Source organism: Acinetobacter sp. 802_lipA, assembly GCF_058242885.1.
Genome location: NZ_JBZAYP010000001.1, coordinates 2650252 through 2707922 on the forward strand (window position 1 = coordinate 2650252; position 57671 = coordinate 2707922).

The 57671-nt window shown below is 42.7% G+C and carries 51 protein-coding genes and 8 pseudogenes (2 of these 59 only partly in view); 34 read left to right on the top strand and 25 right to left on the bottom strand.

What is annotated here, in order from left to right:
- From nuoG to AC4CU3_RS13145, 11 genes are all read left to right on the top strand, one after another.
- Positions 1-721: the end of an NADH-quinone oxidoreductase subunit NuoG gene (gene nuoG, locus AC4CU3_RS13095; RefSeq protein ID WP_279043416.1), read on the top strand. It extends 1961 nt beyond the left edge of the window; the window shows 721 of its 2682 coding nt (coding positions 1962-2682); the start codon falls outside the window, past its left edge; its stop codon occupies positions 719-721.
- Between the two features lie 3 nt (positions 722-724).
- Positions 725-1732: an NADH-quinone oxidoreductase subunit NuoH gene (gene nuoH / locus AC4CU3_RS13100; RefSeq protein ID WP_004695391.1), complete on the top strand. Its 1008-nt coding sequence runs from the start codon at positions 725-727 to the stop codon at positions 1730-1732.
- 16 nt (positions 1733-1748) lie between these two features.
- Positions 1749-2291 carry an NADH-quinone oxidoreductase subunit NuoI gene (gene nuoI, locus AC4CU3_RS13105; protein WP_004651038.1) on the top strand — a complete coding sequence of 181 codons (543 nt, stop codon included), beginning with the start codon at positions 1749-1751 and terminating at the stop codon, positions 2289-2291.
- The gene (gene nuoJ, locus AC4CU3_RS13110; RefSeq protein WP_171056751.1) at positions 2291-2809 is read left to right on the top strand and encodes an NADH-quinone oxidoreductase subunit J; all 519 of its coding nucleotides are present in this window, start codon (positions 2291-2293) and stop codon (positions 2807-2809) included. The genes nuoI and nuoJ overlap by 1 nt, the downstream gene beginning before the upstream one ends.
- A complete protein-coding gene (gene nuoK, locus AC4CU3_RS13115; RefSeq protein WP_004695395.1) occupies positions 2809-3117 on the top strand; it encodes an NADH-quinone oxidoreductase subunit NuoK in 309 nt (102 codons plus the stop codon). Before nuoJ ends, nuoK begins: the two co-directional genes overlap by 1 nt.
- Entirely contained in the window at positions 3114-5003 is a 1890-nt protein-coding gene (nuoL, locus tag AC4CU3_RS13120; RefSeq protein WP_094148762.1) for an NADH-quinone oxidoreductase subunit L, read from the top strand. Before nuoK ends, nuoL begins: the two co-directional genes overlap by 4 nt.
- Positions 5004-5010: 7 nt before the next feature.
- Positions 5011-6618, top strand: coding sequence for an NADH-quinone oxidoreductase subunit M (nuoM, locus tag AC4CU3_RS13125; protein ID WP_279043465.1), 1608 nt, complete (start codon positions 5011-5013; stop codon positions 6616-6618).
- Positions 6619-6621: 3 nt separating this feature from the next.
- Complete coding sequence (nuoN, locus tag AC4CU3_RS13130) at positions 6622-8118, top strand: NADH-quinone oxidoreductase subunit NuoN (RefSeq protein ID WP_005400347.1); 1497 nt, start codon at positions 6622-6624, stop codon at positions 8116-8118.
- A gap of 122 nt (positions 8119-8240) precedes the next feature.
- Positions 8241-8876 carry a uracil phosphoribosyltransferase gene (gene upp / locus AC4CU3_RS13135; protein WP_058870138.1) on the top strand — a complete coding sequence of 212 codons (636 nt, stop codon included), beginning with the start codon at positions 8241-8243 and terminating at the stop codon, positions 8874-8876.
- A gap of 81 nt (positions 8877-8957) precedes the next feature.
- A complete protein-coding gene (locus AC4CU3_RS13140) occupies positions 8958-9251 on the top strand; it encodes a cold shock domain-containing protein (protein ID WP_005400349.1) in 294 nt (97 codons plus the stop codon).
- 121 nt (positions 9252-9372) lie between these two features.
- On the top strand, positions 9373-10104 hold the full coding sequence (locus AC4CU3_RS13145) for a cold shock domain-containing protein (RefSeq protein ID WP_279043421.1): 732 nt from the start codon (positions 9373-9375) through the stop codon (positions 10102-10104).
- A 30-nt stretch (positions 10105-10134) separates the two neighbouring features.
- On the opposite strand, the gene gigC is transcribed toward AC4CU3_RS13145, so the two are convergent.
- A complete protein-coding gene (gene gigC, locus AC4CU3_RS13150; protein WP_125280038.1) occupies positions 10135-11013 on the bottom strand; it encodes a LysR family transcriptional regulator GigC in 879 nt (292 codons plus the stop codon).
- A gap of 85 nt (positions 11014-11098) precedes the next feature.
- Here gigC and AC4CU3_RS13155 point away from each other — a divergent pair, with 85 nt between their 5' ends.
- The 7 genes and pseudogenes from AC4CU3_RS13155 to AC4CU3_RS13185 all read left to right on the top strand — a co-directional run bounded on the left by AC4CU3_RS13155 (position 11099) and on the right by AC4CU3_RS13185 (position 17018).
- A complete protein-coding gene (locus AC4CU3_RS13155) occupies positions 11099-11860 on the top strand; it encodes a ferredoxin--NADP reductase (protein WP_078426492.1) in 762 nt (253 codons plus the stop codon).
- Between the two features lie 155 nt (positions 11861-12015).
- A complete protein-coding gene (locus AC4CU3_RS13160) occupies positions 12016-13038 on the top strand; it encodes a coiled-coil domain-containing protein (RefSeq protein ID WP_279043424.1) in 1023 nt (340 codons plus the stop codon).
- A gap of 88 nt (positions 13039-13126) precedes the next feature.
- Positions 13127-14317, top strand: a complete 1191-nt coding sequence (locus AC4CU3_RS13165) for a hypothetical protein (RefSeq protein ID WP_004695414.1) — start codon at positions 13127-13129, stop codon at positions 14315-14317.
- Positions 14318-14724: 407 nt separating this feature from the next.
- Positions 14725-14985: pseudogene (locus AC4CU3_RS13170) on the top strand (endonuclease domain-containing protein); the annotation flags it as partial.
- A 166-nt stretch (positions 14986-15151) separates the two neighbouring features.
- Complete coding sequence (locus AC4CU3_RS13175) at positions 15152-15574, top strand: hypothetical protein (protein ID WP_490738285.1); 423 nt, start codon at positions 15152-15154, stop codon at positions 15572-15574.
- A 12-nt stretch (positions 15575-15586) separates the two neighbouring features.
- Positions 15587-16612, top strand: a complete 1026-nt coding sequence (locus AC4CU3_RS13180) for an IS30-like element ISAba125 family transposase (protein WP_005100823.1) — start codon at positions 15587-15589, stop codon at positions 16610-16612.
- Positions 16605-17018 carry a hypothetical protein gene (locus tag AC4CU3_RS13185; protein ID WP_490738287.1) on the top strand — a complete coding sequence of 138 codons (414 nt, stop codon included), beginning with the start codon at positions 16605-16607 and terminating at the stop codon, positions 17016-17018. Before AC4CU3_RS13180 ends, AC4CU3_RS13185 begins: the two co-directional genes overlap by 8 nt.
- A 64-nt stretch (positions 17019-17082) precedes the next feature.
- Here AC4CU3_RS13185 and AC4CU3_RS13190 read toward each other — a convergent pair whose 3' ends face one another.
- Complete coding sequence (locus tag AC4CU3_RS13190; protein WP_279043427.1) at positions 17083-19977, bottom strand: valine--tRNA ligase; 2895 nt, start codon at positions 19975-19977, stop codon at positions 17083-17085.
- 183 nt (positions 19978-20160) lie between these two features.
- Between AC4CU3_RS13190 and AC4CU3_RS13195 the strand changes: the two genes are divergently transcribed.
- Positions 20161-20835 carry a hypothetical protein gene (locus AC4CU3_RS13195; protein WP_279043429.1) on the top strand — a complete coding sequence of 225 codons (675 nt, stop codon included), beginning with the start codon at positions 20161-20163 and terminating at the stop codon, positions 20833-20835.
- 12 nt (positions 20836-20847) lie between these two features.
- On the top strand, positions 20848-21654 hold the full coding sequence (locus AC4CU3_RS13200) for an SDR family NAD(P)-dependent oxidoreductase (protein ID WP_279043431.1): 807 nt from the start codon (positions 20848-20850) through the stop codon (positions 21652-21654).
- 94 nt (positions 21655-21748) lie between these two features.
- On the opposite strand, the pseudogene AC4CU3_RS13205 reads toward AC4CU3_RS13200, so the two are convergent.
- The 14 genes and pseudogenes from AC4CU3_RS13205 to sdsA all read right to left on the bottom strand — a co-directional run bounded on the left by AC4CU3_RS13205 (position 21749) and on the right by sdsA (position 38450).
- Positions 21749-22782 (bottom strand): annotated as a pseudogene (locus AC4CU3_RS13205) (agmatine deiminase family protein).
- A gap of 146 nt (positions 22783-22928) precedes the next feature.
- Complete coding sequence (locus tag AC4CU3_RS13210; protein ID WP_125280033.1) at positions 22929-23399, bottom strand: YbjQ family protein; 471 nt, start codon at positions 23397-23399, stop codon at positions 22929-22931.
- A 3-nt stretch (positions 23400-23402) separates the two neighbouring features.
- Positions 23403-23756, bottom strand: a pseudogene (locus tag AC4CU3_RS13215) (YbjQ family protein); the annotation flags it as partial.
- Between the two features lie 31 nt (positions 23757-23787).
- Positions 23788-24015 (bottom strand): annotated as a pseudogene (locus tag AC4CU3_RS13220) (transposase domain-containing protein); the annotation flags it as partial.
- 104 nt (positions 24016-24119) lie between these two features.
- Positions 24120-25781 carry a group II intron reverse transcriptase/maturase gene (gene ltrA / locus AC4CU3_RS13225; protein WP_005167203.1) on the bottom strand — a complete coding sequence of 554 codons (1662 nt, stop codon included), beginning with the start codon at positions 25779-25781 and terminating at the stop codon, positions 24120-24122.
- A gap of 576 nt (positions 25782-26357) precedes the next feature.
- Positions 26358-27716 (bottom strand): annotated as a pseudogene (gene tnpC, locus AC4CU3_RS13230) (IS66 family transposase); the annotation flags it as partial.
- 74 nt (positions 27717-27790) lie between these two features.
- Positions 27791-28126 carry an IS66 family insertion sequence element accessory protein TnpB gene (gene tnpB / locus AC4CU3_RS13235; RefSeq protein WP_004642106.1) on the bottom strand — a complete coding sequence of 112 codons (336 nt, stop codon included), beginning with the start codon at positions 28124-28126 and terminating at the stop codon, positions 27791-27793.
- Positions 28123-28506, bottom strand: coding sequence for an IS66-like element accessory protein TnpA (tnpA, locus tag AC4CU3_RS13240; protein ID WP_043974824.1), 384 nt, complete (start codon positions 28504-28506; stop codon positions 28123-28125). The genes tnpB and tnpA overlap by 4 nt, the downstream gene beginning before the upstream one ends.
- Positions 28507-28706: 200 nt before the next feature.
- Positions 28707-30164 carry a multidrug efflux RND transporter AdeIJK outer membrane channel subunit AdeK gene (gene adeK, locus AC4CU3_RS13245; RefSeq protein ID WP_178928237.1) on the bottom strand — a complete coding sequence of 486 codons (1458 nt, stop codon included), beginning with the start codon at positions 30162-30164 and terminating at the stop codon, positions 28707-28709.
- Positions 30164-33343 carry an efflux RND transporter permease subunit gene (locus AC4CU3_RS13250; protein WP_279043436.1) on the bottom strand — a complete coding sequence of 1060 codons (3180 nt, stop codon included), beginning with the start codon at positions 33341-33343 and terminating at the stop codon, positions 30164-30166. The genes adeK and AC4CU3_RS13250 overlap by 1 nt, the downstream gene beginning before the upstream one ends.
- A gap of 13 nt (positions 33344-33356) precedes the next feature.
- Positions 33357-34601, bottom strand: a complete 1245-nt coding sequence (locus tag AC4CU3_RS13255; RefSeq protein ID WP_005400363.1) for an efflux RND transporter periplasmic adaptor subunit — start codon at positions 34599-34601, stop codon at positions 33357-33359.
- 25 nt (positions 34602-34626) lie between these two features.
- Positions 34627-35238, bottom strand: coding sequence for a phosphatase PAP2 family protein (locus tag AC4CU3_RS13260; RefSeq protein ID WP_279043438.1), 612 nt, complete (start codon positions 35236-35238; stop codon positions 34627-34629).
- 146 nt (positions 35239-35384) lie between these two features.
- Entirely contained in the window at positions 35385-37439 is a 2055-nt protein-coding gene (locus AC4CU3_RS13265) for a site-specific recombinase (protein WP_279043439.1), read from the bottom strand.
- Between the two features lie 33 nt (positions 37440-37472).
- The gene (gene sdsA, locus AC4CU3_RS13270) at positions 37473-38450 is read right to left on the bottom strand and encodes an All-trans-nonaprenyl-diphosphate synthase (protein ID WP_078389125.1); all 978 of its coding nucleotides are present in this window, start codon (positions 38448-38450) and stop codon (positions 37473-37475) included.
- A gap of 468 nt (positions 38451-38918) precedes the next feature.
- Between sdsA and rplU the strand changes: the two genes are divergently transcribed.
- From rplU to AC4CU3_RS13315, 9 genes and pseudogenes are all read left to right on the top strand, one after another.
- Positions 38919-39230 (top strand): 50S ribosomal protein L21, encoded by a 312-nt coding sequence (rplU, locus tag AC4CU3_RS13275; protein ID WP_004695441.1) that lies wholly within the window; start codon positions 38919-38921, stop codon positions 39228-39230.
- A 19-nt stretch (positions 39231-39249) separates the two neighbouring features.
- Positions 39250-39504 carry a 50S ribosomal protein L27 gene (gene rpmA, locus AC4CU3_RS13280; RefSeq protein ID WP_004695443.1) on the top strand — a complete coding sequence of 85 codons (255 nt, stop codon included), beginning with the start codon at positions 39250-39252 and terminating at the stop codon, positions 39502-39504.
- Positions 39505-39886: 382 nt separating this feature from the next.
- Positions 39887-40249: pseudogene (locus tag AC4CU3_RS13285) on the top strand (hypothetical protein); the annotation flags it as partial.
- Positions 40250-40258: 9 nt separating this feature from the next.
- A complete protein-coding gene (locus tag AC4CU3_RS13290) occupies positions 40259-40708 on the top strand; it encodes a YadA-like family protein (protein ID WP_279043443.1) in 450 nt (149 codons plus the stop codon).
- 220 nt (positions 40709-40928) lie between these two features.
- Complete coding sequence (lolA, locus tag AC4CU3_RS13295; RefSeq protein WP_151835884.1) at positions 40929-41627, top strand: outer membrane lipoprotein periplasmic chaperone LolA; 699 nt, start codon at positions 40929-40931, stop codon at positions 41625-41627.
- Positions 41628-41800: 173 nt separating this feature from the next.
- A complete protein-coding gene (locus tag AC4CU3_RS13300) occupies positions 41801-42571 on the top strand; it encodes an RsiV family protein (RefSeq protein WP_490738292.1) in 771 nt (256 codons plus the stop codon).
- A gap of 100 nt (positions 42572-42671) precedes the next feature.
- Positions 42672-43943, top strand: coding sequence for a serine--tRNA ligase (gene serS / locus AC4CU3_RS13305; RefSeq protein WP_279043447.1), 1272 nt, complete (start codon positions 42672-42674; stop codon positions 43941-43943).
- A gap of 76 nt (positions 43944-44019) precedes the next feature.
- Positions 44020-45396, top strand: coding sequence for a siroheme synthase CysG (gene cysG / locus AC4CU3_RS13310; protein WP_279043449.1), 1377 nt, complete (start codon positions 44020-44022; stop codon positions 45394-45396).
- A gap of 32 nt (positions 45397-45428) precedes the next feature.
- Positions 45429-45908: a tRNA (cytidine(34)-2'-O)-methyltransferase gene (locus AC4CU3_RS13315; RefSeq protein WP_279043451.1), complete on the top strand. Its 480-nt coding sequence runs from the start codon at positions 45429-45431 to the stop codon at positions 45906-45908.
- Positions 45909-45932: 24 nt separating this feature from the next.
- On the opposite strand, the gene AC4CU3_RS13320 is transcribed toward AC4CU3_RS13315, so the two are convergent.
- Entirely contained in the window at positions 45933-46319 is a 387-nt protein-coding gene (locus AC4CU3_RS13320; protein ID WP_151835879.1) for a winged helix-turn-helix transcriptional regulator, read from the bottom strand.
- A 115-nt stretch (positions 46320-46434) separates the two neighbouring features.
- On the opposite strand from AC4CU3_RS13320, the gene AC4CU3_RS13325 reads away from it, so the two are divergent.
- A complete protein-coding gene (locus tag AC4CU3_RS13325) occupies positions 46435-47217 on the top strand; it encodes an SDR family NAD(P)-dependent oxidoreductase (RefSeq protein WP_279043453.1) in 783 nt (260 codons plus the stop codon).
- Between the two features lie 95 nt (positions 47218-47312).
- Complete coding sequence (locus tag AC4CU3_RS13330) at positions 47313-47867, top strand: flavodoxin family protein (RefSeq protein ID WP_279043455.1); 555 nt, start codon at positions 47313-47315, stop codon at positions 47865-47867.
- A 65-nt stretch (positions 47868-47932) separates the two neighbouring features.
- On the opposite strand, the gene AC4CU3_RS13335 is transcribed toward AC4CU3_RS13330, so the two are convergent.
- The 6 genes from AC4CU3_RS13335 to rpoD all read right to left on the bottom strand — a co-directional run bounded on the left by AC4CU3_RS13335 (position 47933) and on the right by rpoD (position 54508).
- Entirely contained in the window at positions 47933-49327 is a 1395-nt protein-coding gene (locus AC4CU3_RS13335; protein ID WP_004695470.1) for an APC family permease, read from the bottom strand.
- A 265-nt stretch (positions 49328-49592) separates the two neighbouring features.
- Complete coding sequence (locus AC4CU3_RS13340; RefSeq protein ID WP_148825626.1) at positions 49593-50777, bottom strand: iron-containing alcohol dehydrogenase; 1185 nt, start codon at positions 50775-50777, stop codon at positions 49593-49595.
- A gap of 1 nt (position 50778) precedes the next feature.
- On the bottom strand, positions 50779-51258 hold the full coding sequence (locus tag AC4CU3_RS13345; protein ID WP_216076700.1) for a hypothetical protein: 480 nt from the start codon (positions 51256-51258) through the stop codon (positions 50779-50781).
- 132 nt (positions 51259-51390) lie between these two features.
- Positions 51391-52050 carry a lipoyl(octanoyl) transferase LipB gene (lipB, locus tag AC4CU3_RS13350; protein ID WP_010327322.1) on the bottom strand — a complete coding sequence of 220 codons (660 nt, stop codon included), beginning with the start codon at positions 52048-52050 and terminating at the stop codon, positions 51391-51393.
- Positions 52051-52211: 161 nt separating this feature from the next.
- On the bottom strand, positions 52212-52499 hold the full coding sequence (locus tag AC4CU3_RS13355; RefSeq protein WP_039890011.1) for a YbeD family protein: 288 nt from the start codon (positions 52497-52499) through the stop codon (positions 52212-52214).
- Positions 52500-52621: 122 nt separating this feature from the next.
- Positions 52622-54508 (bottom strand): RNA polymerase sigma factor RpoD, encoded by a 1887-nt coding sequence (gene rpoD / locus AC4CU3_RS13360; RefSeq protein ID WP_201952170.1) that lies wholly within the window; start codon positions 54506-54508, stop codon positions 52622-52624.
- Positions 54509-54941: 433 nt separating this feature from the next.
- Here rpoD and AC4CU3_RS13365 point away from each other — a divergent pair, with 433 nt between their 5' ends.
- Together AC4CU3_RS13365 and AC4CU3_RS13370 are read left to right on the top strand one after the other, a co-directional pair.
- Positions 54942-55151 (top strand): PA3496 family putative envelope integrity protein, encoded by a 210-nt coding sequence (locus AC4CU3_RS13365; protein ID WP_004982817.1) that lies wholly within the window; start codon positions 54942-54944, stop codon positions 55149-55151.
- 70 nt (positions 55152-55221) lie between these two features.
- The gene (locus AC4CU3_RS13370; RefSeq protein WP_201952167.1) at positions 55222-55746 is read left to right on the top strand and encodes a YecA/YgfB family protein; all 525 of its coding nucleotides are present in this window, start codon (positions 55222-55224) and stop codon (positions 55744-55746) included.
- A gap of 117 nt (positions 55747-55863) precedes the next feature.
- Here AC4CU3_RS13370 and AC4CU3_RS13375 read toward each other — a convergent pair.
- Positions 55864-56467, bottom strand: a pseudogene (locus AC4CU3_RS13375) (LysE family translocator).
- A gap of 104 nt (positions 56468-56571) precedes the next feature.
- On the opposite strand from AC4CU3_RS13375, the pseudogene AC4CU3_RS13380 reads away from it, so the two are divergent.
- Positions 56572-57464: pseudogene (locus tag AC4CU3_RS13380) on the top strand (LysR family transcriptional regulator).
- A 63-nt stretch (positions 57465-57527) separates the two neighbouring features.
- Here AC4CU3_RS13380 and AC4CU3_RS13385 read toward each other — a convergent pair.
- On the bottom strand, positions 57528-57671 hold the 3' portion of the coding sequence (locus AC4CU3_RS13385; protein WP_201952164.1) for an ABZJ_00895 family protein. It continues 270 nt past the right edge of the window; 144 of the gene's 414 nt are visible here — the last part of the coding sequence; its start codon lies off the right edge, out of view — the gene reads right to left on this strand; it ends in the stop codon at positions 57528-57530.

Below are 57671 nucleotides of genomic sequence, written 5' to 3' on the forward strand. Positions count from 1 at the left end.
TTGGACCTTACTTGATGACGTGATTGAGTCAGTTGCGAAAAATGTACCTGCACTTGCTGCGATTCAAGATGTAGCTCCAGATGCGGGCTTCCGTGTCCATGGTTTGAAAGTTGCGCGTGAACCGCGTCGTTACTCTGGTCGTACCTCTATGCGTGCACCATTGAACGTGCATGAACCGAAACAACCGACAGATATCGACTCTGCATTAACATTCTCTATGGAAGGTTATGTTGGGAACCAGACGCCGTCTCCACTTGTACCATTTGCATGGTCAGCAGGTTGGAACTCACCACAAGCTTGGAACAAATTCCAAGATAACGTGGGTGGTCACTTAAAAGGTGGTGATTCGGGTGTGCGTTTATTCGATCGTTTAGCGAAGCGTCCAGCACGTACTTTCGTTGCTCCAGCGGTTGTGGTTGCAAACCCTGAAAGCTTCCGTTTAGTGCCAATGCATCACATTTTTGCTTCTGGTGAATTTACTGTGAAAACACCTGCAATGGAATCGCGTATTCCTGAAGCGGTATTTGCAGTGGGTGAGCAAGATGCAACTCGTTTGAATGTTCAAGATGGTCAAAAAATCACTGTGAAAGCAGGCGAGACTTCGATCGTACTTCCAGTTCAAGTGATTGATTATTTACCTACAGGTTATATTGGTTATCCAGTTGGTCTTGCACCTACGGTTTCACTTGCTGAGCCTGTATCAGTCGCGGTAGGAGCGTAATTCATGCAACAAGAATTAATCCGTCAAACGCCGCTTTGGGCTGAGAACTGGCCAATTGCCTACTCAGTCATTCAAGCGATTGTGATTTTACTCGTTGTAGTACTCATCGCTGCGTTGATGTCTTTTATTGAGCGTCGTTTACTGGGCTTATGGCAAGACCGTTATGGTCCGAACCGTGTAGGTCCTGGGGGGATGTTCCAGATCGTTGCCGACATGCTGAAAATCATGTTCAAAGAAGACTGGACACCAAAGTTTGCTGACAAATTGACTTTCCGTTTAGCTCCTGCTGTTGCCATGGCAACAGCGGTGATGTCGTTCATGGTTATTCCTGTATCACCATACTTAGGTGTTGCAGACATGAGCATCGGTCTATTGTTCTTTATGGCAATGGCAGGTATTGCAGTCTATGCTGTATTGTTTGGTGGTTGGTCCTCAAACAACAAATATGCATTGCTTGGCGGTCTACGTTCTGCAGCTCAAACCATTTCGTATGAAGTGTTCTTGGGTATTTCATTGATGGGTGTGGTTGCAATTGCAGGCTCATTCAACATGCGTGAAATTGTAGAAGCACAAAAAGATGTATGGTTTGTCATTCCACAGTTCTTAGGTTTCTTAATCTTCGTGGTTGCAGGTGTTGCGGTAACTCACCGTCACCCATTTGACCAACCAGAAGCAGAACAAGAATTGGCGGAAGGTTACCACGTCGAGTACGGCGGTATGAAATGGGGGATGTTCTTCGTTGCGGAATACGTCAACGTAGTTCTGATCTCTGCATTGATCGTAACGCTATTCTTCGGTGGTTGGTTAGCGCCATTTAACATCGATATTCCGTTCATTCCACCCGTATTCTGGTTCATTATCAAAACAGCATTCTTTGTGATGATGTTTGTCTTGGCTCGTGGTTCACTTATGCGTCCGCGTTATGACCAAGTGATGAACTTTGGTTGGAAGATTTGCTTACCATTAGCGTTAGTTAACTTATTAGTTACTGGCGCAGTGATTCTGTGGTAAGGGCAGGGAGAATAAAATGTATAAAATTCTAGCTGGGTTCGGGTCAATCGTACGTTCACTGTGGATGGTTTTCTCACACGTGACACGTAAACGTGACACCATTCTTTACCCAGAAGTGCCAGCCGAACAAATTGTTCCACCACGTTTCCGTGGTCGTATCGTGTTAACACGTGACCCAGATGGTGAAGAACGTTGTGTTGCGTGTAACTTATGTGCAGTTGCATGTCCTGTTGGCTGTATTTCACTACAAAAAGCAGAAAAAGAAGATGGTCGTTGGTATCCGGAGTTTTTCCGTATCAACTTCTCACGCTGTATTTTCTGCGGTATGTGTGAAGAAGCATGTCCGACGACTGCAATTCAAATGACTCCAGATTTCGAGTTGGGTGAATACGTTCGTCAAGACTTGGTGTATGAGAAAGAAAACTTACTCATTTCAGGTCCTGGTAAATACCCAGACTACAACTTCTACCGTGTAACAGGTATGGCTGTAACTGGAAAAGACAAAGGTCAAGCGCAGCGTGAAAGCGCACCAGTTGATGTACGGAGCTTATTACCATGATGTGGCCATTTTATTTGATGGCACTTGTGGCCATCGTTTCTACGATTCGTGTTGTGACCAACGCGAATCCTGTACACGCTTTATTAAGCTTGATCGTGTCACTTCTTGCAGTTGCAGGCATGTTTATGATCGTGGGTGCGCCATTTGCTGGCGCGCTTGAGATCATCGTCTATGCAGGCGCGATCATGGTGTTATTCGTATTCGTAGTGATGATGTTAAACCTTGGTCAACACACCGTTGAACAAGAGCGTAAATGGTTAACATCGTCTGCTTGGGCATATCCAGCACTCATGAGCTTCTTAATGGGCTTGGTGTTGGTGTGGATGCTCGGCTCTGACTACACAGCGGCTGGCCCTGTTATGGGTACCGAAGTTGTGGGTCCAAAAGTCGTTGGCCAAGCACTCTTTACTCACTATTTATTATTGGTTGAAGTTGCTGCCATGTTATTGCTTGCTGCGTTGGTTGCAGCATTCCATCTTGGCAAACGTGAACCAGGTGCAGAAGAGGACAAACAATAATGGGCAACATCCCTTTAGAACATGGTTTGATTGTTGCAACCATTCTTTTTGCACTGGGTTTTTACGGTGTGATGGTGCGACGCAATCTATTATTTATGTTAATGAGCCTTGAAATCATGATGAACGCAGCTGCGCTTGCGTTTGTTTTGGCTGGTAGTGCATGGGTACAACCAGACGGACAAATCATGTTTATTCTGATCTTAACGCTTGCTGCGGCAGAGGCTTGTATTGGTCTTGCGATCGTCCTTCAGTTCTACCATCGCTTCCATCATTTGGATGTGGATGCTGCTAGTGAGATGCGCGGATGAGTTTTTTATATTTAACAGTATTATTCCCGCTCATTGGTTTTGTCCTTTTAGCGGCAGGTCGTAACAAGCTTCCTGAAAATGTCGCTGCCATTATTGGTGTGGGGGCAGTTGGCCTTTCTGCATTGGTTGCTTTGATCGCTGGTCTAGACTTTGTTAATAATGGCAAAGTGACTTATGTTCAACATCTTTGGACATGGTTCAATGTAGGTAACCTAAGCCCAGGCATTAGCTTACATCTTGACGGTTTATCACTGCTCATGATGGGTATGGTGACAGGTGTGGGTTTCCTTATTCACATCTTTGCATCATGGTACATGCGTGGTGAAGAAGACTTCGCGCGTTTCTTCTCTTATTTCAACCTGTTCGTTGCCAGCATGTTGCTGCTCGTATTGGGCGATAACTTAGCGTTATTGTTCTTAGGTTGGGAAGGCGTAGGTCTATGCTCTTACTTGCTGATTGGTTACTACTACCAAAACCCTGCAAATGGTTTTGCAGCAATTAAAGCATTCACCGTAACACGTGTCGGTGACGTTTTCTTACTGATCGCTTTGTTCTTAATTTACCAACAGTTCGGTACTTTAAACATTGCAGAAGTGGTTGCAGCTGCACCAACAGTGATGACACAAAGTTCATCTTTAACTATTTGGACAGCACTGATGTTGTTCTTGGGTGCTGCAGGTAAATCTGCACAGATCCCATTACAAACATGGTTGGCCGATGCGATGGCAGGTCCTACACCTGTATCTGCATTGATCCACGCTGCAACGATGGTAACTGCAGGTGTTTACCTGTGCTGCCGTATGTACACCGTGTTTGAAATGGCGCCTGAAGTGATGATGTTTATCTCAATCACAGGTGCGGTAACGTTGTTAGTGGCTGGTTTTGCTGCATTGGTTCAAACCGACATCAAACGTATTTTGGCTTACTCAACGATGAGTCAGCTGGGTTATATGTTTATGGCTGTGGGTGCTGAAGCTTATCAAGCAGGCTTATTCCACATGCTGACTCACGCATTCTTCAAGGCATTATTGTTCTTGTCTTCGGGTGCAGTGATTTTGGCTTACCACCACGAACAAAACATCTTCAAGATGGGCGGTTTGTTCTACAAGAACAAATTCCTATTTGCTTGTTTCGCCATTGGTGGCGGTGCATTGGCCGCGATTCCATTCATTACCGTGGGCTTCTTCTCGAAAGATGCAATCTTGGGTGCAGTTTGGGTGCAAGGCGAATCAATCGCAGTGTATAACTCATTGTACTGGGTGGGTGTAGCAGGTGCTTTCTTAACGTCGATTTACACATTCCGTCTCATTTGGGTTGTGTTCTTTGGTAAAGAAAATACACCGTATCATGCGATCAAAGGCATTACCTTCTGGGGTCCTTTGGCGATTCTTGCTGTACTTTCAACTTTCGTCGGTGCGGCACTTAAAGCACCAGTGGAAAGCATTTTAAATGCAGCAAAAATTCCAGCATTTGTGATTCCTGAAGCTTTAGAACATGGTATGCACAGCGCAGAATATACCGCTGTGGGTATTGCATTGGTTGGTTTAGTGATTGGTGTGGTCTTGTTTGCGTTTGCTTATAGCGCAGTGAAAGGCTTTGCTAAAACGTCATTGGGTGCAGGTCTTGCAAACATTTGCCGTAATGCACTGGGCTTCGATGCGCTTTATGACATCGTTTTTGTGAAACCATATTTGCTTATTGCGAAGATTTTAGGTCGTGATCCAATTGATCGTTTGTGGTTAGTCTTGCCTGCACTTGTAAAAGGCGGTCATAGCTTCACAAGTTCACGTCAAACGGGTTCATTGCGTGATTACGCATCAAGCATGGCATTAGGTATCTTTGTATTACTAATGGTCTTGATCGTCACTCAGATCGTGGGGAAATAAGATGGAAATCACAAACAACTGGATTCTACCCGCGCTGATCTTAGTTCCGTTCATTGCAGGTTTTATTTGTTGGTTAGTCGACAAACTCGACGACAAACTGCCGCGTTATATCGCGTTAGTGGGTATGCTCATTACTTTGGGCTTAACATTTGCGCTGTGGCAAACAGGTACATTTAACTACGAACTTGGCGCGAAAGTGCCATCGTGGTCTGCTGAATTCATGTTGCCATGGATTCAAACTTTAGGCATTAACATCCATTTAGCGGTGGATGGCCTATCTCTATTAATGGTGGGCTTAACGGCACTTTTAGGTGTGTTGGCTGTCGGCTGTTCTTGGGGTGAAATTCAAAAGAATGTTGGTTTCTTCCACTTAAACCTTTTATGGTCTTTGGGTGGTGTGATCGGTGTATTCTTAGCGATTGACATGTTCTTGTTCTTCTTCTTCTGGGAGATGATGCTTGTACCTATCTACTTCTTGATTGCGCTTTGGGGTCATAAAGGGGCGGAAGGTAAATCACGTGTTTACGCTGCAACCAAATTCTTTATCTATACGCAAGTTGCTGGTCTTATTATGTTGATCGGTATCCTAGGCCTCGTGGTTTACGGTTACATGATGACAGGTATGATCGGTTTCGATTACAACTATTTACTAGCTGTAGCCAATACTTTAGACAAAGAATTACCCGCTGTTGCTTTTGCATTCATGCTGTGTTTATTCGTCGGTTTTGCGGTAAAACTTCCAGTTTTCCCATTACATGGCTGGCTACCAGATGCGCATGCGCAAGCACCTACAGCAGGTTCGGTTGACCTTGCAGGTATCTTAATTAAGACCGCTGCATATGGTTTACTGCGTTTTGTGATTCCATTCTTCCCAGCGGCTTCTGCACAGTTTGCAGACATCGCGATCATTTTCGGTTTAATCGGTATCTTCTACGGTGCTTGGTGTGCTTTCCAGCAAACCGATATGAAACGTTTACTTGCGTATACGTCGATTTCACACATGGGCTTTGTTTTACTTGCGATTTACGCAGGTAACATCTTAACCTTCCAAGGTTTGATGATCATGATGTTGGCACATGGCCTATCATCTGCTGCATTGTTCATTATGTGTGGTCAAGTGTACGAGCGTGTTCATACACGTGATATGCGTTTGATGGGTGGTATGCGTGGTCAGTTCCCATATCTTGCATTCTTCCTCATGTTCTTCGTGGCGGCGCTTGTAGGTATTCCAGGTCTAGGTAACTTCATTGGTGAGTTCCTGATCTTGATGGGTTCTTATGCAAAATTCCCAGTGTTTACTATTCTTGCAGCTGTAAGCTTAGTATTTGCAGGTCTTTATGGCTTGATTCTGATCCACAAAGCATTGTTTGGTACGCCAAATGAAGAACAACAACAGCATTACAAGAACCCATTGAAAGACTTAAATGCGCGTGAAGTAGTGATCTTGTTAATCTGTGCTTTCGGTCTGTTATGGCTTGGTTTGTACCCACAAAGCTTCCTTGATATTTCAAATTCAAGCATGGCGTGGTTAGCGAACAGCTACATTCCTGTACAAGAAGTAGTTGACGTTGCGAGTCAAGCAACTGTTCAACTCGAAAATGTGGAGATGCAATAAGTCATGAACTTCACAATGTCATTTTCTGAGCTTATGCCTTTAGCTCCTGTGATGATCGTTGCTTTAACAACGATTGTCGTGATGATTCTTACTGCAATTAAGCGTAACCATAACTTAATTGCGACAGCATCAGTTGTGGGCTTAAACCTTGCGGCAGCATATGTACTATTCACAATGTTCGGTGGTGCTTTCAAACCTGCGAACGTGATGGGTATGTTCATGGTGGATGCGTTCACCTTGCTGTACCAAGTAATTATTCTAATTGCTGCTTTGGCATGCTGTACTCTGTCGCATGCCTATATCGAAAGCTATAAAGATAACCGTGAAGAGTTGTATATCTTAATGTTGTCATCAGTGACTGGTGCAATGTTAATGGTGGCAAGCTCTCACTATGCATCGTTCTTCATTAGCCTTGAGTTAATGTCGATTCCTGTATATGGCTTATTGGCATATACACACCAACGCTCTAAGTCTTTAGAAGCGGGTGTGAAGTACTTGGTGCTTTCAGCAACAGCTTCGGCAATGTTGTTGATGGGTATGGCTTATATTTACGCGTACACAGGTTCAATGTCGTTCTATGACAATGTTCAAGCGTTAATGCAAAATATCCAACAGCCAATGGTACTTTTAGGTTTAGGCCTGATTGTTTTTGCTGTGGCATTCAAACTGTCTTTAGCGCCATTCCACAAATGGACACCAGACGTTTATGCAGGTGCACCAACTCCGATCGCAACATTCCTTGCTACAGCTGCAAAAGTAGCGACGATTGGTTTGTTTGTACGTTACATCCTAACATCAGGTGCGATTCTTGTTGACTCAATCGTGACGATCTTAACCGTGATTGCGGTGTTATCGATCTTGGTGGGTAACTTCCTTGCAGTGAAACAAGTGAACTTGAAACGTATCTTGGCATACTCTTCAATTGCACACTTTGGTTACTTGTTGATTGGTTTAATCAGCATGACGTATGCAAGCCTTGGTAACGTATCGGTCTATGTGATCACTTATGTGTTAACCACGATTGGTGCGTTCGGTGCTGTTGCATTGATGTCTAGCCCATACAACAACGTAGACGAAGCAGAAAGTTTAGCGGACTACCGCGGTCTATTCTGGCGTCGTCCAGTGTTGACTGCCGTATTAACCGTGATGATGCTATCGCTTGCGGGTATTCCATTGACAGCGGGCTTCATTGGTAAGTTCCTTGTAGTCATGGCTGCGGTAACGACTCAGCACTGGTTCCTTGCTGCGATGATCATCGTTGGTTCTGGTATTGGTCTGTACTACTACCTCCGTGTGATGGTTGTTATGTACATGACACCACCAGATGCACCTCGTGTAGATGCTGTGGATCATTGGGGCCAAAAAGTGGGTGGTATTATGGTGCTTTTAGCTGCGGCAGCAGTGCTTGTGATTGGTATCTATCCAGATCCAATTATCAAGTTAGCACTTCAGTCAGAGATTCTATCTCCAATCCACTTTATGCTTTCTCAACAGCACTAATTTTTAAAAACGTTTCGTTTTAACAAAAAAGCCTCCATCAATTGGGGGCTTTTTTGTTTTTATCGCACGATAAAAAGCTTTATAATGTAAGGAATTTTATTTTACCTTTTAGGTGCTCTCCCGTGGCTATCCATGAAATTCGTCATCCACTGATTCGTCATAAGCTTGGTCTTCTTCGTCGTGCAGATATCAGCACTAAAAACTTCCGTGAGCTGGCTCAAGAAGTGACCATGCTGTTGACCTATGAAGCGACCAAAGATTTACCTGTTTGCGACCATGAAATTGATGGTTGGAATGGTAAAGTAACGGTAGATCGCATTGTGGGTAAAAAAATCACGGTTGTGCCAATTTTACGTGCGGGTATTGGCATGTTAGATGGTTTCTTAAACCTGATTCCAAGTGCAAAAGTGTCTGTACTGGGTTTAGAGCGTGATGAAGAAACGCTTGAAGCACGTACTTATTACAAAAAATTAGTTCCAGATGTACAAAACCGTTTAGCGATGATCATCGACCCAATGCTTGCAACGGGTTCTTCATTGGTTGCTGCGATTGATGTATTGAAAGCAAGTGGCTGTAAAGACATTCGTGTGATGGTGTTGGTTGCGGCGCCTGAAGGCATTAAACGTGTTTTGGATGCGCATCCAGATGTCACTATTTTCACGGCTTCAATTGACCAAGGCTTAAATGCCAATGGTTATATCGTGCCGGGTCTAGGCGATGCGGGCGACAAAATCTTTGGTTCAGTTCAAAAAGATTAAGATTAAGCCCCAGCAAAAAGAGGCTTTTATAGCCTCTTTTTTATATACTACAACAAAGCGTGTACATATTAGGATCTGTTTATGAAGGCCGAGCAATATCAAGGAAAAGTTAAACAATATAACGCTGACAAAGGTTTTGGCTTTATTTCCTCACCTGAAGGCGACGTATTTTTTCATATCTCGGATTTTCCTGCAGACTCAGGTGAGCCGAAACGTAATGAACGCGTGAAGTTTAATGTGGTTGAAAATGGCGATCGCTATAAAGCGATTAAAATTGAGCGTGTTGAAGACAACTCTGCCAAAGCCAAGAAATCGAAAGTCTCAAGTCATAATAAATCGATCACCACAGATTTATTGTCTAATTTTCGACGCTAAGTTAGCGTTGATTCAGAGTTCAATCGTGCAAAGATTAATCTTTGTATTTTGAAGCAAAGAGGCTTTTTAGCCTCTTTTTTATTGATTACAATACGAAAAATACAGTTGAATAGAGCAGATTATGTTTCTGAAAGGGAAAATCAAAAGCTTTAGTACCCCACGTGGTTTTGGTTTCATTGAGGTGGAAGGGGATATTGATGATGTATTTTTTCATATCAAAGATTTGCCACAGAACAACATTGAACCCAAGATTGGTGAAGTGCTTCAGTTTATGATTGTAGAAGACCAAGGCAAGTTTAAGGCTGGCAATATCCAGCGGCTCGGTCTGTCCTCAGAAAGCAAAGCCACGACATCATCAAATAAGAAAAAAGCACGTACCCAAGCCTCACCACGTTACCATGTGGCAGGGCATAAAAGTACTATCATCACCGTGATTGGCATCATTATCGTCGCGGTATTGGGCTTTTTGACCTATGGGAAATATCAAAGTTATAGTGCAGAAAAGCAGCGTAAAGCTGAGCAGTTGATGCTCGAGCAGCAACAGATTGTAGAAGAACAGCGTAAAGCTTTAGGAAAGTTGCCCGATCAAATCCTTTCTGAGCAAGGGAAGCGTAATTTAGATGCAGGTCTACACCAGACCAATCAACCCCGTTCTGAACGTGTGACTGAAAGTATTGATAAACAAAATGGTCGTTTACCTGTCAGTACAGGGCAGTTTAAATGCGATGGGCGAACCCATTGCTCTCAAATGCGTTCTTATGAAGAAGCGCTATACTTCTTAAGGAACTGTCCAAATACCCAAATGGATGGGAACAATGATGGTGAACCTTGTGAGCGCCAATTTGGGAAATAAAAAAAGCACCCTCGGGTGCTTTTTGCTTACTTATTTTTCGCAGAATTTCATAAAGGCTTTGAGTCCTGGGCCTTGGTACTTCTGACGATGCACCAACATGAACAGTGGACGCGTTAGAGACCAGAACGGCGTATCAAGTACCACCAATTGGCCTTTTTCGCGCAAAGGTTCAGTTGCCAGCTTTGAAATACAGGACATCCCTAAACCACCCGCCACGATTTTTAAAATCGCTTCATTATGACCCAAGGTCAGACGGATATTGGCATCAGGCAAGTCTTTTAAAATAGCATTATCAAACACTTCACGTGTACCTGAACCTTCTTCACGCAAGATCCACTCGACCGATTTAAAGTCTTCAGGCGTTAATGTGCGATTTAACTGCGCCAAAGGATGGTCTGGTGCACAGCAGACGGCCAATTCATCGTCCCGCCAGTGAATACATTGCAGTTGTGGCAAGTGACAAGAGCCTTCAATCAAGGCCAAATCCAGTTGGAACTGATTCACCGCCTCAATCATTTGACGGGTGTTACCAACTTGCAGCTGTAAATGGGCTTGAGGCTGAATTTTTAAGAAGTCAGCCATCAGGTCAGGCATGAGGTAGTCACTGATGGTCAGGGTTGCACCCAAACGTAAATCAATGCTTTGTAACTCACCTTTAGCGGCTTGTTCGAAAGCATCACAGCGACCCAAAATTTCTAAAGCTTGTGGCAGTAGGAAACGACCCAAATCATTGAGTTGAAGACGTTTACCTAGACGGTCAAACAGTGGTGCCCCCAAACCGTCTTCTAGATCTGCTAAAGCCATACTCGCAGCACTCTGGGTGAGTCGAACCGCATCACTGGCTTTGGTTACTGTGCCTTCTTGAGCAACTGCTACAAAAACCGCCAACTGGCGTAAAGTCATGCGCATGAATATAGCCTTAACATTTAAAAAATATTAACAAATTATGTGGTCATGCTAACATGAGCAACGTCTTTGATGCCACGCTGAAATCATGTCAATTGAAAAATTTAGCCTAGAAAAGGTTTTATCCGTACACCGTTGGACCAATACACTTTTTAGCTTCACCATGACGCGACCTGCACATTTTAAGTTTACCGCAGGACAATTTGCCCGTATTGGCATCAAAGTGGGTGATGAATTGGTGGTTCGAGCGTATTCGGTGGTGTCTTCTCCCTTTGATGAAACTTTAGAGTTTTTCTCGATTGTGGTGCCTGAAGGTGCGTTTACCTCAAATTTACAGCACTTAAAAGTCGATGATGAGATCTACCTTGAAAAGATCCCGTACGGTTTTTTGACTTTGGCGCGTTATCAGTTGCCATTACCAAAAGACTTATGGCTACTTGGTACAGGGACAGGGCTGGCACCTTTTATTTCGATGTTGCAAGACTTTGAGACGTGGTCGAAGTACGAGAGCATTACGCTGGTTTATAGCGTACGTACAGCCTCTGAATTGGCCTATGCAACACGTATTCAAGAAATTGCAGAGACTTTTGGTGAAGGGCATACAGGCTTTAAATTTGTGCCGATTATTACCCGTGATCCACATGCACCACTGCATGACCGTTTACCCGTACTGATTGAAAATGGTGAGCTTGAAAAAGCAGTCGGTTTGAGTCTGAACCCTGAAACCAGCCATGTGATGCTGTGTGGTAACCCGCAAATGGTCGAAGACACCAAAGAGGCATTAAAAGCACGTGGCCTGACCATGAACCGCCGTGGTGAAGGAAATATTGCGGTCGAAAACTATTGGTAAAGCTATTTCGCTAAATAAAATGCTCATCGAATGATGGGCTTTTTTTATTTAACATTTGAATCACTCAGATTTTTAGCTTGGCTTAAAGAGAGAGATTACTGCTTGTACGCTCAGATCGCGCTATAATTTTTCTTTTGTACTGGGTTGGATGGGTTATGTCTTCAGCGTTAAAAACGACGGCTCAGCCAGAGGCGGGGCTTAGTCCGCAGCAGAAAAAATTAAATCGTTTGATTGAGCGTATTGAACAGCAAAAACAAGAACTGGCAGCATGGCAAAATGGCCAAGCCGACATTCAAAATTATACGCGCAGTAAGCTTTTACCTGTGTATAGCGAGTTACATGCGGTTTTATTTGCGCAGTTGGATAGCTTGTGGAATCACTTAGCCAGCGATGGCTTTAGCAAAGTTGATCTGGCGCAGATTGACACCAAAATAGCCGCTTTAGCCAAGATGCTAAAAAAATCACAAATGCTAACTTCAGCGCAGAAAGAGCAAGTAGAGAAAATTGATACTTTCTATATGCAGCATGCAGAGCATATACGCGCGAAGAAAGCCAAAGCAAACTCAATACAAATTCATGAGGATGCTGAAACGGTAGAACAAAACGTGGATCTGGACTGGGAAAATTATGAACATAATTCTGCCCAGTATGAAGCAGAACGAGAACGTGCCAAGCTGTTAAAACAACAAGAAAAGCGTGAGCAAGCCGCCAAAATGACAGGGCAGTCGTTGAAAACCGTATATTTAAAAATTACTGCGATGATTCATCCTGACCGTGAGCCTGATGAAGCGAAGAAGTTGAAGAAGACCGAACTTTTGCAGAAGGTCAATGAAGCTTATGCAGCGCAGGATTTATTTTATTTATTGAAGCTTCAGTTACAGCTAGAGACCAATAAAGGCCTAAGCTCAAAAGCTTTAAGCTCGGAGCAAGTGAAGTTTTATCAGTTGGCTTTGGAAGCGCAGAGTCAGAGTTTACAAGGTCAATTAGATGAGATCTTTGCGTCTTTTCACTTGAGTAGTCATATCAATACCAAACAGCTCAAAATGAGTGATGTGTATAAGGTCATAGATCAGGATGCTACCGAGTTAAAACAGCAGTTGAAGTGGGAAAAGGAACGTTTAAAGCATATGAAAAAGGTGAGTGGGATGAAGATCTTGATGGAGCATGGGGTTCTATGAGATAAGATTTTACTTTTTAAACAAATAGTCGTAGGCATGCTTTCTGTTAAAATATTGAGTCAAATCGCATTTGTATTGAAATAAAGTCATGAGCATTTTAGATTTAAGTTTGTATCAAGAAACTGAAAATTTATCCCCACAACAAAAAAAGTTTAATCGTCAGATTCAAAAAATTGAGAAATTACAACTCTCTTTGGTTGAGTGGCAACAAGCACAACAAAAAGTACAGGAGGATGCAAGTTTTGAACTCTTGCCATTATATGCCCAATGGCACCAAGTTTTATTTAGTCAACTAGAGGTACTTTGGCAATATAAACAATCGCATAAATTTGCTAAAACCCATTTAGAGCGTTTAGATAAAAAAATCTCAATTTTAGTGAGTCAACTTTTAAATAATCCCAATCTGTCTGAAGAACAACATAAATTGACCATCGTCATTGCTCAATTTTACAAAATTTTAGAAGACCATGATCATTTGCCTACATCACAAGTAGATGATACAGAGGATGATTTTCATTCAGAGCATGATGTTGATGAAATGATGCAAAAACAAGTGATGAAAGAAATTCTTGCAGATCAATTGGGTGTGTCTGAGGACTGGATTGACTTTGATTTTGATCTCGAAAATCTTGAAGAGTTTATGCAAAAAGTAAAAGAAAAATTTGATCGAGAGGAAGCTGATTTCATTCAAAATCAACTTAATGATCATGAACGTGAGGCATATCAAAAGTTTGCAGAAAAAGAAAAAAAGAAAATTTTAAAGAAGCAAATGCAACTTGAAGATGCAAAAAAAATGGCAGGGCAGTCATTAAAAAGCATTTATTTAAAAATTGCCTCTGTGATCCATCCTGACCGCGAAAGAGATGAGCAAAAACGTATAGAGAAAACTGAGCTTTTGCAGCAAGCAAATACTGCACTTGAAGAAAAAGATTTACTTACGCTGTTAAAGTTACGTGCTTATACAGAACAAGGTGATCAAAAACAAGCAGTTAAAATCGCAAATGAACATTTGAAATCTTATAATCTATTGCTAGAAGATCAAATTGAACAATTGCAAATTGAGTTAGATCACATTATTTACTCATTTGATTGGGAAAGCTCTGGTTTTTATAAACAGACTTTTAAACCTGCTGATTTGGCTAAGAAGTACCAATATGATTTGACAGAAATTCGAAGAAAGCTATTGCAAGATGAACAGTGTTTAAATAGTTATAAGGATTTTGATTGTTTAAAAAACTTACTTAAAAATAGAGCATTCGGCTGGTCATTTAATTTTTAAAGTGGGTTGAGCCTGTAAATAATTTTGTGTAATTGATTTTCATCAATTAAAGGTGATTGCTTAGGGGCGGTCAACAAATTCAATAATAACGCGGCTCATGGCTAAACGCCATGAGCTGCACAGCAGCGCAAGATAAGCGTATTTCACTTTTTAGACGCTGCATCACAATTGCTAGATAAATCACGTTACGCACAGCATCTCCGTTGGAAAGACTTTACGCTTTTGATCGATTAGCGTATTTTCCATCTTTAATGACTTGATTGCTTTGGTGGCGTAGATGGCTTTGCATATCTCTGATAAATAAGCAAAAAAAGTAAAAGCTGAGCATGTGTATATGAAAAAGCTGAGTGGGGTGGAGATGTTGTTGGAACATGGGGTACTTTGATTTTCCCTCACCTCCTTGCGGACAGTATGTGATTGCACCGTATATTGTGGATTTTTACTGTCATGAAATTGGCTTGATCATTGAGTTGGATGGCAGTCAGCATGGAACTAATGATCTCATGGCATATGATGTTGAACGAACCAAGTTTTTTTAGAGGCTTTGGGCTTAACTGCCGTGCGGTACTGGAATTCTGATGTGTTGGGGCTTGACGGATAGAGTTTTGGAGGATTTGTGGCAGATATGTTCTAGATTAAAACTATTTAATTTAATAACTAAGGTTTAATAATATAAAATAGATTTATTGATATAATTAATTGATTAGACCTCTTGCGAAAGTATAGTTTTATCTATTTTTTGAATTGGCTAAAACCTCATAAAATATAGCTTTCGGCTACTTAAAATTTGACTAACGCAAGAAGTCTATTGTTAATGTCTTATTAGGGGAAAAAATGTCTTATTATAATTTAGCTACTAATCAAGTTTTACTTAGAAGCTACGAAGAATTAGCATTGCTTCATAAAAGAAAAAATGCACCAACGGAATCAAAAGAAGAGTTAGCAAAAACATTTGGAATGAGCGTGGATACATTCTTTCGTGATTCTAGAAGAATTGATAATTATGTATATAATTTCCCATTGTTATCTTTAAATGCTGCAATAATTGAAGGCATTCTTAGATTTATTTTGTCACAGAATTTAAGAGCTGTGATTAATAAACATGTAGAAGAGAACTCTAAGAAAGGTCAAGATACTAAAAGTCCTTATGAAAATATTTTAGATAACTTTTTAATTCGTGTTGAAAATGATGGCGGGATTGAGAATGTATTTAAGGGCAGAGTAAAACTTGAAGTGCGACATAAACCACCTAATTAATTTAAAGGGTTTATGGAGTATATAAAATTGTCATACCATCATCTTAACTTTGAAGATCGTACTGCATTAATGCTTGAGTCAAGAAAAGAAGGCTTTTCAGCCAGAAAATTTGCTGAACTCATTAAAAGACATCCTAGTACGATCTATCGTGAGCTTAAAAGAAATAGCATCAATGACGTTTATCAAGCTCAATATGCTTCTGATAACACCTTCGCTAGACGTAGACGTGGTCACAGAAAACTCAAAATCGATTCAATCCTCTGGAAATTTATTGTTGAAGCGATCCGTTGTTTATGGTCTCCTCAGCAAATAGCAAAGCGTTTAAAGACATTTCCTGATTTGGATCAAACAATGAATGTAAGCCATACAACGATTTATTCAACGATACGAGCATTACCAAAGGGTGAGTTGAAAAAAGACTTATTATCCTGTCTGCGTCATGAAAATAAAAAGCGAAAAGCTAACGGTGAACCTAAAAAAGATTCTATATTACAGGATATTAAAACTATTCATGAGCGCCCAGCCGAAGTTCAAGAAAGAAAAATACCGGGTCATTGGGAAGCTGATTTAATTAAAGGTAAAGACAATAAAAGTTCGATAGCAACACTTATTGAACGAAATACACGGCTCTGTATCTTGGCAACATTACCTGATGCAAAGGCAGAATCAGTGCGCAAGGCTTTAACTGAAGCTCTGAAATATTTACCTGCAGAACTGCGTAAAACGTTGACCTATGACCGTGGACGCGAGATGGCAGAACATAAAATACTTGAAGAAGATTTAGGCATAGATGTATATTTCTGTGACCCACATTCACCCTGGCAAAAAGGCACATGCGAAAATATGAATGGTTTAATTAGGCAATATTTACCTAAAGGGATTGATTTAAATCAGGCAGATCAGCATTATTTAAATCAAGTTGCCATGTCACTGAATACTCGTCCTAGAAAAGCGTTAGATTGGCTTACACCATTAGAGAAATTTGCTCAGCTTGTTGATTATCATAAGACTTTTCAAACTGTCGCACCTCATGTTTGAATTCGCCAAGTATTACTTTAGTTACCTAAAATTTCATTTCGATACTGAAATTGATAAAGCACTATTTAAGAAAATAAAAATATTATTCCGCTTAAGAAATATTTTAGCTCACGGTACTACATTGGTAGAGACGAATCCTGATTTCATTGATGAAAATAATTTAGCATTTTTCAAACAACAAGAAATGCTGAAAGATGCAAAAAAACTTTTAGACGAACTATATGGTGAAAATGATTTATTAAAAAATATATCTCATTACGAAGTACCAGAATATTTTATGGGAGTCACCCAAGAATTTTTACAAGAATTTAAAAATAAATTTGGCAGCAAACATAACTTATCTGATGATGATAGTCTTTTTTTGGATAAGATAATTGGATACTCTTGGGGATATAGATTAGTTTGATTCTAAAAATAAAGGGCTGAATAATCAGCCCTTTATACACAAATTAGATCAAACTAACAACACATTAAAGCGCCGAAATTTGCTCCATATTCGCTTTAATCTTCGCTAACTGATCAGCAAACTCAGCAAGTTTGACTTTCTCACCTTCAACAACAGCAGCAGGGGCTTTCGCCACAAAACCTTCGTTAGAAAGTTTAGTTGCAATTTGGTCATGCTGTTTTTGCACCTTGTCTAAGTCTTTTTGTAGACGACCCAATTCTGCTTTCGGGTCAATTAAACCCTTCATTGGAACGAATACAGACACATGACCGACTACGCTTGAAGAAGACAATGGTGGTTGTTCACCATTCGCCAAGAAGGTGATGCTCTCAACTTTCGCCAATGCCTTAAACAAGGGTTCAATACGAGAAATTTGTGCTTTTTCTGCTTCAGTCGTGTTCTGTAAAAGTACAGGTAATAAACGTGCATTACCTAGACCCATTTCACCACGAATATTACGCACTGCACCAATCAAACCTTGCAGCCATTGCATATCTGCTTCAGCCTGTTCGTTTACACGCTCAGGGTTGGCAACAGGGTATTGCGCCAACATAACGGTTTCAGCAGAAATACCAAGTTTCGGTGCAAGTGTTTGCCAAATTTCTTCAGTCAAATACGGCATGATTGGGTGTGCAAGACGTAAAGACGCTTCCATCACCGCAAGAAGTACACGACGAACTTCAGCTTTACGCTCAACCGATACGTTTTCATCGTTCAGAACAGGTTTTGTCAGTTCGACATACCAGTCACAGTATTCATTCCAAATGAACTCGTAAATCGCTTGTGCAGCCAAGTCTAAACGATAAGTTGCAAAGGCTTGTTGTACCGCAGCTTCGGCTTTTTGCAGACGGCTCACGATCCACTGTTCAGGTAATTCCCACAGGTCTTGACGAACTTCAGTACCAATCACTTGTTCTTCACAGTTCATCATCACGAAACGGGTAGCGTTCCAGATTTTGTTGGCAAAGTTACGGTAACCTTCAACACGCTTCATATCGAACTTAATGTCACGACCTGTGTTCGCAAGTGCACAGAAAGTGAAGCGAACCGCATCCGTACCATAGGCTTGAATGCCTTCTGGGAACTCTTTACGGGTTGATTTTTCAATCTTCGCCGCTTGTTTCGGGTTCATCAGACCTGTAGTACGTTTTTGTACCAAAGTCTCAAGGTCTACACCGTCAATCAAGTCAAGTGGGTCAAGTACGTTGCCCTTCGACTTCGACATTTTTTGACCTTCGCCATCACGGACTAAACCGTGTACATAGACCGTTTTAAACGGAACTTGTGGCGTACCATCTTCATTTTTCATGAAGTGCATCGTAAACATAATCATACGAGCAACCCAGAAGAAGATGATGTCAAAACCAGTCACCAATACATCCGTTGGGTGGAAGGTATTGAGGAAATAGTTTTCCGCATCTTTCTTGGCATCGCCAGTCCAACCTAAAGTTGAGAATGTCCACAGCGCAGAAGAGAACCATGTATCAAGTACGTCTTCGTCTTGGCTAAGCGCAACATCAGCAGGGATGTTGTTTTTGGCACGTACTTCAGCTTCGTCACGACCCACATAGATGTTGCCTTCAGCATCGTACCAAGCGGGAATACGGTGACCCCACCACAATTGACGAGAGATACACCAGTCTTGGATGTTGTTCATCCACGCCATGTACATGTTGCTGTACTGTTCAGGCACGAACTTGATACGACCATCTTGAACCGCTTCAATGGCAGGTTGTGCCAATGGCGCAATTTTTACATACCATTGATCCGTCAATAATGGTTCAACGATTACACCTGAACGGTCACCGCGAGGTGGTTTCAAGGTGTAGGGTTGAATTTGATCTAACCAACCTTCTGCTTCAGCTTGTTCAACCAGTTTTTTACGTGCTTCAAAACGCTCTAAACCAATATAGTCCGCAGGGGCAGGGATGGTTTTAGAAATTTGCTCACCCGCTTTCGCGATGTATTCAAACTCTGCCAACACTTCTGCATTTTTATTGAAGATATTGATGATAGGTAGTTCACAACGCTTACCGACTTCATAGTCGTTAAAGTCATGCGCAGGCGTGATTTTTACACAGCCTGTACCGAATTCTTTATCTACATATTCATCTTTAACGATTGGAACAGCACGACCTGTAATTGGCAGAATAATGTTCTGACCAACAAGGTGCGTATAGCGTTCATCATCCAGTGCCACAGCAACCGCAGTATCACCGAGCAATGTTTCAGGACGAGTGGTTGCGACAACAATGTGGTCTTTACCATCATGGGTACGGAGGTTTTTATCTTCAAAGAAATATTTGAAGTGCCACAGTGAACCTGCTTCTTCTTTATCTGACTCAACTTCAAGGTCAGAAAGCGCAGTTTGCAGTTTAGGATCCCAGTTAACCAGACGTTTACCACGGTAAATTAAACCTTCTTCATGCAGTTTCACGAACACTTCTTTTACTGCATTAGATAAACCATCATCCATGGTGAAGCGTTCACGTGACCAATCTACTGAGGAACCTAAACGACGGATTTGACGGGTAATGTTGCCACCAGATTGTTCTTTCCATTCCCAGACTTTTTCGATGAATTTTTCACGACCAAGGTCATGGCGGCTGACACCTTGAGCACCCAACTGACGCTCAACCACCATTTGCGTTGCAATACCCGCATGGTCTGTACCCGGTTGCCATAAGGTATTTTTACCTGACATACGGTTGTAGCGTGTTAAGGCATCCATAATGGCATTGTTAAAACCATGACCCATGTGCAAGCTACCGGTGACGTTTGGTGGCGGAATCATGATACAAAATGACTCACCTTTTTCAGAGGGCTTGAAATAGCCACGCTCTTCCCAAGTTTGGTACCATTTTTTCTCGATCTCGGTCGGATCGTAAGTTGTAGCGATATTTTGCGCTGAATCAGTCATAGTTCAAACAGTTCAAAAGTAGATAAAAAATTGCATCTATTGTAGCAAAGAAATCGCAAATGGGGGCATGTAAAGCAAATGCGTTGATCTAGCAATTGCGACATGATGCAGAGCACTTTATGATGTGTCTAAACCTAGAGTGCGCTTTGTTCGCAGTAAAAATCAAAAAAAGGGGGGATCACTATGACTTATCAAATATCATTAAAATTAAAACCTGAAACTCACCAACGTTTTGCACACATTCATCAACAGCTTAATGCCGGTGAAAGCCAAAGCCTTGCCAAACCTTTGGGTGAGGTTTTAGCGGATATTTCATGTGAAGTGATTGATCAAGTCTTTGGCGATCTTGCACGCTTGTCTACCTCAGGCGATGGGGAGTCTGAGAAAGTTATTCAGCACATTGTGGACACTATGCGTAAGTACATGCCGTGGTCCGTGTCTTTTTTTTCAAATGACCGTCTAATTCCAATGGTGAATTATCTAGAGCAAAGGATGTATGACACCGAGAGCACACATTTTTTAAGCTATCCAGTCGAAAAAACCTTAGTTACCGAACTTTTGGGTTGTGCTGAACAGATGGAAAAGGGCAATAACAGCTATGTTACTCCAGCTTTGAAAGTGTTTACGCAAATTGTCGATCAAGGGGTGACCAGTCTGGTTCGCGAACCCAAAAAAATGCTTAAATTTAATCTGGTGGTCGATAAAACACTAAATGGGGTGATTAACTTGACGACCCAGTTGGGCTATAAACGTTTTGATAAGTTAGGGCGTATCTATGATGCGCAGATGATGAGTCAATATTTTGATCATTTCCTGACTTTTTTAAATGATCAATCTGCAAATAAAACTTCGGTATGAGGCAATAAGGACATGGCACAGTTAAACAGTTTAGACGCTAAAGTGGTATGGATCACGGGGGCATCTTCAGGGTTAGGTGAAGCACTAGCCAAAGAATGTGCTTTACAGGGTGCTGAGGTGATACTCACGGCAAGACGTTTTGACGAACTCGAAAAAGTCCGTGTCGGACTGCTCAATCCAGATCAACACATTTCCATTTGTGCCGACATTACCGACGCAGCTCAAGTCCGTCATGCCTATGAGCAAGTGCTACAGAAAAAAGGTCGAATTGATTGGTTGATTAATAATGCGGGTTTAAGCCAGCGTGCCTTGATTGCTGACACCAGCATGCAGACTGAACGTGCGATTATGGAAGTGGATTATTTCTCACAAGTGTTTTTAACCAAAACCGTTCTACCGACTTTTTTAGCGCAAAAATCTGGCCGTATTGCTTTTGTTTCGAGTGTTGCGGGGTTGTTGGGGACGCAGTACCGTGCCAGCTATTCAGCAGCCAAGGCTGCCATTCATATGTGGGCAAATAGCCTGCGTGCCGAAGTGGCCAATGAGGGCGTAGATGTATCGGTGATTTTCCCGGGCTTTGTTAAAACCAATGTCTCGTTTAATGCTTTAAATGGCGAAGGTAAACCACAGGGTCATCAAGACGAAGCGATTGAAAATGGTTTAGAACCCGATATTTTTGCGCAAACGGTGGTGAGTGCATTGCTCAAAGGTGAAGAATACATCGTAGTCGGTGGACGTAAGGAGAAAATGGGGGTTCTGGTGTCTCGTTTATCGCCTACCACATTGTATAAAATGATTCGTAAGATGAAAGTGAAGTAAATTGAAAAAGGCAGGAGGAAAGTCACTTTCACCTGCCTTTTGGGATCAAGTTGTTCCTATACCCCCCATGTTTTGATAGGGGAACAGCACTGTACTACTTACTGATTTTATTTAAATAGTTTAAGAACATTCCGCATTTTTCCCACGCACTTGCCAAGACATACAACGCACACCACCGCTCATATGACAGACATTAGCAGACTGTACTGGAACAACAGTACGTTTGGTTATGCTACGAATTTGCTGTAACGCGACAGCATCTTCTTTAATCCCAAATTGCGGGAAGTAAATCCGTTCAGGAGTGACCAGCATGTTGGTGTATAAACCACATGCAGAACCAAATTTTTCATCGTAGATTTCGCTGCCATCATAAGGGGTGATGATTTCACGAATTTTAACATTGGGAATGCCGCGCTTTAAATCGGCTTTAAGTTGCTTGGCATAGTCGGGATCTTCAGAGTAAGAGTTAATCACCAAGGTGTTTTGGCCGACAAAGCTGACCACGCCATCGGCATGTTCCAAGCCCCCTTGTTCATCGGCTTCAATGAACGCAATCTGCTTTGCACCCGTCAGCGCCATGAGCTTCTTACGGGCTTCGCTTTCGGTGAGCTTGTTATCCGCTAGGAATTTGGTGCTGAGGACGACATTACCATAACCATCTTCAACCCAGTTTCCGCCATCATTCAATAGTTTGCTTTGCGAAAACTGTAAGCCAGCCTTTTGGCTGTAGTACTTAAATTCGTCTTGCACTTCATCTGAAATGGCCTGACCTTTTTTAGCGCCACCTTGTCCTGCCGCCGTGTAGCGGAACATGACGGGTTGAGCAGGATTGGCGCTGGTGAAGTCGCGCATCCAAATGTCATGCATCGGTGCGATTGCCACATGCTTTGTGCCCAAGGCTTTGACATAGTCGGGGTAGAGGCCTTTGTCTGTCAGAACAACGACATTGTCTCCGTTTTTAATAATTTTTTTTGCATAATCGACGTGAAAATCAAAAATATCATCAATCATTTTTGCATAGTACGCATCATTACTTTGAGGCGATGCCAGTACAATTAATTCAGCTTTGGCTACAAGTGGAATCATGCTGAGTACAGCCATACTTATTTTCAGTGCTAAAGATTTCATTATCTGTGACCTCTTTGTAGTGTAGGTGAAGTCCATTTTTATTATGTTCAGTGTAGAGAATTATGCTCTAGTGAGTAATCACCAACCGAATGTACGATAGAAGGTGAGCGAGCATGAGCTATTTTGAACGCTCATGCTATTTGAGTTTAGTGAATGGATAATTGGTCAATAGTGACTGTTTGAGGACTTTGAATGGCAGTCCCATAAGCAAAGACTTCAACCATACCGCCTTGCATGCCCATTTCTGTGGTCGCCAGTCGCATACAAGCAATATGCGTTGCGCCGTGCTTTTCCGCTTCAAGTTTGAGTCGGACGATGGCTTCACGACGGGCACGATCGATGACACTTTCATAGCTGGTGAGTCTACCCCCAAAAAAGTTTTGCACGGTCGCCAACACATATTTGAAATAATCATGAGAAATCACAACATTGCTACTGATCAGGTGCCCAGGCTGCTCGAAGCTTACTTTGCGTAAATTACCCACGGTAATGTAAGCAAGACGCTTCTCATTCTGTTCAAGCTGCGCCAAATGTTTACGTTCATTGTAGCGACCAAAGCCAAAACCGACGCTAAAGAGCACCGCAAAGATCAGCAGTTGGAAAACTAAACTTTCCATTGCTTAGGCCTGTGTTGGAAATGGATCGGGGAGATGGTTGTCTAACGGTGTGACACGGACTGCAGTGCCATAAACAAATAACTCAGATGCACCTTGGGCAATATTTGAGGTTGAAAAACGAATACCTACAATGGCATTGGCCCCTAAGTCTTGTGCTTTTGCAATCATACGATTCATGGCTTCTTGGCGGGATTCTTCTAAAAGCTCGGTATAGGCAGTGAGCTCACCACCGACAATATTTTTTAACCCTGCCAAAAAGTCGCGCCCGACATGTTTACTCCGAACCGTACTGCCATAGACTACATCCAGTTGTTGGGAAATGCGATGTCCAGGAACAGACTCAAGGTTACTTAAAAGGTAAGCGTCCGCTGAACCCCATGTCTATTTTTTAATTTGAGTTGGATTTCCAGCGGTGTGGTAGCAATTCTTCTATTTGGGTCACTTTATGGGTCGGCAATCTTTTCAGCACATCACTTAAATAGGCATACGGATCCAGCCCATTCAGCTTTGCTGACTGGATTAAAGTCATGATGTTTGCCGCTCGCTGACCACTACGCAGCGAACCTGCAAATAACCAGTTCTTACGTCCCAACGCCCAAGGCCGCACCTGGTTGTCGGGTAGTCAGACGCAGTTACCTACGTCCAACCCCCTAAGAACCGTGCATGCGAGTTTCCCAGCACACGGCTCAAGCCTCTGCTAAGGCGCCATTCGGCACCCGGTTATACATCGTTGACATTGGCAAACTGAACACTCCTCGGACAATACAGATGGTAAATCTCAAGATTAGCAACTGCATCCGTTCCACCATGACTTAGCTTCACAATATGACGGCTGTGCCATGGTGTATCTTTGGTGACTGGTTTAAGACAGGCGCAGCAGCGACCACCTTGTTTTAGCCACACCCGATACAGCTTGGCTCGCCCCTTTGCGGAGACCAGCATTCTTTTACCCCATCGGGATTCGAAGTACTCATCCCATGCGGGGTCATGAGGGTTAGCAGCAGCCTTGATCTTGATATGTCGCACAATTGGCGTGTCCGAGGCAGACACTAATGTGTATTGTCGCTTCCGACCATCGGCGGACTGTTCATCACATGAGAACACCCATCGACGCGCTCCTTGTACTTTGAAATACCGATCTTTGACCCATCGGAGTGTCTTGCGAGGGTGGCGACGTACAGCCCATCGCCAGAGCATTTCCCACACTGCGTTGTCTACCTGGTTGAAAACCTTCTTGGCAACGACATGACTATGATAGTTGGCCCAACCCCTTAGAATCGGGTTGAGCAAACCGATCAAAGTGGCCTGTCGTGTCGCTTTGTTTGCATTGATTAATGCTCGCAGCTTGTCAAGATGAGCGCTGATGTTTGCCTTTGACGGCTTGATCAGTAGCTTGCCGTTGTACTTACGTACGTTCCAGCCAAGAAAATCGAACCCGTTCCCTATGTGCGTGATTTTGGTCTTTTCCTGAGAGAGCACGAGACCGCGCTGCGCCAGAAATTCAACCACGGCAGGACGAACTTCATTTTCGAGCCACTCTTTAGAATACCCCGTGATGATGAAATCATCCGCATACCGTACCAGTTGCAGCTTTTTGCCTGTCCATTTGGCGTTAGAGAACCTCTTCGCCAGCATCGTTTCCAGTCCGTCCAAGGTCATGTTGGCCAGCACCGGGGAGATAATACCTCCTTGCGGTGTTCCGGAAAGACTGGGAAACAGCTTGCTTTGGTAGACGTAACCGGCTTTGAGCCATTTCCGTAGAATCACCTTGTCCATTGGGAGGTTGGCGATCATCCAGTCATGGCTGATATTGTCGAAACAGCCTTGAATGTCACCCTCTAGCACCCACTCCGCACTTACTTTTCTTGACAGCACACCAAAGCACTGTGCTGCAGCATCCGCGGTTGAGCGTTGCGGTCTGAACCCATAAGAGTTCCGATCAGCGATGGTCTCCGCGATGGGTTCCAAAGCCAGCAGATGGAGCGCCTGCATGGCCCGGCATTTCATCGTGGGTATCCCGAGAGGTCTCATCTTGCCATTTTTCTTCGGAATAAGGACTCTCCGAAGCGGAAGGGGCGTGTAACCTCGCCTCTTCAACGACATCATCGCACCGGTCTTGGCCTTGGGTGTATTCCAAGTCACCTTGTCGACCCCAGCCGTGTTTTTGCCTTTGTTTTCAGACACTCGTTTGACGGCCAATGCTTTGCCACTAAACGAGTGAGTCAGCAGCCATTGCAAAGCTTTCGCCTTGTTATGCCTGCCGTCTTGTACCGCCTTCACAATACGCGCTTGCAGCCCTCTGACATGACGCTGTACAGCAATCCAATCGATGCTGTCCCACGATGTGCTGGAAGGTGCACACGCTGATACTGCTGCATTCATTTGCTCTCCCTCCATTAAAAGGGTTCTACACACTCTCTTGTGATGAGAGACCATAAGGACGTCAGCCCGCTTTCGCGTGGGGTAATGTTTCAACCTCTATCCAACCCATTACAGACTGGCATTCGCTTTTTCCTCGTTCCTTCGCCCGCATCACCATGGGCAGTTTTTGCAAACTGCTTTCCCAATGGGAGTAATACGGGATTTCCACGTTCCGCTTACTGAAGTACATCGGCTTAGGTGCCTGCTATCGACCGGGAGGCGTATGGGTCACGAATGCGTAGTCGAAAGACGCAATTCCCACCTCCATTACCGTTTTGGTTCGAGCGTATCAGCCATTTCCGCTCGTTCAACTTAACGATCGTTACGCAGATTCACATGTGTTCACCATACCGATTATCTAGCCCTTGTCCGGCTATGGCTGCCAGAAGGGTACGCCTCTCACGATTGATACCCCGCACCTTGCGGTGCCTCGTTACATTGTCGAAGGCGCTCTTTATTCAGCCTTCTAGATTCACCCGGTGACACGGGTGGTTCCCGCAGGGGGGAACAACTTCATTAAGCGACTTCGTGTCGCACTTCCACCCAATTATTGCAAATCGGTAGATTGCCATCATCCAGATAGCGGCTTAAAGCTGGCCAACGCTTCAGAGTGTAATTGATGGCCTTGGCGGTTGGAGAACTCGATGGCACCGTCAGTTGATGCTGGTTGAGCCATTCATACAGTTGTTGCATCACCGGTTGACTATGCTGTTGTCGGTATTCGCGGCGCTGTTCTGCTGTACCATCGGTCTTTCTCCTGAGTTCTGCTTCTATGGCATACAGTTTCTGAATCAGCACTAAGGCCTGTTCAGCGACCTGACTTTTCTTGGTCACATGCAGTTCATGGAATTTACGACGAGCATGCGCCATGCAGCCCACCTCAATGACTTGGCCTGATTTAAAGCGTGCTTTATAACCACTGTAATCATCACAGACCAGATGGCCCTGCCAGTCTTTCAGGAACGCTTCAGCATGCTGGCCTGAACGACTATCCTGAAAGTCATAAATCACGGCTTGAATTGGATTATATTGGGTTGTTGCATAGGCCCAGACATAACCTTTCTTCGGTTTTTTCTCATCATCACTCATCCGCATGATGGTGACCGGCGTTTCATCAGCATGGATCACCCGCTGTTGCAGCACCACCTCTTTTAAAGCATTGGCCAGAGGTTCCAGTTCTACACCGCAGCGACCTATCCAGTCAGATAAAGTTGATCTAGAAAGCTCGATTCCCGCCCGCTGATAGATCAGACGTTGACGGTACAGCGGTAAATGATCTGCGTATTTCGAGACCAACACATGGCTAAGCAGTTCAGGACTGGCAATGCCTTTATCAATCACATAGGCGGGCATCGCTTGCTGAGTCAGGGTGTCACACTGATCACAGACCCATTTGCCACGCACATGCTGTTCCTTATAGAACTGTGCCGGTCTGAAATGCAGTTTTTCACTGATATCTTCGCCGATACGACGTAACTGGCAGCCACAACTGCATTGGGTTGATGCAGGTTCATGCTCAATACGGATGGTGTGTAGATGATCGGGTAGCAGTCGACGTTTAGGTTTATTGGTTTTGGCTTTCTGTGTCGCTGCATCGGTTTTATCTGCATTTAATCGTTCTAATTCCAGATCAACAGCAGCAATATCTTCTTCAACCGCTTCATCCCATAGGTGGATTTGTTTTGCAGTGAGATGTTCGTTTTTACTGCCGAATTTGTGCTTTTTAAACAGCGCCAGTTCATGCTCGTATTTTTGATTGAGAATGGAAAGATGCTGAACTTTGGCATCTAATTGCTGGTTTGATTGTGCTAGAGACTGATGCTGCAGCGCCAACTGTCTGGTAAATTCCAGCAGTTGTTCATGGGTCAGTTGGCTTAAGTCAGGCAGCGTATTCATGACCGCAGTATGCCTGAGGTCATGAGAAGAATGAAATAGAACGTTTGGAGAATAGCAACTTGGACCAAGCTAGTTTAGAGCATTGTGACCACTTGCTGTCGTCCAATGCGCTGCCAAGGCAAACCCTGGATCAGTGCCTGTAACTGTTCTGGGCTGAGGGCTACGCTTTCACCCTGGTGAACTTTAGCCCAGTGAAATTTTCCCTGTTCCAACCGCCGAGCACACAGCCAGATCCCCAGTCCATCATGTACCAGCACTTTCATGCGATGGCCACGTTTATTACAGAACAGGTAAGCACAATGCGGTTTGATGTAGCCAAAGGCTCTCACCACCTGAGCCATGGCCGTATCCATACCTGCACGCATGTCCATGGGCTGAGTAGACAACCAGATTTCATCGATACGGATCATGTTGTAAGTGCCTTGAGTAATTCTGCTAAAGCAGATATTTCTGATACTTGCCATTTCAAGCCAATTTCTGCTTTTGAGTGGGGTAAAGTAATTTGAACCGTTAACATGCCAGTAGGGATAGGATCTAATGGTGCGGAGCAAGATAAGGCAATAAATGCAGGTTTATTCGGTAGTAGTGAGCGATCATTCCCTGGCTTAGCATCAATTAAGCGAATCCATTTGGATACAAGATTTGTATTCAATCCATGTTGCAAAGCGACCGAAGCAATTGAAACCTCCGATGCTTTACACGCCTGAACGATCTGCTGTTTAAATTCAGCACTATATGTTCTTCGTTTTATCGTAAGAGATGCGATGGATGTCTGGTTATTTGTAGTCATAAATTTAAGTTCCCACTTGTTTTTAAGTGAGGACTAAATTAAGGCTTATAGGACGAATTCATAAGGTGTGTTCAGCGGACGCTTACCTTAAAAGCATAACGTTCAATATTTAAATGATTTGATTATCTTTGAAGATAGGAAAAAGCCCAGCAAAAAGCAATAAAAAAGCCCACCGAAGTGAGCTTTTGATGTTGCAAACCTTAGTTTGCTGTTTTGTTGTATTTCACATCTGAAGATGAAGGCTGTTTCACCACTTGATCAGACGTATTGGCTTTTACACCGCCACCGAGGGTTTTATACACTTCAACTTGGTTGTTTAAGTTTGCTTGTTCAAGCAATAACAAACCTTGTTCCGCCGAGTACGATGTACGTTGTGCATCAAGTACAGTGAGGTAGTTATCGATACCTGCACGGAAGCGGGCCGTTGAAAGCTTATAGGTGGTGTTGGTTGCATCTACCAGACGACGTTGCGCTGCTAGACGGTCACCAATATTTTCACGTACTGCCAAGGCATCATTCACTTCGCGGAAAGCGGTTTGAATGGTTTTTTCATAATCTGACAACGCAATTTTTTGGTCAGTTTCTGAAATCTTCACATTGGCACGACGTGTGCCCCAGTCAAAGATTGGAATATCTAAGCTTGGGCCAAGTGACCATACAAAGGCACCTGATTTAAACAAATCGCTTAAATCTGTCGATGCATAACCGGCTGTACCCGTTAAGCTGATGGTTGGGTACAACTGTGCTTTTGCCGCACCAATGTTGGCACCCGCAGCAGACAATTGGTATTCCGCAGCGCGGACATCAGGACGGTTATTTAACAAGTCGCTTGGTAAGCCTGCTGTCAACGCCGTACTTTGAGTAATGCGTTTCACAGGTTGAGGAGACAATAAGTTTGCAGGAACAGGCTGACCCACCAACAGGTTGAGTAAGTTCTGTGCTTGTGCAAGTTGAGTCTTGTAGTTCGCAACGTCATTACGAGCAGTTTCAACCGAAATTTGCGATTGACGTACAGGGACTTCGCTGTCGATACCGACATCAAAACGTTTTTTGTTTAGATTGTAAGACTCAAGCTGCGCTTTTAAGGTTTGGTCTGCCAGTTTTAAATTGGCATTAGCAAACGAATAGCTCAGCCATGCTTGCGCAACCTGACCAATCAACGAAATTTGTGTTGCATCACGTGCACTTTGAGTTGCCAAATAGCTGTCTAAAGCATTGTCTTTTAAGCTACGAACACGACCCCAAAAGTCTAACTCATACGCAGTTACGCCAAGGCCAACATTATAGGTTGTCATGGGTTTGTTGCTGCTGAGTGTATCTTGGCGAAGCACACTACCACTTGCACCAATGGTTGGCAGTTGGTTGTTTTCGCTAATTTGATACGCTTGCTGAGCACGTTGAATATTTAAAGTCGCCGTACGGAGGTCACGGTTATTGGCTAGTGCTAACTCGATGACTTGGACTAAACGCTGATCAGCAAAAAAGTCTTTATAGCCTTGTTCTGCAACAGATGGACCTGTCGTTGAACCAATATATCCTGTTGGGATATCCGCTTGAGCGACGGGTTCTGGACCACGCATGCTTTGACATGCAGTCAAAGCAAGCGCAAGTGCAGATACCGCAATGCTACGACCTGAAATAGACCATACTTTTTGCATCACGATGTTTGCTCCTGATTGTTTTGTTTCTTAGGTTTGTATTTGAAAATACTACGAATCCAAACAAAGAATACTGGAATGAAGAAAATACCCAACAGTGTAGAACTAATTACACCACCAAGGACACCAAAGCCTACCGAGTGTTGGCTACCTGCACCTGCACCTGTTGAAAGGGCAAGCGGAAGGACACCAAAACCGAAAGCAAGGGTGGTCATGATAATTGGGCGTAAACGCATTTTTGCAGCATGAAGGGTTGCATCAAACAAGTCTTCACCTTGTTCTTGCAACTCTTTTGCAAACTCTACGATCAAGATTGCATTTTTCGCAGAAAGACCAATCACGGCAACAATTGCGACTTGGAAGTAGATGTTAAATGACAGATTTGGATCGCCTTTGATGATCATACCTAACCACGTTAAAGTAAATGCACCAATAATACCAAGTGGTACAACCAGCAATACTGAAACAGGGATAGACCAACTTTCATACAATGCGGCAAGACATAAGAAGACGATAAGCATTGAAAGAACAAGCAGCGGAGCTGTTTGATTGCCCGAATCACGTTCTTCTAAAGATAAACCCGTCCATTCATAGTCGAAACCATCTAAGCCCATAGATGGTAACTTGCCAATGATTTCTTCCATCGCGAGCATTGCATCACCCGAACTAACGCCTGGTGCTGGAGTACCTTGGATGTTAGCCGAAGCAATACCGTTATAGCGCTCTAGACGAGGTGAACCATAAGTCCATTCACCCGATGCAAATGCAGAGAAAGGAACCATCGTACCTACGTTGTTACGTACATACCATTTGTTTAGGTCTTCCGGCATCATACGTGTATTTGAGTCGCCTTGAACATAAACTTTTTTCACACGACCACGGTCAACGAAGTCATTGATATAAGAACCGCCCCACGCCATGTTCATGGTTGAATTAATATCGGCAATACTTACACCCATTGCTCCTGCTTGCGCTTGATCAATGTTGATTTGATATTGCGGAGTATCTTCTTGACCATTTGGACGAACACCAGCAAGACGTTTGTCTTGTGCAGCCATGCCTAACACAGCATTACGTGCTGCAATCAGTTTATCGTGACCTTGACCACTAGCATCTTTTAACTGGATGTCAAAACCTGAAGAAACACCTAATTCTGGCATTGCAGGTAATTGCAATGGCATGATGTAAGAGGCGTCTTTCACAATCATATTCAATGCCATACCACGTTGGATGATGGCACCAATTTGCGACTCAGGTGTCGTACGCTCACTCCAGTCCTTCAATTTGATAAATGCAAGACCAGCATTTTGGCCAACCCCTGTGAATGAGAAACCAGAAACAGTAAAGATAGACTCTACATGTTCTTTTTCTTTATTCATGAAATAGTCTGTCATTGTGGTGATGACTTTATCGGTACGTTCAAGGCTCGCACTTGGTGGAAGCTGAACTAAAGTCATGACGACGCCTTGGTCTTCATCTGGTAAGAATGAAGAAGGTAAGGCTTTATACAGACCGAATAAACCTGCAAGCACCAGTAGATAAACCACACCAGAGAATATTTTATGGTGCGTCATGCGGTTGACACCGCCTTGGTATTTCACGGCAACTTTTTCAAAGCTACTGTTAAACCAACGGAAGAATCGCGCAAAAATATTATTACTTTCTGGCTTGTTTGCATCATGTTGTTTTAACAAGGTTGCACACAGGGCAGGGGTGAAGGTTAATGCCACGATCAGTGACAAAATCATTGCGGTAACAAGCGTAATCGAGAACTGACGGTAAATAACACCTGTTGTCCCCGCAAAGAATGCCATCGGTACGAATACTGCGGTTAACACGCTCGTAATACCGACCAAGGCACCAGAAATCTGTTTCATGGACTTTTCAGTTGCCGCTACAGGGTCAAGATGTTCTTCGACCATGACACGTTCTACGTTTTCCACCACGACAATTGCGTCATCAACCAATAAACCAATCGCTAAGACCATCGCAAACATGGTGAGCGTGTTGATTGAGAAACCGAAGATGTTAATGACAGCAAATGTGCCCAATACAACCACTGGAACAGCCAATGTTGGAATAATTGTGGCACGCCAATTCTGTAAGAACAGGAACATCACAATAAAGACCAAAATGATCGCTTCAATTAAGGTTTTAACAACACTCTTAATCGAAAGTTCAATAAACGGTGTGGTGTCATAAGCCAGTTGATCTTTTAAACCATTTGGGTAGTTTTTACGAAGTTCACTGAGGCGCTTTTCTACAGCCGCTGCTGTATCTAGTGCATTTGCACCAGTTGCCAGTTTAATCGCAACACCGCCAGCAGCCTTACCATTAAATTTAGAGTCGAACTGATAGTTATCTGACCCGAGTTCAACACGCGCAACATCACTCAAACGGACTTGAGCACCAGAAGATGTATTTTTTAGAAATATATTCTTAAATTGTTCAGGTGTTTGCAACATACTTTGCGCATTGACAGTCGCATTCAGCACTTGACCTTGTACAGAAGGTGCACCGCCTAACTGACCTACAGCCACTTGAGCGTTTTGAGCACGAATTGCAGCAGCAATGTCACTTGGTGTCACTTGCAAACTGTTCATTTTCGCTGGATCTAGCCAAATACGCATCGCATATTGACCACCAAAGACTTGAAGTTCACCAACACCTGCAACACGGCTCAGCGGTTCAGAGATGTTTGAGTTTACATAGTCATTAATGTCCGCCCCAGAAAGACTTCCATCTGGAGAGTAAAATGCAAGTACTTGCATAAAACTTGCGCCAGACTTGGTGACTTTTACACCTTGACGTTGTACATCTTCAGGTAAAAGTGCCGTTGCCGATTGTAGTTTGTTCTGTACTTGAACTTGAGCAATATCAGGATCGATGCCTTGTTCAAAGTTTAAGTTAATAGATGCTTGACCGTTACCCGCACTGTTTGAAGAGATATAACGTAGACCATCCAGACCATTCATTTGTTGTTCAATGATCTGAGTGACTGTGTTTTCAACAGTCTGTGCAGAAGCACCTGGATAAGTTGCAGCAATTGTCACCACTGGTGGTGCAATTGTTGGATATTGAGCAACAGGCATTGTAGTTAGCGAAAGAACCCCCGCCAACATAACCACCAGTGCAATCACCCAAGCAAAAATAGGGCGATGAATGAAAAATTGAGCCATATTCGTCTACCCCTTATGTATTTGAAGTAGCTTTTTGTTCAGTTTTTGCACCAGCTTCTGTCTTTTTAGCATCCGTTGTTGGAGCTTGAGGTGCTGCTGCTTTAGGTTGATACGGTTTCGCAACAACTTTCTGTTCAGCTTTAACTTTTGCTATTCCGTCAACAATAACTTTTTCACCTGTTTTAAGGCCTTCAGTCACAATCCAGTCTTGGCCTTGAATACCAACTGTGGTGATTTGACGAGGCTCTACTACGCCTTTGTCATTCACAATCATTGCCATCGCTTGACCTGTTGGTGTGCGAGTCACCGCAATTTGCGGCACTAACATCGCATTCGGGATTACGCCTTGAACGATTTGTGCATTGGCAAACATACCAGGAAGCAATAAGTGATTCGGGTTCGGGAACACCGCACGAATCGTCACAGTTCCTGTATCTGGATTGACACTAGCATCAGAGAACGCTAAGCGGCCTTCGATTGGATAGTCACTGCCATCTTCAAGTTTCAGCTTCACACGCGTGTTGTTACTGCTGTCTAAGCTACCTTTACTCAATTGTTGACGTAAACGAAGAAGTTCAGAGCTTGATTGGTTGATATCAACATAGATCGGGTCTAAACGTTGAATCGTCACCAATGGCTCTGTTTGGTTTGCAGTCACCAAAGCACCAGCAGTAACTGTAGAGCGGTTGGTTTGACCTGAAATTGGAGAGCGGATGGTTGAGTAACCTAAGTCCACTTCAGCATTTTTAACTTGAGCACGTGCTGCTGCCACTTGTGCTTCAGCGACATTTACTTGACCCACTAAGTCGTCATAGTCTTGCTTCGCAACAGCGTTGCTTGAAACCAGTTGCTGATAACGATTCAATTTGGTTCTGAGTGTGCTTAAATTCGCTTCTTGTTGTAATAATGCTGCTTTGGCATTATCAAATGTTGCGCGGTTAGTACGAGAGTCAAGTTCATAAAGTGCCTGGCCTTCACGTACATAACTGCCTTCCGCAAACAAACGTTTTAGAATGATTCCACTCGTTTGTGGGCGAACTTCAGAGATTTCAAATGCCGTGGTTCTGCCAGATAACTCTACAGATTGTTCTACATTTTGCGGTTGTGCAACAATGACACCGACTTCAGTAGGTGGCATTTGTTGAGAAGCGCCAGCTTGCTGCGCATCCTTTGGATCTTTGCTACAACCAACAAGTGCAATACTCGTTGCTAATGCGCAAGCGGTAAGGGCTGGGGCCCAAAGCTTTGCCGATATCATTGTTCCACCTCGATTAGATTCTTATCTAAAAATAATGTGTATTTAATTGGGTATATCTGCCACACAAGATGTAAAGCAGTGAAATCCAGATAATACTAATGCTCCAACCTGCGAGAACGTCGGATGGGAAGTGTACTCCAAGATAGACTCTTGAAATTCCCATCATCAGCATCCATAAAATAGCAATGCATACAACATAACGATGTGCAGGAAATGGTCGACTTAAGAAAATGGCAAGACACGCCAAAGTGGCAGCATACATACTGTGCGCACTCGGAAAGGAAGCACCATAGCTCGTCACTAGGTGAAACATTTCTGGTGGGCGTGGTCTTGAAATTAGAAATTTAAGTAGCCAAGCAGAAGCAATACTTCCAACAACGCCTAAACCAATAAAAACAACATCTCTATACTTTTTATACCATGCACGATGGAAACACCATAGAGTGGTTAGAAATAATACAAACGGCATGCCACCGAGTGCTGATAAAAGTATTGCAAGTTTATCTATAGGCTCAGTTCTTAATGTGCTGAAATATTCGACCATCGCCAGATCTAAATCTGTAAGTGGTTGAATGCTTAGGGCTAATACACTGATTATAAATAAAATAATACCGATAAAAAGCAACAAGTAATGCATGCTGGAACTCGTGTCATTTCAACCGATTTAAGCGCGGTTATTTACTGGGTTAAAGTGTACTCATCAGTACACTTTAATTCAAGTGTTGATTAATCATGTATAAAATTTTGTTTACAGTGTAACAAGAGCTCAAAATCGGTACAAAATCATTTTGTATGGTGTTTTGTATTGTTCGAACTCTCCTCAACTTCAAGAGGTACTTTCGGTGGCCAAAAGAAGTCACTTGGTCGCGTTAGAAAATGGGTTAAAACCAATTTTGCTAACGGTTTCCACTGTTCAAAACGGACCCGACGTGCGCGTAAAGCCACAATAATCGTGAGGGTAAAACTGACAAATAAGTTCGTCAGACCAATAGCGAGTACCCCAAGGAAAGATACAATAATCAAGCCAATTTCAGGGCTACCATTAATATTCATCAGGCCTTGAATGAAGTTTGCTGAAGCAAAGGCAATATGGCGAATATCTAGGGGTAAACCCAAAATATAACCAATGGTTCCCATACTTCCTAACATAATCCCGAACAGAAAATTACCCGCCAACGCACCTAAGTTGCGTTCTATATAGCCTGCAAATTTATCGAGTCGTTCTTGCCCCATGATGGTTTTGAGACGAGGGTGTGCTTTTAAGCGAGGGCCAACTTTGCGATAAACCGCCATATTGTCAAAATAACCCGCCAGCAGACCTGACAAAAACAAACAGACACCCGCAATGGCGGCGTGCGGAATAGCCAAAGAGGTAAAAGGGTTTAAGTCATGTAAGACTTTCGCCGCTTTTGCATGGTTGAGTAGTGGTTCATGCATGCCAGTTGCCCATGCCCATGCAATAAAGGCTGCAACGGGTATGGCAATCGAGATATTTCCCAAAATAGCAATGAACTGGGTACGGATAATATTGATAATCAATGCTGCTAATTCAGCAATTTGCGCGGTTTTAGAACCTTTGCGGTGTTGTACTGTTGCTGCAAGGGCTGCAGCAGTCATCGCGGGTTGTTTGGTCGCTACAGTAAAGTGCAAGACATGAATCAGCATAAAACCTAGTGAGTAATTCATACTGTAAATAAAGGCTTGCATGAGCGGCGCCATGATCATTCGTGCAGACAAGATTTTTAGAGTCGCCATGGTTGCAATGATGACACCTGCACCCGCTGCGGACTTATACATGGCTAAAAAGCCTTGTTTGTCTGTACTTACATAGTGTTCGCCCGTTTTACTGGCATTTTCAGTCACCTGCAAAGCAATCAATTCACTATTGGTCGTCAGTAAAGAGCGCACACTCCGTTCACTATAAATCGCAGCGGTAATGTCGACCAAGAGCAGGCTCACTGCTTCATAGTGTGCTTCACCTTCTTCTACAATTAAATTGAGCAATAGTTCGACACGGTCTAAGCATTGCTCAAGTAAGGAAATCAGATAGGTTAAACTGACACTAACCCCAATACGTTTGGTCGCACGGCGAATTTTCAATACCACATCACGACACTGTTCAATCATGACCAGTGCTTGAGAGGCGTCGGGTGGGGCAACCACACTCGAGGTTTCAGCTTCTTGATGTGCCTTTTTATACTGTTGAATGAATTCGACAATTTCGCGGTTCTGCACTAAAAAAGGCGATTCATATTCGGTCAGCTCAGGATGCGCATTAATAAACTCTGGATATAAACCAATACCACTAATCCGATAAGACAGCACCGTAATGGCTTTAATCACTTCACTGCGAATTTTGACTTTTTCTTTTTGATTGGCATGCCCGTGATTGATCAGGTTCAGTAGTTGTAGCCAGTCACTGTCTCGGATGTTATCGAGCCAATATTTATCACTTCGGTTGGGGAAAACGCGACGGACTAAATCTTGCAGTTGAGTTTCGTCATTAATCAGTGGGAGAAAATGTGCCCCTAAACGCTGCGACAATTGATTCCAAAACCCATCTAAAGACAAGATACCTGTGTCAGCATAAAGACTGGTTTGTTTATATTGGGAAATAAGCCGCAGCACAAAGCTTTGTAAGGTCGATGCGGCATCGGGTGTGATGAGTAATGCTTGAATGAGTGCTTGTAATTTTTGATGGATTTCATCGGTTTGATACGCATCTATTGGACGAATACGCTCCACCAACTCAATTAAAAGTTGATCATTTAAAACAGCTTGAGGTTGCTCAAGCTGTTGCTGCATTTGAGAAAAAAGATCATTAAATTTTATATGCATAGGCAAGTTAAAAACATTTTAAAGCATCATTTGTTATTGAATTCGATGTAAAGCCAGTTGGGTTAAATTGACCAGTGCTTGACGATATTGGCTGTCAGGTAAAGCCTGTAAGGCTTGAAGTGCGGCTTCGGTTTCTTCATGCGCCCGTTGTCGACAGTAATCTAGTGCGCCAGAACTGTTTACGATAGCAATGACTTGATCAAGATCTGTTGTTCCACCTGTCGCAATACTTCGACGAACAATGTCATGTTCTTCACCCGTTGTATTTTTCAATGCTGAGATTAACGGCAAAGTCGGTTTACCTTCCATTAAATCATCGCCAATATTTTTACCTAATGTTTCAGCATCTGAGGTGTAATCTAAAATATCATCAATGATTTGAAAGGCATTGCCAAAGTGGCCTGCAAATAAACGTAGTGGTTCACGGTACTGCGGTGTCCCAGAAAGAATGGCAGCCCCTTCAGTTGCCAGTTCAAATAAACGTGACGTTTTACCGTGAATAATATCTAAATACGTTTGTTCTGTGGTTTCAGGTTGGTGCTGTGCTTGAAGTTGTAGCACTTCACCTTCGGCAATTTCACAAGTCCCTGTAGAAAAATCTTTGAGTAAGGTCATATCACCGAGATCGACCAATAAATCAAAGGCACGTGAAATTAGAAAGTCACCCACCAGTACAGCGGTCTGATTGTTCCAAGTCGCGTTGGCCGTTGGGCGACCACGTCGTAAGCCAGATTCATCGACCACATCATCATGGACTAAAGTTGCGGTATGCAGCATTTCAATGATGGCAGCAAGTTTACGTTGGCGTTCAAGGTCTTCTGCACCACAGGCTTTGGCGGCCAATAAACACATAATGGGACGCATGCGTTTACCACCTGCTTCAACCACATGTTTACTCACCGCCATGACCAATGCCACTTTAGAGGTAATGCCTTCATTAATAAATGTGTCCATCGTGGCAAAGTCTTGAGCTACAGGGGCGAGAATATCTTGCTTAAAGTCGATGGTCATTTGAAGAGCGGCCTCATCTATATAAAGTGATAAAAATCAGCATTACCAGTATTGTGTAAATATGGATACATGTCTAAATGATTCATTTCAATCATAAATAAGACTCACTAGCGTGCGAGGCTATATTTTACTAAAGACAGTTCCTTATTTCCCCAATGTATAAGCGTACTGCATTTGTAGGCTTATTTACATTTTAAAAAATCAATTCATCCATACTATAGCGGATTGATTTTAAAAATCTATTTCATTGTAAGCAAAGTCAAGCCAGAGTTGAACTGTAATTTGTTGATTGAGTTTTTCTCGATTATTAAATAATCGTTAATTTAGTCTAATAAGTTCGGCAAATCTCTTGTTGTTTGAGTCAATATCACTTAAAATCCTTGCCCTTGATTAACCCCAGTGGCGTTCGTATTAAGATCGATATCTTCCTTTATCGGCACGACGACACGGGCATGTTTGGAGTACATTATGTACGCAGTAATCCAAAGCGGTGGTAAACAGCACCGTGTTGTAGAGGGTGAAACCCTTAAAGTTGAATTGTTGAAAGCTGAAACTGGCGCAACTATTACGTTTGATGACGTATTAATGCTAGTAAATGGTGACAGCATTCAAATCGGTGCTCCAGTTGTTGCTGGCGCTACTGTAACTGCTGAAGTAGTTAGCCATGGTCGTCACGACAAAATCCGTATTGTAAAAATGCGTCGTCGTAAACACTACCGTAAACAACAAGGTCACCGTCAATGGTTCACTGAGTTGAAAATTACAGCTATTTCAGGCTAATCACGAGGAGTAATGAGACATGGCAACTAAAAAAGCCGGTGGTTCGACTAAGAACGGTCGTGATTCGAACCCTAAAATGCTTGGTGTTAAAATTTACGGTGGTCAATCTGTGACTGCTGGTAACATCATCGTTCGTCAACGTGGTACAGAATTCCACGCAGGTCAAAACGTTGGTATGGGCCGTGACCATACTTTGTTTGCAACCGCTGACGGCGTAGTAAAATTCGAAGTGAAAGGTCAGTTTGGCCGTCGCTACGTAACTGTTGAAGCGTAAGTTTTAATAGTAAAAAAACCCACAGTTTTGTGGGTTTTTTTTCGTCTATTCATATGGTTAGCTTATTTTTCTTGTGTTTTTAAATTTTGAAATAAAGCACTAAATACCAGTAAATGGTGATATACGTCACAAAAAAAGGAGCGTAATAATAGTGTAAAAGTAAAAGAAAGGCAGACAGACATGAACAGAATATTCACAAAAGTCTTGGAAAAATCCTGCTGCCATATGGTTGTTGTAAAACAAAACAGTCAAATTGAAAAAAAACCATATAATGAAAGAGACAGCGTTGTGTATTTCTCATAGATCAAACACTGAGAATAGCGGCGTTGTTACGAATCTAAGACTTACTCCGAAATTATTGTTGTTGAGTATTGTATTGGCCATGGGGAATGCTGCATGGGCAACCCAAGGGGATAATCATCAAGGACAGGGACAAGGGCACGAGTCACATGGGAATGGAAATGGGTATGGTCATGGGTCGCATGGCAACGGAGATGGTAACGGGTACGGAAATGGTAATGGGCATGGAAACGGCAACGGGCAGGGAAATGGTAACGATCATGGAAATGGCAACGGGCACGGAAATGGAAACGGTAATGGGCATGGAAACGGTAACGGGCAGGGAAATGGTAACGATCATGGAAATGGCAACGGGCACGGAAATGGAAACGGTAATGGGCATGGAAACGGTAACGGGCATGGAAATGGTAACGGCCATGGAAATGGTTCTGGAACTCAAGGACCACAAGGTCCAATGGGGCCAGAGGGTCCACAAGGTCCGCAGGGCCCACAAGGAGCGGATGGTACCAACGGCATTAGCCCAGAAGTAATGGCAGCAGCAGATACGAATATCTTGAATCAGGCACAAACCTATGTGAACCAAGTTGGGCAACAAACCCTCAATCAAGCAAATGCTTATACGGATAGTCGTGTAAATGCCTTGAACCGAGACATGCGAAAACTCGAAGATCGAACCTATGCAGCAGTAGCATCAAGTATTGCGATAGCATCTTTACCGCAACCGACAGATGCTGGCTACAATATGTTTAGTGCCGGCGTGGGTACATGGGAAGGTGAGCAAGGTTATGCTTTTGGTCTCAGCGGTGTGACTGAAAGTAACAAATATGTATACAAAGTAGCTGTAACAACCAATAGCGAAGGTAATTTCGGTGCAGGTGCAGCAATTGGTTGGCAATGGAAATGACAGTGATAATTCTTAACCTCAGTTAGAAAAGCCTCTGCATATTCAGAGGCTTTTCTATATCTAAAGAGCACATCTTATCTTCATCATGATGGATATTTCACAACATTAAGCACCAATAAATATACAAATTTTCTTATATTCTCAATTATTAGCCATAAAATTTGATTTAAGATAGCTCATCTAACAAATTGCGACTGCGCAAATTATAAAAGGTGAGATTATGAAAATGCTTCGTAAGACTTTATGTGCAATGACAGTAGGTGTAGTAACACTTGGCCCTGTTATGAGCAGTACAGTATTTGCAGCTCCGGTTGCAGCATCGGAGCAACAAGCGACGACGAGTTTAGTGAAACAGTTGAGTGGTATTCAAAGTATCAGTTCTAACTTTGAGCAAACCACCAAAGTCACAAATTCATCTAAAGCACCGAAGAAACAAGGTTTATCTGCTCAGCATATGAATCAGACCTTTAAAGGGGTGATGAAAGTTGAGCGTCCAGGGAAATTCTATTGGGAAACCACAAGCCCTGCAAAACAAACCATTGTGACTTCGGGCAAAACGGTTTGGATTTATGATCCAGACTTACAGCAAGCAGTTCGTCAGACTTTAGATGAACAGGTGGCGAATACCCCTGCACTATTATTGTCAGGGAATACGGAACAGATTCGTAAGGCATACCGTATTACGCAACCCAATCAGAGCAAAACCTACTATACCTTGTACCCAAAAAACAATGATGGTGCATTTCAAAGCTTAACGATCAGTTTTGGTGCGAAAAATGCGCCAACGCTAATGATCTTAGAGGATTCTTTGGGACAAACAACCTATGTGCGTTTTAATAACACCAAGGTAAATACCAATATTCCACCTTCAACCTTTAATTTTACTCCGCCTAAAGGCACAGACATTATTGACCAATAATATGAGTCTGTTGTTCAAAACCACCTTCGGGTGGTTTTTTATTGGATCACGTTCAGTTACATAACGTGGTGGGAAGTTATGGCTGTGCTTTGTATAGTCTGTGCTATTGAATACTTAACTGCGGGTAAATCATGATATTACTTCATAACAATAAAATTGGATCTGTCTTCGCAATGATGTTGTGCGCGGGATTGCTCAGCGCATGCCAGCCACAAAATGACATTAACGCTGCAAAAAGTGAAGAGACAACTAAACCAGCTCAAGTCTTAAAGACCTTACCACTGATTGAGGCGAAAGTTCGACCATTACAATTGGCGCGTTCTATTGCTTGTGATGAAGAAGGGTGCACCAAATACCAGTTGTACAGCTTGGACACCAATGTCCCATGGATCAATCAATATTTTGATGAGCGGATGAAAAAAGCCAATCCTGTGGCATTTGAAAGCTCGAAGCAAGCAAAGCCACAGATTGATGAAAACATGCTCAGTGAAACTTTGTCTGATGTCCGTTATGTGGCGCAGCGTGGCAAATATGCTGATTTTGTCTTGATGAATTATCACTACCCAGCGCGTGCCGCACATGGCATGTATCACAACGAATACATCACCTTAGATTTGGCAACGAAAAAACGGGTTGCGCTGAGTGACATTGTGGTGGATAAGACGGAGTCCCAATTATTAGATGCATTATATAGTGCCAATAGCATGTGGCTGTCCGATCATAATATTTCACGTGAGCAATTGAAGCTGACCGATAATTATTATATGAGTGCCAAAGGTGTGGTGTTCGTCTATCCCTTATATGAATTAGCGTCTTATGCAGAAGGGATGTCTGAATTGGTTTTACCGTATCAACAAGCCAGCGGCTTAATTAAGGCGGAATATTTGCCAAGTTTTGTCGATTATGCAGCTGAACGAGAAAAAGCGAGCAAAGAAAAGCTATGAAAATTGCTGTAATAAGCCACAGCTAGTGATAGCGTGACTGTATTTTTCGGCCTGAAGCGCTTACACTATAGCCAGTTTTTTTCTTTGCAAAAGATTGGCTATGATCGACCCGAAATTACTCAGAAATAATATTGAGGCTGTAAATTTAGCCTTAGCAAAACGTGGTGTACAACTGAATGTTGAAGAATGGGCATCACTAGAAGCTCGCCGTAAAGAGATTCAATCCAAAACTGAATCTCTTCAGGCTGAACGTAATTCGGGTGCAAAACAAGTTGGCCAAATTAAAAAAGCTGGTGGTAATGCATCTGAAATTATGACGCGTATGTCAGCGATTGGTGATGAAATCAAAGCGGCAGAAGTCGCTTTGTCTGAATTACAAGCTGAACTTGAAGCAAAATCACTCAGCATTCCAAACTTGCCAGATGAGTCTGTTCCTGAAGGAAAAGACGAAAGCGATAACGTGGAAATCCTCACATGGGGTACGCCGCGTACGTTTGACTTCGAAATTAAAGACCACACTGACTTAGGTGAGTGGATGGGCGGTCTTGAGTTTGAAACTGCGACCAAATTGACAGGTTCTCGTTTCAGTGTGCTCAAAGGACCACTTGCTCGTTTACAACGTGCGATTACACAGTTCATGTTGAATACACATACTTTGGAAAATGGTTATACCGAAGCTTATGTGCCATATTTAGTCAATGCTGACTCACTCCGTGGTACAGGCCAATTGCCTAAATTTGAAGAAGATTTATTCAAATTACAAGGTGAAAAAGAGTATTACCTCATTCCAACTGCGGAAGTGCCTGTAACCAACTTCGTGCGTGATGAAATCATTGATGCAGACCGTTTACCACTGAAATATGCAGCACATACGCCATGTTTCCGTAGTGAAGCAGGTTCATATGGTCGTGATACGCGTGGGTTGATTCGTCAACACCAATTCGACAAAGTTGAAATGGTGCAAATTGTTAAACCAGAAGACTCAATGCAAGCGCTTGAAGAGCTTACAGGTCATGCTGAAGGGATCTTGAAAGCACTTGGTTTGCCGTACCGTAAGATCATTCTTTGTGGTGGTGATATGGGCTTCGGTGCAACTAAAACTTACGATCTTGAAGTTTGGGTACCAAGTCAAAATACATACCGCGAAATATCTTCATGTTCAAACATGGGTGACTTCCAAGCGCGTCGTATGAAAGCACGCTACCGTGCAGACCAAAAGAAAACTGAATTTGTACATACGCTGAATGGTTCAGGTTTGGCTGTGGGCCGTACTTTACTTGCGGTCATGGAAAACTACCAACGTGCTGATGGTTCGATTGAAATTCCGACCGTGCTTCGTCCATATATGGGCGGCGCTGAGTACATTGACTAATAAAGTCGATGTACTGCACAGTTTTGTGCACAATAATTGCTTTAAGACAGTCAGATAAAACTCATTGAGGTCGTGTGTGGATATTTTTCCAATCTCTTTAAAGTTGCAACAGCAACCTTGTCTGATTGTCGGTGGTGGGCATATTGCTTACCGTAAGGCAGTGTTGTTACATAAAGCAGGAGCGGTGATTCATGTCATTGCTCCTGATATTGATGCAAATTTATTGCAACTGGTTGAAGAAAGCCAAGGGCAATATATCCAAGCGCTATATCCTGCGCAGATTCAACTCAATGACTATCGTTTAGTGATTGCTGCAACAGATGATTATGCGGTGAATACTCAAGTCTTTGAGGACTGTGAAGCGCTGAAAATACTGGTCAACAGTGTTGATGATCCACCGCATTGCCGTTTCATGGTTCCTGCTATTGTTGATCGTTCGCCTTTGGTGATTTCAGTGGCCAGCAATGGTACATCCCCCGTCTTATCTCGCCAAATTCGAACCCAGCTTGAAACCAGTATTCCACATGGCATGGGTAAGCTGGCTGAGTTTTCAGGAAAATGGCGTGCAGCGGTGAAAGCGAAGATTTCTAATCCTGATGAGCGCCGTGTTTTTTGGGAAGACTTATATGCAAGTCCCCTGAAAGAACAGGTTTTTCATGACAATCTTGTAGAAGCAGATCGTTTAATCGAGCAAGCGCTGTTGGAGTGGAAAACACCGAAAGGTGAGGTATATTTGGTTGGTGCAGGTCCAGGTGATCCTGAGTTGCTGACCCTCAAAGCATTGCGTTTGATGCAACAAGCCGATGTGGTGATTTATGATCGTTTGGTTTCTCCTGTGATTATGGAACTCTGCCGTCGCGATGCAACAAAAATTTATGTGGGTAAAGCCCGTTCTAACCATGCTGTACCGCAAGAAGGCATCAATGCCTTACTGGTGGAATATGCCTCAAAAGGTCAACGTGTTTGCCGTTTAAAAGGTGGTGATCCTTTCATCTTTGGTCGTGGTGGTGAAGAAATCCAAGAGCTTTTTGCTGCAGGTGTACCATTTCAAGTAGTGCCGGGGATTACTGCCGCATCGGGTTGTTCGGCTTATGCAGGCATTCCTTTGACACATCGCGATTATGCGCAAAGCGTGCGTTTCCTTACGGGGCATTTAAAAGAAGGTTCGCCTGAGTTACCGTGGGATGAGTTGGTCTATCAGAATCAAACGCTTGTGCTGTACATGGGCTTGGTTGGTTTAGAAAAAATTTGTGAAAAGTTAATTGAGCATGGGCAGCGCCCAGACATGCCCGTTGCTTTGATTTCGAAAGGTACCACGCCAGAACAAAAAGTGGTGGTCGGGACCTTAGCGGATATCGCATCAAAAGTTGAAGAAAATCATATTCAAGCGCCTACATTGACCATCATTGGTGATGTAGTAAGTTTGCGTGAACAATTACAGTGGCAAGATTAATTATTGCCATATTGAAAGAGTAGAGAAAAGCTGTGATCCATGTTGTTTTATACGAGCCCGAAATTCCTGCAAACACAGGCAATATCATTCGTTTATGTGCCAATACTGGAGCGCAGCTGCATTTGGTTAAGCCACTCGGCTTTGAACTGGATGATAAAAAACTCAAACGTGCAGGTTTGGACTACCACGAGTGGGCGCGCATGCAAATTTGGGAAACATTCGATGAGTGTTTAGCAAGTTTAGCTGAAAAAGGTGTCGATATAAACGCGATTTATCCTCTAACCACCAAAGGAACGGAAACGCCGCATACTTCGGATTTGAATCGCCCCGTGGCTTTACTCATGGGACCTGAGACGCGTGGTCTGCCTGAGCAGATTCGTATGCTGTTTCCAAAAGAGCATTGGATTCGTTTGCCCATGGCTGAAAACTCGCGCAGTTTGAACTTATCCAATGCGACAGCTGTGATTGTGTATGAAGCATGGCGTCAGCAGGGTTTTAAGCCTTTAGCCTAATCAAATTGCTATGATAGAGCCCGCTTAAGCGGGCTCTATTTTTTCTAGCTTTTGATCGAATCCAGCTCTGGATTTTAAAACTTTAAGCATATTGGCTTCGACCCAATCTTTCATTTGATAGGCATTTTGAGCAAAGTCTTTGCCAATCTCAGTTAACGCGTATTCCACGCGAATCACGTTATCTTCATGAATGGTTCGCGTCAAAAAACCATCGCGCTCTAAGATCTTTAATTTTTGTGACAGTACTTTAGGTGAAATACCTAAAACATTTTTCTTGAGCTCATTAAAGTGCTGTGACTCCTGATCCAGTGTATACACAATCAATAAAATCCACTTGTCTGCAAATTTTTCAAAAAAAAGACGAGCAGGACAATCTGGATGAAAAATATTAAATTTCATTGGCTTATTCATTTCTAACCATGCTCCTTTTACGTTCTATCTTCATTTGAAACAATCAATCAGACTAGTTACCAAGTGATAACTAATTGATACTAGGTTTCATAAGTGTATCATTAATACAGACTTAATGCAGTGCTGTCATCAGACTACGCTTTCGCAAGATACTGGCAATTGGATGGATCACATGATGAAAGTTTCAGAGGCTGTTGTTTTTATTACGGGTGCGAATCGTGGCTTAGGACTTGCCATCGCTCGGGAGGCACGTCGTCAGGGCGCTAAAAAGATCTATGTGGGTATGCGCCAGATTGGGAGTTTTCACGAAGAAGGGTTAATCCCGATTCAACTCGATGTGAATGATGAAGGGTCTATACAGCAGGCTGCCGAACAATGTGCAGATACCACGATTCTTGTGAATAACGCGGGCATTGCGCTTTTAAATGAGCATCCTGTCGATGCCAATATCATTGCGACTACGCAAAAGATTTTGGAAACCAATTTGTTGGGCTTGATGCGAGTGACGCAAATTTTTGCTCCGATCTTGCAAAAGAGCCAACAGGCTTATGTGGTCAATATTCTCTCGGATGTATCTTGGGAGCCAAGCACTGTTTTGACCAGTTATGCCATTTCCAAGGCAGCAGCATGGTCATATACCAACTCAAGTCGTCAGTGGTTGTCTCAATTTAATATTCAGGTCATGGGGGTGCATGTAGGTTTTATTGATACCGATCTGACTCGTTCATTACCTATTCCAAAGATTGCGTCAGAAACAGTAGCCCAAGAAATCTTTCAAGGCATCGAGCAAAATGCGTATGAAGTTTTGGTCGGTGAAAAGACCCAGCAGTTGAAGCAGGGTCTAAGCGCTGAAGTTGCAAGTTATTTGAAACTTAAGCCCGATCAGGCAAGTGTTTAAGATATTTCATACTGTTTATTTTTAATGGTTTACGTGGCACAGCATCATGATTGACGCAGCGATGCCAATCAACTAATTCAAAAGAGGAAACTAAAATGTCGAATATTTCAGTGGTTTTTTATTCAGGTTATGGTCATACCAAAGTGATTGCACAAACTTTTGCGCAAGGAATTGGTGCAAATCTGGTGGAGATTGACCCAAATGGAGACATTCCAGAGCAAGATTGGCTGACACTGGATCAATCTGATGCAATTGTATTTGGTGCACCAACTTATATGGGCACTGCGCCGTGGCAATTTAAAAAGTTTGCCGATGCATCTTCAAAAAAATGGTTTACTCGTGCATGGCAAGATAAAATTTTCGGTGGCTTTACCAATAGTGCAAGCTTAAATGGTGATAAGCAAGTGACCTTAATTCAACTACAAACACTAGCATCACAGCATGGCGGTATTTGGGTAAGCTTGGGCTTATTGCCTGCTAATAGTAAAGCGGCAACCCGTCAAGATGTAAATAATTTGGGTGGTTCTGTAGGCTTGTTGGTGCAATCACCATCGGATGCAAGTACGGATGAAATCCCAGCCGGGGATCTCGAAACCACAAAAGCCTATGCACAGCGTATTGCTAAAATGACTAAACCATTTAAGGGCTAGTTTTTTAGCTCTAGTTTAAAAAAGAAAAAGACGCACTTGGCGTCTTTTTCTTTTTGAATGAAAGATTAGAGCGGATCGTCAAATTCATTATGTTGTGGTGCAGGTTGCTTAAAGCCTTTGGTTTTATAACCTAAGTATAAAATACCAAACATTGCCCACCATAAACCGAATTTCAACGCGGTTTCTTCAATCTCTAGCCACATGGCAAAGATACTGAGGAATCCACACATTGGAATTATCACAAAGCTAAAGATATCTTTAATATTCTTTGTGCGGCCATCACGCAGTGCATATCTTGAAATCACCGATAAGTTTACAAAGGTAAATGCAGTTAATGCACCGAAGCTGATCATCGAAATAACGATGTCTAAGTCCATGAAGCCAGCGGTTAATGCTACAGCACCTACAATGAGAATGTTATAAGACGGTGTGAAGCTTTTCGGGCTAATATGACCAAAAATCTTCTTGTTAATCACGCCATCGCGGCCCATCACATACATTAAGCGTGAAACGCCTGCATGTGCCGAAATACCTGATGCCATAACAGTCACAATTGCAAAGTACAACACCACCGTTTTAAACGCAACGCCACCGACGGCTTGTAAAATGTCAGGCTGTGTTGCAGCAACATCTTCAAAGTAAGTCTTTGGATCGTTCGGGAAGTAAATCTGCATGAAGTAGGTGCTGATAATAAAGATCACACCAGCCAAGAGTGCCGTTAAGAAAATCGCTTTAGGTAGTGTTTTCTCGGTATCTTTTGTTTCTTCTGCCAGCGAGCTGAGCGAGTCAAAACCTGTGAATGAGAAGCACAGCAAAGTTGCACCTGTAATCAGGGCACCCAGTGAAGTAAGCTCATTCCAAAATGGCTCTAAACTCCATAACTGATATTTCGCATTGACCAAAGTACCATCTGCGTTGACGCCACCAGCAAGTAAGCTGTAAACCATCCACGTGAAGTAAGCAATCACACCTAACTGTACAAAAACGATCAAACCATTAAAGTTTGCAACGAAGCGTGCACCACGTAAGTTGACCGCGGTCATAAATGCAGTTAAACCAACCACCCAGACCCAATGGTTTACATCAGGGAATAAGGCTTCAAGGTAAATCACGGCAAGAATGATGTTGACCATTGGAGACAATAAATAGTCTAACCATGATGACCAACCGACCATAAATCCGACATTCGGATGGATGGACTTTTGCGCATAGGTATAGGCTGAACCCGAGGAAGGGTAGCGACGAATCATGTGACCATAACTGATCGACGTGAATAAAATTGCAATTAAAGCAATGATATATGACGTTGGCACATGATAATGACTTTCTTCTGATACTAAACCGAAAGTATCAAATAATGTCATTGGTTGAATATAAGCTAAACCAATAATAATGATGTGCCAGAGACCTAGCGTTTTTTGCAGTTTAGCTGCCGATTGAGTCCCAGAAATATTAGTCAACGGCGTTATCCTCTTAATCGTTGATCAAGGATCAGTCATGTTTAATAAGGATCGTTTGAGACGAACGATCCCCCCTGTGTTTAATTTCAAAAGTGCGCCAATCTACATTAATTTGGCCGCTTTTGTCAGTAACTTTTTCAGATTTTTTAGCAGTTTTTATGCCAATAGGTATAAGGAAAGTATTATTCCTTATGGCAAATAAAAGCCCGATGTTTAAAAAAGCATCAGGCTAAGATTGTCGCTATATTGGCTGATTTTTTATGAATTACCAAGCTTTTTCTAAAATTGCTTTTAAATCTTTTAAGCTGGCTTCTTTCGGATTATAAATGATCGAACCATCGTTGAGGGCCTTTTCTGCGACCTCATCCAGTTGTTCTAAGGTTACTTTTCCTGTTTCACTCAAGGTACGGGGTAACTTGGTTAGGGTAAATAAGCGATCACGCATGGTGAGTAATGTGCTGATGGCTTTGTCTGCACGTAAGTGGGCAGGAGTCTGCGCATAAATGTCTGGCCCTGCAAGCGGTAACAGGAGCTCTGCAATCTTGTCACCATTCACTTCCTTGTTAAATTCAAGCACATAAGGGAGGAACAGGTTCATGCATAGTCCATGCGGCAAGTGTGCAACTGCACCTAAGGCATGTCCAAGTGAGTGTACAAGGCCCACCATCGAGTTTGAAAATGCAATGCCAGCCATGGTCGAAGCTTGAGCCAATTCTAAGCGGCCGTTGGCATCGTTTGGATTATCCAGCACATTAAACAAGTGATTGCTGACTTTCTTAATTGCAGCTGTAGCATAGGCATCTGAAATTGGATTGTGTGCCATGCATGTATAGGCTTCGATGGCATGGGTCATGGCATCCATTGCGGTCATCGCAGTTAAGTGCGGTGGCAGGGTTTGGGTCATGCGTGGATCGAGAATCGCAGCATGCGGCATTAGATAGTACGATGCGAATGGCAGTTTGACATTTTTCTCTGGATCAGACACCACGGCAACCATGGTAACTTCAGACCCTGTACCTGATGTGGTTGGAATCACAAAAAAGGGTTTGAGTGGTTTAGGTAGGTTGTGTGCCCCAGAGTATTTGAGTAAGTCATCACCACCTTCAGATACCAAAATATTGGTGGCTTTCGAGGTGTCAATCACCGATCCGCCACCGACAGCAATAATCGCATCGCACTGATGTTCACGATATAAATTGGCCGCTTTACGTACTGTCTCTAAGCTTGAATCGGGTGGAACATCATCAAAAATTGCACCAATTACCGCATCGGTAGACTCAAATGCTGCTTCAATGGGTGCCAGTAAATTATTGGCACGTACACCTTTGTCGGTAATGATTAAAGGTCGGGTTGCCCCTAATGTTGCCAGTTCAAACGGAATGTGTTCTAAAGCAGCATGACCAGCGATCACTTTTACAGGACAGAAAAATTCGTAATAAGGCTTCGCCATGTTATGCACTCCGTTTTAAATATGATTGGGCTACTTTGAGATAAATATTTGCAGCACCAGTGAGTTTTTCTTTTAAGCCCAATTCAGTTGGGTATTCTTTGACGGCAAGTTCAGCGACCATTTTCGGTAAAATCAATGATTCCATTTTATTTAGACAGCGGACGAGGCGAATTGCATAGGAAATATCCCCATCTGCAATCATGCGGTCGTGTGCAAAAGCTTGTGCTGTACTTTCTTGAAATGAAAACACCAAAAAGGCGTGGCTTAGATGTTTAAAGGTGATGGTTAAATCTGCCTTTAAACTTCCTGGAGTGAGTAGTTCGAGTTGATGGTTTTCGGTCACTTTGGCTAAAAAAGCCGGGCCGTTTGGAAAAACATTCATCGATAAGGTGAAATTGGCTGGAAATTTTGCAACTTCTTGCTGAATTTCACTATCGACTTGGCTGGCCATGACCAATCCTCGGCCAATCACATCCATCATAAGTTTGACATAGGTCAATTGCAGAGCGGGTTTCACTGAATTTACGTTAATCACTCGCTGTTGTCCTTTCTAAAAATAATTATTAGTTTAGAGTAAATACTCTAATTTATTTTTCCATGAAAAGCAAAGCCTTTATATATGCTGTACTTGAACTTCTTTAAAGTAACCGCTGTGCTGTAAAGTTTCAATAATGTCGGCACATAAGTTTTCAAAGTGCGGGTAGTCTGGTTTGAGGTCTGAGATACGCACCATTTCTAAGCCCGCATAGCCGCATGGATTAATGGTGTGAAACCCAAATAAGTCACAATCAATATTTAAGGACAAACCGTGATAACTGCGGCCTTTACGAATTTTAAAACCCAATGAGCCAATCTTGCGTCCATCGACATACACGCCGGGTGCATCAGGTTTGGCATAGGCTTCAATCTCATATTTTTTGAGTAACTCAATCATTAGGTTTTCAGCATAAGACACCAAGGTGCGGACGTTCCAACCAAGTCGGTTGAGGTCAAACATAAAATAGGCAACCAACTGACCAGGACCATGCCAAGTGACTTGCCCCCCGCGATCCGTTTGTACCACGGGAATGTTGCTGCTCATGAGGATGTGTTCAGGTTTTCCAGCTTGACCTTGGGTGAGCACGTCATGATGTTGCAAAATCCAAAGTTCATCTGGTGTGTCTGCATCTCGTTGTTCAGTCAGTGCTTTCATTTCTACAAAGCGGTCAGCATATGAAGTTAAATTATCAAACTGGCGAATAATGAGTTGTGGTTTGAGAACGGCATCTGACACGGCACTTGCGTCCTTATAAAACAAAAAGTATGTCTGAAATTATAAAGAAAAGATCTAGAGCGTAGGAGGATTTCTTCTGTGAATAAGCTGAATTTAATAGATCAAAAATTTAGGCAAAAAAAACACGCTCGTAAGCGTGTTTCATTGATACATCATTTGAATTACAGCGCCGTTTTAATTAACGGACAAGCTGCAAGGTCTGCATACAGTTGATGAACTTGTTCTAATTCTTCAAAACGCAATTGGGCAGTTAAAGAATGGTATTTACCTGTGCGTGATGGTTGGACTTGGATCGATTCACCATCAAAATCAGGGAAATGTTTGACTAAAATTTCAACCACTGCAACATGTAACTCAGTGCTGGCAAAGCCTATGAGTTTGATCGGGTAGTCCATAGGGAATACCCAAAGATGTTCTTGTAATTCACGTGATGGTGTACGGTCTAACATAGTCATGAGCGTCAGTCCCCCTTATTTCAAACGCCTGCGAAACTGCAGGCGTTAGGTGTTGCTCTTAAATACTTAATGGAGACTCGAGATTAAATTTCAAGTCTCCAATGTATCGGTATGAATTAGTCGTTTTCTAGAAATGAACGTAAATGTTCAGAACGAGAAGGGTGACGTAATTTACGCAGTGCTTTCGCTTCAATCTGACGAATACGTTCACGCGTCACGTCAAACTGTTTACCTACTTCTTCCAAAGTATGGTCCGTTGGCATGTCGATACCAAAACGCATTTTCAAGACTTTCGCTTCACGTTCAGTCAAGTTTTCAAGCACTTCACGAGTTGCTTCTTTTAAGCCTTCAGACGTTGCAGCATCGACAGGTGAAGTGATGTTGCTGTCTTCAATGAAGTCACCCAAATGCGAATCTTCATCATCGCCAATCGGTGTTTCCATCGAAATTGGTTCTTTGGCGATTTTCAGCACTTTACGCACTTTAACTTCATCCATTTCCAAACGTTCACCGAGTTCTTCAGGTGTTGGTTCACGGCCCATTTCTTGCAGAAGTTGGCGTGATACACGGTTGATCTTGTTAATGGTTTCGATCATGTGTACTGGAATACGAATGGTACGCGCTTGGTCGGCAATCGAACGAGTAATGGCCTGACGAATCCACCACGTTGCATAAGTCGAGAACTTATAACCACGACGGTATTCAAACTTGTCTACCGCTTTCATCAAACCAATGTTACCTTCTTGGATCAAGTCCAAGAATTGTAAGCCACGGTTGGTATATTTTTTCGCAATCGAAATGACCAAACGTAAGTTCGCTTCAACCATTTCTTTTTTCGCGCGGCGTGCTTTCGCTTCGCCTACAGCCATACGTTTTGAAATCTCTTTGATGCCTTTAACATCAAGGTCCAAATCTTTTTCAATGTCTGCAATTTTTTGTTGGAACGCTAAAACGTCAGGGCGTACTTTTTCAAGATAGCCTTTTTGGTCTGGCGAAGCTTTCGCAATTTGTTCATCTAACCAAGCAAAGTTTGACTCTTGACCTGGGAAAGAGGTACGGAATTGAGTACGATCCATACGACCACGACGTACTGCATAGCGCATTACTTCACGTTCAGAGGTACGGATTTGTTCATGTGTACCACGAATCATTTCTGAAATGATGTCAAATAAACGTGGTGTAAATTTGAACATCATAAACACAGTTGCAAGTGACTCTAAAGCATCTTCTGCTTCTTTGCTTGAACGACCATGTTTTTCGATGATGGTTCGGGTGTTTTTCCAAGCCGCAGTCAGTTCGTCAAAACGCGCTTTGGCAATTTCAGGATCTGGGCCAGATTCACCTTCAGAATCATCATCACTTTCAGAATCTTCTTCTTCCTCGTCATCATCCAATTTTACATCTTTGGTTGATTTGGTTGAAGAGTCTTCTTCTTCATCAATTTCAGACTCTTCTTCGAGGACTTCTGGAATAGCTTCATCGGTTTCAGGGTCTAAATAACCTGAAAGGATGTCCGCAAGACGACGTTCGCCCGCTTCATAATCTTTGTATTCTTGTAATACCACTTCAACCGCATTTGGCCAGTAAGCAATCGAGTGAAGAACGTCACGAATCCCTTCTTCAATACGTTTTGCAATACTAATTTCGCCTTCGCGCGTTAACAGTTCAACAGTACCCATTTCACGCATATACATGCGGACAGGGTCAGTGGTACGACCAGGCTCATTTTCTACAGAGGCAAGAACAGCAGCGGCTTCTTCTTCAGCAACTTCATCGGCAGCTTCATTACCACCTTCAAACATTGCATCATCAGATTCAGGTGCACGTTCGTGCACAGGAATACCGACGTCTTGAAGCATTTGAATAATGTCTTCAATCTGTTCGCTTTCAGTGATCGAGTCTGGGAGATGATCGTTAACCTCAGCGTAAGTTAGGTAACCTTGCTCTTTGCCTCGGCTAATCAGAGCCGCTACTTGTGAAGTAGGGGAAGTCATATCGCTCATCTTTGCTTACTCTTCGTTGAATCTGTGGCAGTGGAAAACTGTGCATCTGGGCACAATTCGCTTCATAAACTTATTTGTAAATAACTGCGTATTCCATCAGGGATAGTCAGCCAAAAGCTGCCTGATAAAATATTAAAAATATAAATTCAGTGATTTAGATGGGGGTGAATTTGTTGTTTTCAAGTTCATCCCGAGCGTACTCAAGTTCAAAACCCAAATTTGAAATCTGAACAATTTGGATTTTATGTGACCATTTAAAGTCGTAAACTACAAAGACGCAGGGTGGATTATATCATGCCATAAAAATTGGTTAGAAATAAAGACTAAAAATCAAATTAATTGCTCTAAATGCAAATAAAACTTGACAAGGTTCTGTAACCCATATAAATAGCGGCTAAGACCCTTCACATTTTTTCACTATGAGGTAGTTTTAGTGTCTTCTACAGATTTTGAACTAGATGATAACTACGCTGATGATGATGTTAATTTTGATGAGTCATCAAGTAAAATTAGTGCGAAAGAATCATTAGAAAAACGTCGCCTGATTGATGACCTTCTTGCACAGCGCCGTTTGGAACGTGAGCTTAAAGATTTTGATTACGACATCGACGATGACGACGATTTTGACGACGAAGAAGACTAAAATCAGATGTAGCATCGTGTCTGAAAATGCTATGCTAATGCCCTAATCAGTTTCTGAATTTGGATTTGAAATGAGTGCTTTAGATTTAGACTTATTGAGCGAATATCTAGATGGTGACCAAAATGAGTATGGTCTAGATTTTGCAGCGACTCATGGTTTCTTGTGTGCAATTGCAGTTGGTCCTACTTTTGTAAAATGGTTGGATGAACTTTTTGATAATAATCAAAAGAAAGTGCCTGCCGAGATCATCGCGCAAGTGAAAGCTTGGCTTGAGTCTATTCGTCAAAACCTTGCCAATGAAGAAGGGATTGAATTTCCTTTTGAAATTGAAGAGGCCGATGTTGAGTCAAGTCTAGGGGATTGGAGCGTTGGTTTTGTCGATGCAATGTTCCTCAATGAAGATGCATGGTTCACGCCTGAGTTTGAAGAGCAATTGGTCGATCTTACTTTACCAATTATGGTATTTAGTGGGATTGATGAAGAAGATCCGCAAATGGAAACTTTCCGTCGTAACGGTCAGTTAATGGATGAGCTTGCAGAAGAAATTCCAGAGAACTTAAACGAACTTTATCTCATGTATCATACGCCAGCATAATTGTTCTTGCGTCGTGACATCAGCGACGCAGGCATTAGCAAGCAAATAAAAAAACGTCCCTAGAGGACGTTTTTTTATGCCCAAATTTTAGTGTTTAAACGCAGGTATCACTCATGCTTAGTTTGTGAGAAATAAGCAAAGTCCTAAAGTTGCGAGTACGGTACCGATGACACGGTTAATGCTCACTTGTTTGCGTAAAATTTTATTTCGGATCACTGGGGTAGAGCAGAATAGTGAAATGAGCAAAAACCACAATAGATGACTGGCCGAGATAAAAATGCCATAACCGATTAAATGCATCAGACCATTATTGCCTCGCAACAACTGTGCAAAGATGCTCATCACAAATAGTGTAGTTTTGGGATTTAAACTGTTGCCAAGAAAACCTTGTATAAATGCTTGCCGTGGGCGCAGCAAGGTATGAGTGGCATGGTCACTAATTTGCTGTTGGGTAAATGTTTTGTACCCGGATATACATCAGGTACAGCGCGCCAATATATTGAATGATATGCAATAGGTTCGGAATGTAGTGCTTTAAGAAACTCAGCCCCAGTACGCTATAGCTAATATGTATCCATACAGCACAAGCAATGCCATATGCGGTATAGATTCCTTGTTTACGCCCATATAGATAACTATTTCGGCTGACCAAAGCGAAGTCAGCACCAGGACTGATGACTGCAAGTAGGGTGATGATTGCAATCGCTATAATTTCATTCACTCATTGATCCTTGTTCAGGTTGAATTAAAAGGATTTATATATTTTTCATATATTTGCTATAGTGAAAATCGATTTTAATTCTTTCCTATCGATGAGTTTTTGGAATGATTGAGCGCTTATCACTGAATTCTCTTAAGTTTTTTTATTATGTTGCCCTCTATGACAGTGTAACCATCGCTGCTGAAAAACTCTTTGTCACTCAAGGGGCGGTCAGTAAGCAGTTAAAAAATTTGGAAGAGGCGCTGGGACGTCGTTTATTTATTCGCGACGGCAAAAAGTTACAGCTGACGGGGGATGGTCTAACACTGTTTGATTGTTGTGAGCAGGTCTTTCCTCAGATTGACCAATGTCTCGTACAGATGGCAAAAGAAAAGAAGAATGAGAAGAAGAGCTTAATCTTATCCTGTGAGCCGACCATCGCCATGAAATGGCTGATTCCGCGTTTAGTTCAATTTAAGCTACGTTATCCTGAGATTGACATCAGTTTGTTAACAGCGGGTGGAGAAGCGGATTTTAAAGCGCAAAACATCGACTTGGCCTTAAGGCGTAATGATTTTGAGTGGGGCAAGGCCATTTATAGCGAAAAAATGGCTGATGAGCATATGGTTGGTGTATCGCGTCATAAGCATTTAGCCCCGATGTCACAGCTGTTTATTTCCAGTTCGAGACCTAAACTTTGGACACAATTTAAAGATACATATAAAGCGCAGTTTAAGCATTTTGAAAAGTAGCGTTGGAACATTTCTATTTGTGTATAGAGGCATGTTTAGCTGGTTTAGGTGCAACAGTGGTTTCAGCCTATATGGTTGAAAAAGAGCTCGATTTTCAAATGTTAGACATGCTTACCCCGATTGTGCAAGATGGCTCCGCTTATTATTTACTTTCCGCATCTCCTTTTGAGGATGATCTGCATAAAGTCATTTTTAAGGATTGGTTGATTGAAGAAATGAGAACTAGCCAAACAAAGTTAATGGCACTTTCCGCTCAAAAACACTAATGACGTGCGGCATTTGATCGTTATCTATTAAGCATAAAAAAACACCTCAAACGAGGTGTTTTTTTATGGCAACTTTTTAAAACAATAGTCTGCGTACCAACCATAGGCAATATGAAAAATAGCGCCATGAATCGCGACCATACACAGCATAATGACAGCAGTGAGTCCAATGCCAGCATTATCGACGGATTTCATAATGGTTTCAGC

What these genes read in the sequence shown, in the direction of transcription:
- nuoK (WP_004695395.1), top strand. Translation starts at nt 2,809, where the DNA reads ATGGGCAACATCCCTTTAGAACATGGTTTGATTGTTGCAACCATTCTT.
- rpmA (WP_004695443.1), top strand. Translation starts at nt 39,250, where the DNA reads ATGGCAACTAAAAAAGCCGGTGGTTCGACTAAGAACGGTCGTGATTCG.
- AC4CU3_RS13175 (WP_490738285.1), top strand. Translation starts at nt 15,152, where the DNA reads ATGTCTTATTATAATTTAGCTACTAATCAAGTTTTACTTAGAAGCTAC.
- AC4CU3_RS13195 (WP_279043429.1), top strand. Translation starts at nt 20,161, where the DNA reads ATGACTTATCAAATATCATTAAAATTAAAACCTGAAACTCACCAACGT.
- AC4CU3_RS13325 (WP_279043453.1), top strand. Translation starts at nt 46,435, where the DNA reads ATGCAGTGCTGTCATCAGACTACGCTTTCGCAAGATACTGGCAATTGG.
- lolA (WP_151835884.1), top strand. Translation starts at nt 40,929, where the DNA reads ATGAAAATGCTTCGTAAGACTTTATGTGCAATGACAGTAGGTGTAGTA.
- sdsA (WP_078389125.1), bottom strand. Translation starts at nt 38,450, where the DNA reads ATGACCATCGACTTTAAGCAAGATATTCTCGCCCCTGTAGCTCAAGAC.
- rplU (WP_004695441.1), top strand. Translation starts at nt 38,919, where the DNA reads ATGTACGCAGTAATCCAAAGCGGTGGTAAACAGCACCGTGTTGTAGAG.
- AC4CU3_RS13200 (WP_279043431.1), top strand. Translation starts at nt 20,848, where the DNA reads ATGGCACAGTTAAACAGTTTAGACGCTAAAGTGGTATGGATCACGGGG.
- AC4CU3_RS13265 (WP_279043439.1), bottom strand. Translation starts at nt 37,439, where the DNA reads ATGCATATAAAATTTAATGATCTTTTTTCTCAAATGCAGCAACAGCTT.
- AC4CU3_RS13155 (WP_078426492.1), top strand. Translation starts at nt 11,099, where the DNA reads ATGTCAATTGAAAAATTTAGCCTAGAAAAGGTTTTATCCGTACACCGT.
- AC4CU3_RS13330 (WP_279043455.1), top strand. Translation starts at nt 47,313, where the DNA reads ATGTCGAATATTTCAGTGGTTTTTTATTCAGGTTATGGTCATACCAAA.
- AC4CU3_RS13290 (WP_279043443.1), top strand. Translation starts at nt 40,259, where the DNA reads ATGGGGCCAGAGGGTCCACAAGGTCCGCAGGGCCCACAAGGAGCGGAT.
- tnpB (WP_004642106.1), bottom strand. Translation starts at nt 28,126, where the DNA reads ATGATCCGTATCGATGAAATCTGGTTGTCTACTCAGCCCATGGACATG.
- nuoH (WP_004695391.1), top strand. Translation starts at nt 725, where the DNA reads ATGCAACAAGAATTAATCCGTCAAACGCCGCTTTGGGCTGAGAACTGG.
- AC4CU3_RS13300 (WP_490738292.1), top strand. Translation starts at nt 41,801, where the DNA reads ATGATGTTGTGCGCGGGATTGCTCAGCGCATGCCAGCCACAAAATGAC.
- AC4CU3_RS13140 (WP_005400349.1), top strand. Translation starts at nt 8,958, where the DNA reads ATGAAGGCCGAGCAATATCAAGGAAAAGTTAAACAATATAACGCTGAC.
- AC4CU3_RS13345 (WP_216076700.1), bottom strand. Translation starts at nt 51,258, where the DNA reads ATGATGGATGTGATTGGCCGAGGATTGGTCATGGCCAGCCAAGTCGAT.
- nuoN (WP_005400347.1), top strand. Translation starts at nt 6,622, where the DNA reads ATGAACTTCACAATGTCATTTTCTGAGCTTATGCCTTTAGCTCCTGTG.
- adeK (WP_178928237.1), bottom strand. Translation starts at nt 30,164, where the DNA reads ATGCAAAAAGTATGGTCTATTTCAGGTCGTAGCATTGCGGTATCTGCA.
- AC4CU3_RS13255 (WP_005400363.1), bottom strand. Translation starts at nt 34,601, where the DNA reads ATGATATCGGCAAAGCTTTGGGCCCCAGCCCTTACCGCTTGCGCATTA.
- AC4CU3_RS13185 (WP_490738287.1), top strand. Translation starts at nt 16,605, where the DNA reads ATGTTTGAATTCGCCAAGTATTACTTTAGTTACCTAAAATTTCATTTC.
- AC4CU3_RS13355 (WP_039890011.1), bottom strand. Translation starts at nt 52,499, where the DNA reads ATGTTAGACCGTACACCATCACGTGAATTACAAGAACATCTTTGGGTA.
- nuoL (WP_094148762.1), top strand. Translation starts at nt 3,114, where the DNA reads ATGAGTTTTTTATATTTAACAGTATTATTCCCGCTCATTGGTTTTGTC.
- tnpA (WP_043974824.1), bottom strand. Translation starts at nt 28,506, where the DNA reads ATGACTACAAATAACCAGACATCCATCGCATCTCTTACGATAAAACGA.
- AC4CU3_RS13320 (WP_151835879.1), bottom strand. Translation starts at nt 46,319, where the DNA reads ATGAATAAGCCAATGAAATTTAATATTTTTCATCCAGATTGTCCTGCT.
- AC4CU3_RS13160 (WP_279043424.1), top strand. Translation starts at nt 12,016, where the DNA reads ATGTCTTCAGCGTTAAAAACGACGGCTCAGCCAGAGGCGGGGCTTAGT.
- gigC (WP_125280038.1), bottom strand. Translation starts at nt 11,013, where the DNA reads ATGCGCATGACTTTACGCCAGTTGGCGGTTTTTGTAGCAGTTGCTCAA.
- serS (WP_279043447.1), top strand. Translation starts at nt 42,672, where the DNA reads ATGATCGACCCGAAATTACTCAGAAATAATATTGAGGCTGTAAATTTA.
- AC4CU3_RS13250 (WP_279043436.1), bottom strand. Translation starts at nt 33,343, where the DNA reads ATGGCTCAATTTTTCATTCATCGCCCTATTTTTGCTTGGGTGATTGCA.
- AC4CU3_RS13180 (WP_005100823.1), top strand. Translation starts at nt 15,587, where the DNA reads ATGGAGTATATAAAATTGTCATACCATCATCTTAACTTTGAAGATCGT.
- ltrA (WP_005167203.1), bottom strand. Translation starts at nt 25,781, where the DNA reads ATGAATGCAGCAGTATCAGCGTGTGCACCTTCCAGCACATCGTGGGAC.
- rpoD (WP_201952170.1), bottom strand. Translation starts at nt 54,508, where the DNA reads ATGAGCGATATGACTTCCCCTACTTCACAAGTAGCGGCTCTGATTAGC.
- AC4CU3_RS13370 (WP_201952167.1), top strand. Translation starts at nt 55,222, where the DNA reads ATGAGTGCTTTAGATTTAGACTTATTGAGCGAATATCTAGATGGTGAC.
- AC4CU3_RS13190 (WP_279043427.1), bottom strand. Translation starts at nt 19,977, where the DNA reads ATGACTGATTCAGCGCAAAATATCGCTACAACTTACGATCCGACCGAG.
- AC4CU3_RS13260 (WP_279043438.1), bottom strand. Translation starts at nt 35,238, where the DNA reads ATGCATTACTTGTTGCTTTTTATCGGTATTATTTTATTTATAATCAGT.
- AC4CU3_RS13165 (WP_004695414.1), top strand. Translation starts at nt 13,127, where the DNA reads ATGAGCATTTTAGATTTAAGTTTGTATCAAGAAACTGAAAATTTATCC.
- nuoJ (WP_171056751.1), top strand. Translation starts at nt 2,291, where the DNA reads ATGTGGCCATTTTATTTGATGGCACTTGTGGCCATCGTTTCTACGATT.
- AC4CU3_RS13145 (WP_279043421.1), top strand. Translation starts at nt 9,373, where the DNA reads ATGTTTCTGAAAGGGAAAATCAAAAGCTTTAGTACCCCACGTGGTTTT.
- AC4CU3_RS13210 (WP_125280033.1), bottom strand. Translation starts at nt 23,399, where the DNA reads ATGGAAAGTTTAGTTTTCCAACTGCTGATCTTTGCGGTGCTCTTTAGC.
- nuoI (WP_004651038.1), top strand. Translation starts at nt 1,749, where the DNA reads ATGTATAAAATTCTAGCTGGGTTCGGGTCAATCGTACGTTCACTGTGG.
- AC4CU3_RS13340 (WP_148825626.1), bottom strand. Translation starts at nt 50,777, where the DNA reads ATGGCGAAGCCTTATTACGAATTTTTCTGTCCTGTAAAAGTGATCGCT.